The sequence below is a fragment of the Vibrio sp. R78045 genome (genome assembly GCF_042466085.1).
GTDB classification, from domain to species: Bacteria; Pseudomonadota; Gammaproteobacteria; order Enterobacterales; family Vibrionaceae; genus Vibrio; species Vibrio cyclitrophicus.
Map to the genome: position 1 here is coordinate 1,730,143 of NZ_JAXHBS010000013.1, position 57,671 is coordinate 1,787,813.

General features: G+C 42.6%; 45 protein-coding genes and 10 tRNA genes (2 of these 55 only partly in view). 29 read left to right on the forward strand and 26 right to left on the reverse strand.

What is annotated here, in order from left to right:
• The 3 genes from SJY39_RS18150 to SJY39_RS18160 form a co-directional block, all read left to right on the forward strand.
• Positions 1–24: the 3' portion of an outer membrane protein transport protein gene (locus SJY39_RS18150; protein WP_016793392.1), read on the forward strand. 1,170 nt of this gene lie to the left of the window's left edge; the window shows 24 of its 1,194 coding nt (coding positions 1,171–1,194); its start codon lies off the left edge, out of view; the stop codon is at positions 22–24.
• 194 nt (positions 25–218) lie between these two features.
• Positions 219–1,541: an efflux RND transporter periplasmic adaptor subunit gene (locus tag SJY39_RS18155; RefSeq protein ID WP_016793390.1), complete on the forward strand. Its 1,323-nt coding sequence runs from the start codon at positions 219–221 to the stop codon at positions 1,539–1,541.
• A complete protein-coding gene (locus tag SJY39_RS18160) occupies positions 1,528–4,605 on the forward strand; it encodes an efflux RND transporter permease subunit (RefSeq protein WP_016793388.1) in 3,078 nt (1,025 codons plus the stop codon). The genes SJY39_RS18155 and SJY39_RS18160 overlap by 14 nt, the downstream gene beginning before the upstream one ends.
• 142 nt (positions 4,606–4,747) lie before the next feature.
• On the opposite strand, the gene SJY39_RS18165 is transcribed toward SJY39_RS18160, so the two are convergent.
• From SJY39_RS18165 to SJY39_RS18185, 5 genes are all read right to left on the reverse strand, one after another.
• Positions 4,748–5,659 (reverse strand): 2OG-Fe(II) oxygenase, encoded by a 912-nt coding sequence (locus tag SJY39_RS18165; protein WP_016793386.1) that lies wholly within the window; start codon positions 5,657–5,659, stop codon positions 4,748–4,750.
• Positions 5,660–5,951: 292 nt separating this feature from the next.
• Positions 5,952–6,968 carry a polysaccharide lyase family 7 protein gene (locus SJY39_RS18170; RefSeq protein ID WP_016793384.1) on the reverse strand — a complete coding sequence of 339 codons (1,017 nt, stop codon included), beginning with the start codon at positions 6,966–6,968 and terminating at the stop codon, positions 5,952–5,954.
• Positions 6,969–7,159: 191 nt separating this feature from the next.
• A complete protein-coding gene (locus SJY39_RS18175) occupies positions 7,160–7,912 on the reverse strand; it encodes a YdiY family protein (protein WP_016793381.1) in 753 nt (250 codons plus the stop codon).
• Between the two features lie 191 nt (positions 7,913–8,103).
• A complete protein-coding gene (locus tag SJY39_RS18180) occupies positions 8,104–9,000 on the reverse strand; it encodes a hypothetical protein (RefSeq protein ID WP_016768100.1) in 897 nt (298 codons plus the stop codon).
• 232 nt (positions 9,001–9,232) lie between these two features.
• The gene (locus SJY39_RS18185; protein ID WP_372275175.1) at positions 9,233–9,949 is read right to left on the reverse strand and encodes a GntR family transcriptional regulator; all 717 of its coding nucleotides are present in this window, start codon (positions 9,947–9,949) and stop codon (positions 9,233–9,235) included.
• A 317-nt stretch (positions 9,950–10,266) separates the two neighbouring features.
• On the opposite strand from SJY39_RS18185, the gene mngA reads away from it, so the two are divergent.
• From mngA to manA, 4 genes are all read left to right on the forward strand, one after another.
• Positions 10,267–12,201, forward strand: a complete 1,935-nt coding sequence (gene mngA, locus SJY39_RS18190; protein ID WP_372275173.1) for a PTS 2-O-a-mannosyl-D-glycerate transporter subunit IIABC — start codon at positions 10,267–10,269, stop codon at positions 12,199–12,201.
• Positions 12,202–12,438: 237 nt separating this feature from the next.
• The gene (gene mngB, locus SJY39_RS18195; protein ID WP_010430019.1) at positions 12,439–15,108 is read left to right on the forward strand and encodes a mannosylglycerate hydrolase; all 2,670 of its coding nucleotides are present in this window, start codon (positions 12,439–12,441) and stop codon (positions 15,106–15,108) included.
• Between the two features lie 45 nt (positions 15,109–15,153).
• Positions 15,154–16,386, forward strand: coding sequence for a glycerate kinase (locus SJY39_RS18200; protein WP_010430017.1), 1,233 nt, complete (start codon positions 15,154–15,156; stop codon positions 16,384–16,386).
• Positions 16,376–17,572: a mannose-6-phosphate isomerase, class I gene (manA, locus tag SJY39_RS18205; RefSeq protein ID WP_010430016.1), complete on the forward strand. Its 1,197-nt coding sequence runs from the start codon at positions 16,376–16,378 to the stop codon at positions 17,570–17,572. The genes SJY39_RS18200 and manA overlap by 11 nt, the downstream gene beginning before the upstream one ends.
• 149 nt (positions 17,573–17,721) lie before the next feature.
• On the opposite strand, the gene SJY39_RS18210 is transcribed toward manA, so the two are convergent.
• Together SJY39_RS18210 and SJY39_RS18215 are read right to left on the reverse strand one after the other, a co-directional pair.
• On the reverse strand, positions 17,722–19,092 hold the full coding sequence (locus SJY39_RS18210) for an endonuclease/exonuclease/phosphatase family protein (protein ID WP_016793379.1): 1,371 nt from the start codon (positions 19,090–19,092) through the stop codon (positions 17,722–17,724).
• 277 nt (positions 19,093–19,369) lie between these two features.
• Positions 19,370–20,512, reverse strand: coding sequence for a fatty acid desaturase (locus SJY39_RS18215; protein ID WP_010430014.1), 1,143 nt, complete (start codon positions 20,510–20,512; stop codon positions 19,370–19,372).
• A 166-nt stretch (positions 20,513–20,678) separates the two neighbouring features.
• On the opposite strand from SJY39_RS18215, the gene SJY39_RS18220 reads away from it, so the two are divergent.
• Positions 20,679–21,224: a GNAT family N-acetyltransferase gene (locus SJY39_RS18220; RefSeq protein WP_010430012.1), complete on the forward strand. Its 546-nt coding sequence runs from the start codon at positions 20,679–20,681 to the stop codon at positions 21,222–21,224.
• 146 nt (positions 21,225–21,370) lie between these two features.
• On the opposite strand, the gene SJY39_RS18225 is transcribed toward SJY39_RS18220, so the two are convergent.
• The 14 genes from SJY39_RS18225 to SJY39_RS18290 form a co-directional block, all read right to left on the reverse strand.
• Complete coding sequence (locus SJY39_RS18225; RefSeq protein ID WP_372275171.1) at positions 21,371–22,396, reverse strand: GGDEF domain-containing protein; 1,026 nt, start codon at positions 22,394–22,396, stop codon at positions 21,371–21,373.
• Positions 22,397–22,649: 253 nt separating this feature from the next.
• Positions 22,650–23,585, reverse strand: coding sequence for a ribosome biogenesis GTPase YlqF (gene ylqF, locus SJY39_RS18230; RefSeq protein WP_010430008.1), 936 nt, complete (start codon positions 23,583–23,585; stop codon positions 22,650–22,652).
• Positions 23,586–23,764: 179 nt separating this feature from the next.
• Positions 23,765–24,259 (reverse strand): hypothetical protein, encoded by a 495-nt coding sequence (locus tag SJY39_RS18235; protein WP_010430006.1) that lies wholly within the window; start codon positions 24,257–24,259, stop codon positions 23,765–23,767.
• On the reverse strand, positions 24,250–24,975 hold the full coding sequence (locus tag SJY39_RS18240; RefSeq protein ID WP_016768095.1) for a winged helix-turn-helix domain-containing protein: 726 nt from the start codon (positions 24,973–24,975) through the stop codon (positions 24,250–24,252). The genes SJY39_RS18235 and SJY39_RS18240 overlap by 10 nt, the downstream gene beginning before the upstream one ends.
• 159 nt (positions 24,976–25,134) lie before the next feature.
• On the reverse strand, positions 25,135–26,103 hold the full coding sequence (locus SJY39_RS18245) for a DUF2860 family protein (protein ID WP_016793377.1): 969 nt from the start codon (positions 26,101–26,103) through the stop codon (positions 25,135–25,137).
• A gap of 611 nt (positions 26,104–26,714) precedes the next feature.
• Positions 26,715–27,410, reverse strand: coding sequence for a response regulator transcription factor (locus SJY39_RS18250; protein WP_010430000.1), 696 nt, complete (start codon positions 27,408–27,410; stop codon positions 26,715–26,717).
• Positions 27,411–27,504: 94 nt separating this feature from the next.
• Complete coding sequence (locus tag SJY39_RS18255; RefSeq protein ID WP_010429997.1) at positions 27,505–28,386, reverse strand: hypothetical protein; 882 nt, start codon at positions 28,384–28,386, stop codon at positions 27,505–27,507.
• Entirely contained in the window at positions 28,376–30,760 is a 2,385-nt protein-coding gene (locus SJY39_RS18260; RefSeq protein ID WP_010429994.1) for a fimbria/pilus outer membrane usher protein, read from the reverse strand. Before SJY39_RS18260 ends, SJY39_RS18255 begins: the two co-directional genes overlap by 11 nt.
• A 91-nt stretch (positions 30,761–30,851) precedes the next feature.
• A complete protein-coding gene (locus SJY39_RS18265) occupies positions 30,852–31,538 on the reverse strand; it encodes a molecular chaperone (RefSeq protein ID WP_010429992.1) in 687 nt (228 codons plus the stop codon).
• A 2-nt stretch (positions 31,539–31,540) separates the two neighbouring features.
• Positions 31,541–32,266, reverse strand: a complete 726-nt coding sequence (locus SJY39_RS18270) for a molecular chaperone (RefSeq protein WP_010429989.1) — start codon at positions 32,264–32,266, stop codon at positions 31,541–31,543.
• Positions 32,267–32,356: 90 nt separating this feature from the next.
• Positions 32,357–32,854, reverse strand: coding sequence for a hypothetical protein (locus SJY39_RS18275; RefSeq protein WP_010429987.1), 498 nt, complete (start codon positions 32,852–32,854; stop codon positions 32,357–32,359).
• A gap of 77 nt (positions 32,855–32,931) precedes the next feature.
• The gene (locus SJY39_RS18280) at positions 32,932–33,441 is read right to left on the reverse strand and encodes a hypothetical protein (RefSeq protein WP_010429985.1); all 510 of its coding nucleotides are present in this window, start codon (positions 33,439–33,441) and stop codon (positions 32,932–32,934) included.
• 820 nt (positions 33,442–34,261) lie between these two features.
• Entirely contained in the window at positions 34,262–35,266 is a 1,005-nt protein-coding gene (ltaE, locus tag SJY39_RS18285) for a low-specificity L-threonine aldolase (RefSeq protein WP_016768093.1), read from the reverse strand.
• A gap of 17 nt (positions 35,267–35,283) precedes the next feature.
• On the reverse strand, positions 35,284–35,799 hold the full coding sequence (locus tag SJY39_RS18290) for an NUDIX hydrolase (protein WP_016768092.1): 516 nt from the start codon (positions 35,797–35,799) through the stop codon (positions 35,284–35,286).
• A gap of 288 nt (positions 35,800–36,087) precedes the next feature.
• Between SJY39_RS18290 and SJY39_RS18295 the strand changes: the two genes are divergently transcribed.
• The 7 genes from SJY39_RS18295 to SJY39_RS18325 all read left to right on the forward strand — a co-directional run bounded on the left by SJY39_RS18295 (position 36,088) and on the right by SJY39_RS18325 (position 42,106).
• A complete protein-coding gene (locus SJY39_RS18295; RefSeq protein ID WP_010429979.1) occupies positions 36,088–37,743 on the forward strand; it encodes an ATPase RavA domain-containing protein in 1,656 nt (551 codons plus the stop codon).
• 12 nt (positions 37,744–37,755) lie between these two features.
• Positions 37,756–39,201, forward strand: a complete 1,446-nt coding sequence (gene viaA / locus SJY39_RS18300; RefSeq protein WP_016793375.1) for an ATPase RavA stimulator ViaA — start codon at positions 37,756–37,758, stop codon at positions 39,199–39,201.
• Between the two features lie 197 nt (positions 39,202–39,398).
• A tRNA-Cys gene (locus SJY39_RS18305) sits at positions 39,399–39,472 on the forward strand.
• 50 nt (positions 39,473–39,522) lie between these two features.
• Positions 39,523–39,598, forward strand: a tRNA-Gly gene (locus tag SJY39_RS18310).
• Positions 39,599–39,677: 79 nt separating this feature from the next.
• Positions 39,678–39,764 (forward strand) — tRNA-Leu (locus SJY39_RS18315).
• A gap of 61 nt (positions 39,765–39,825) precedes the next feature.
• Positions 39,826–39,899 (forward strand) — tRNA-Cys (locus tag SJY39_RS18320).
• 341 nt (positions 39,900–40,240) lie between these two features.
• Positions 40,241–42,106, forward strand: a complete 1,866-nt coding sequence (locus SJY39_RS18325) for a methyl-accepting chemotaxis protein (RefSeq protein ID WP_016793309.1) — start codon at positions 40,241–40,243, stop codon at positions 42,104–42,106.
• An 83-nt stretch (positions 42,107–42,189) separates the two neighbouring features.
• On the opposite strand, the gene SJY39_RS18330 is transcribed toward SJY39_RS18325, so the two are convergent.
• Positions 42,190–42,978, reverse strand: a complete 789-nt coding sequence (locus SJY39_RS18330) for a lipase (protein ID WP_010429969.1) — start codon at positions 42,976–42,978, stop codon at positions 42,190–42,192.
• A gap of 370 nt (positions 42,979–43,348) precedes the next feature.
• Between SJY39_RS18330 and SJY39_RS18335 the strand changes: the two genes are divergently transcribed.
• The 6 genes from SJY39_RS18335 to SJY39_RS18360 all read left to right on the forward strand — a co-directional run bounded on the left by SJY39_RS18335 (position 43,349) and on the right by SJY39_RS18360 (position 44,150).
• Positions 43,349–43,435 (forward strand) — tRNA-Leu (locus tag SJY39_RS18335).
• Positions 43,436–43,519: 84 nt separating this feature from the next.
• Positions 43,520–43,593, forward strand: a tRNA-Cys gene (locus SJY39_RS18340).
• A gap of 51 nt (positions 43,594–43,644) precedes the next feature.
• Positions 43,645–43,720 (forward strand) — tRNA-Gly (locus SJY39_RS18345).
• Positions 43,721–43,800: 80 nt separating this feature from the next.
• Positions 43,801–43,887: transfer RNA gene (locus SJY39_RS18350), tRNA-Leu, on the forward strand.
• A 62-nt stretch (positions 43,888–43,949) separates the two neighbouring features.
• Positions 43,950–44,023: transfer RNA gene (locus SJY39_RS18355), tRNA-Cys, on the forward strand.
• Between the two features lie 51 nt (positions 44,024–44,074).
• Positions 44,075–44,150 (forward strand) — tRNA-Gly (locus tag SJY39_RS18360).
• A 221-nt stretch (positions 44,151–44,371) separates the two neighbouring features.
• On the opposite strand, the gene SJY39_RS18365 is transcribed toward SJY39_RS18360, so the two are convergent.
• Both SJY39_RS18365 and SJY39_RS18370 read right to left on the reverse strand, forming a co-directional pair.
• Positions 44,372–44,680 carry an AzlD family protein gene (locus tag SJY39_RS18365; RefSeq protein ID WP_010429877.1) on the reverse strand — a complete coding sequence of 103 codons (309 nt, stop codon included), beginning with the start codon at positions 44,678–44,680 and terminating at the stop codon, positions 44,372–44,374.
• The gene (locus SJY39_RS18370) at positions 44,677–45,408 is read right to left on the reverse strand and encodes an AzlC family ABC transporter permease (protein ID WP_016789131.1); all 732 of its coding nucleotides are present in this window, start codon (positions 45,406–45,408) and stop codon (positions 44,677–44,679) included. Before SJY39_RS18370 ends, SJY39_RS18365 begins: the two co-directional genes overlap by 4 nt.
• Positions 45,409–46,307: 899 nt before the next feature.
• Between SJY39_RS18370 and nirB the strand changes: the two genes are divergently transcribed.
• From nirB to cobA, 4 genes are all read left to right on the forward strand, one after another.
• Positions 46,308–48,866, forward strand: a complete 2,559-nt coding sequence (gene nirB, locus SJY39_RS18375; protein WP_016792854.1) for a nitrite reductase large subunit NirB — start codon at positions 46,308–46,310, stop codon at positions 48,864–48,866.
• 15 nt (positions 48,867–48,881) lie between these two features.
• Entirely contained in the window at positions 48,882–49,205 is a 324-nt protein-coding gene (gene nirD / locus SJY39_RS18380; RefSeq protein WP_016792855.1) for a nitrite reductase small subunit NirD, read from the forward strand.
• A 134-nt stretch (positions 49,206–49,339) separates the two neighbouring features.
• Positions 49,340–50,155 (forward strand): formate/nitrite transporter family protein, encoded by an 816-nt coding sequence (locus tag SJY39_RS18385; RefSeq protein ID WP_010429867.1) that lies wholly within the window; start codon positions 49,340–49,342, stop codon positions 50,153–50,155.
• Positions 50,156–50,488: 333 nt separating this feature from the next.
• A complete protein-coding gene (gene cobA, locus SJY39_RS18390) occupies positions 50,489–51,265 on the forward strand; it encodes a uroporphyrinogen-III C-methyltransferase (RefSeq protein ID WP_016767164.1) in 777 nt (258 codons plus the stop codon).
• A gap of 91 nt (positions 51,266–51,356) precedes the next feature.
• Here cobA and SJY39_RS18395 read toward each other — a convergent pair whose 3' ends face one another.
• Complete coding sequence (locus SJY39_RS18395) at positions 51,357–51,908, reverse strand: DUF4174 domain-containing protein (RefSeq protein ID WP_016792856.1); 552 nt, start codon at positions 51,906–51,908, stop codon at positions 51,357–51,359.
• Positions 51,909–52,144: 236 nt separating this feature from the next.
• On the opposite strand from SJY39_RS18395, the gene SJY39_RS18400 reads away from it, so the two are divergent.
• The 3 genes from SJY39_RS18400 (at position 52,145) to SJY39_RS18410 (ending at position 54,746) form a co-directional block, all read left to right on the forward strand.
• A complete protein-coding gene (locus SJY39_RS18400; RefSeq protein WP_010429860.1) occupies positions 52,145–52,618 on the forward strand; it encodes an NYN domain-containing protein in 474 nt (157 codons plus the stop codon).
• 80 nt (positions 52,619–52,698) lie between these two features.
• Complete coding sequence (locus tag SJY39_RS18405; RefSeq protein ID WP_016785287.1) at positions 52,699–53,364, forward strand: response regulator transcription factor; 666 nt, start codon at positions 52,699–52,701, stop codon at positions 53,362–53,364.
• Entirely contained in the window at positions 53,361–54,746 is a 1,386-nt protein-coding gene (locus SJY39_RS18410) for a sensor histidine kinase (RefSeq protein ID WP_010429856.1), read from the forward strand. Before SJY39_RS18405 ends, SJY39_RS18410 begins: the two co-directional genes overlap by 4 nt.
• A 131-nt stretch (positions 54,747–54,877) precedes the next feature.
• Here SJY39_RS18410 and SJY39_RS18415 read toward each other — a convergent pair whose 3' ends face one another.
• Positions 54,878–56,182, reverse strand: coding sequence for a dicarboxylate/amino acid:cation symporter (locus tag SJY39_RS18415; protein WP_010429854.1), 1,305 nt, complete (start codon positions 56,180–56,182; stop codon positions 54,878–54,880).
• 553 nt (positions 56,183–56,735) lie between these two features.
• On the opposite strand from SJY39_RS18415, the gene SJY39_RS18420 reads away from it, so the two are divergent.
• Positions 56,736–57,671: the 5' portion of a TonB-dependent siderophore receptor gene (locus SJY39_RS18420; RefSeq protein WP_016785286.1), read on the forward strand. Its footprint extends 1,161 nt past the window's final position; 936 of the gene's 2,097 nt are visible here — the first part of the coding sequence; it begins with the start codon at positions 56,736–56,738; its stop codon lies beyond the right edge, outside the window.

Sequence of the window (57,671 nt, forward strand, 5' to 3'; positions counted from 1 at the left end):
GTTCAGTATCAGCATCGTTTTTAACTTTTACTTTGGAGTTCAGAACGTAAAAATTTAGGAATCATATAAAAATTGCAGGGCTCGACAGTGAGTTGAGCCCTTTTCTCATTATTAGCTGTTTTAGCATTATTTAAATAGCTGGAAGCTCATTAAGTAAGAAATAGCTGCTTAGAAAAACGTTTTAATTCAGACGAATTCAACGGTTATGGTTATTAAAAATGAAATTTACAAAGCTTAGTAAAACAATCTGTTTGGCACTGTTTGCCTTACATATCTCTCCATCGTTTGCCCAAGACTCAAACTTAATTCCTGTGACTATCGAAAAAGCTCACAAACAAGCATTCACTTCTTCAATCAACGAGGTTGGGAAAATCAGGGCAACGGATTCTGCTGCATTGACATTTAGTGCCTCCGACAAAATTCTTAATATCCATTTCAAAGATGGAGATCCAGTTAAAAAAGGCGAACTGATCGCCCAGTTGGACAATACCAAAGCGAAAGCCGATTTAGACAAAGCAAGAAGCTCTCTAGCGTTAGCAAAGTCGAAATTAAAGCGTGTACAAGAATTACTAAAGAAACAGCCTGACTCGATGTCTCAACAAGATGTGGAAGAACTGGGCGAACAGGCGAACCTAGCCGCAGCTGATTTCCGTCAGAAAGAAGCGCTGATGAATGACTATTTATTGGTAGCGCCATTTGATGGGCAGCTAACTAACTTCACTCACTCAGTGGGCAGTAAGATTGATAGCGCAACCGCGTTGGTTAGTTTGATCAAACTCGATCCTGTTGAAGTTCAGTATTCCATTGGACAGTCGGATTTGGGCAACGCGAAGCTTGGGCAGAATGTTTCCATCCAAGTTGATGCATTTGTTGATGAAGCGTTTTCTGGCGTGGTGGATTACATTGCGCCAGCGGTGGACGAAAGCTCAGGTCGTGTAGAGGTGCACGCGCACGTGACTAACCCAGAGCATCGCTTAGTTCCGGGTATGTTTGCCAAAGTAAGTCAGATGACCAGCGAAGATTCAACGCAGATGGTGGTTTCTCAAAACTCCGTTCAAGCCAAAGATACAGAGCGCTTTGTTTGGGTCGTGAATGGTGAAAAGATCGATCAACGCATTGTCGAATTAGGTGTGAATACTAACGATGGTTACGTTGTAGTAGAGAAAGGCTTGAAGCTTGGCGATAACGTCGTTGTGACGGGACAACAGAACCTCAAGAAAGCGTCGTTAGTTAAGGTCATGAACCCAAATGCTGAGCAGAAAACCGTTGAGCTAGTAACTGAACCGACAAGCAAAGAGAACGCTCAACAGATCGCTGAACCTAAAGTAGAAAAGACCGTAACGCAGGTGGATGAACCACATCCGATTGAACCCTCGGTTGATTGGACGGAAGCATCGAAAGGTGTAGACGAAGCGATCAAGGAAAACAGCGAGCAAGCAGAGACCCGTGCGACTGTTGAGGATTCATCGAGCGAAACTCACAGTAAGGACACACTAAGCAAGGAAGCTGTAACGAAGGAGAATCTGAATGAAGCTTCCTGAGATTTGTATTAAGCACCCTGTATTTGCATCAGTTCTGAGTATCGCAATTGTCTTATTTGGCCTACTGTCATTTCAAAAGCTCTCGATCCAATATTTCCCAGAACATAAAACACCGTCGGCGACTGTAACCGCGGCGATCAACGGCGCGAGCGCTGAGTTCATGTCACGCAATGTGGCAGATAAGCTTATTACCGCAGCAACGGGCCTCGACAGCGTGAAAACCATGACGACGGACTGTCAGGAGGGCACGTGTAATCTAAAAATCATCTTTGAAGATGACATTAATGATGTCGAATACACCAGCTTGATGAACAACCTGCGCAGCAGCGTCGAAGCGATTGGTGATTTCCCGCCGAGCATGACGGATAAGCCAACGGTCACGGATGACTCTTCTGACACCAGTATGCCGAGTAACATCATCACGTTTGTGAATACTGGCAAGATGTCTAAGCAAGATATGTACGACTACATTAGCCAGCAAGTCGTGCCTCAATTTAAGCATATTCAAGGTGTGGGTGGCATTTGGGGACCGTATGGTGGCAGCGAAAAAGCGGTGCGAGTTTGGTTGCAACCGGATCGCATGATGGCGCTCAATATGAGCGCATCAGACGTGGTAGGTACATTAAGTTCATACAATGCGACGTTTACAGCGGGTACCATCAAAGGTCAGGTAAGAGATTTCTCAATCAACCCAGTCAATCAAGTGACCAGTGTTGATGATGTACGAGACTTGGTGGTCCGTGTTGATGACGGCAAGATCATTCGTGTCGGCGATATTGCAGAAGTTAAAATGGGAGAAGAAAGCTTAACCCCGAGTATTCTTCGAGTCGATGACAACTTAGCAATGTCGATTCAGGTGTTACCGCTAAAAAGTGAAAACCCAGTCACAGTAGCGAATAAAGTTAAGAAACAAATCGATGTGATTCAGCCTCAGTTGCCAGAAGGCATTGAGATGAAGATGGTCTACAACCAAGCGAATTTCATTAAAGCTGCAATTGACGAAGGGTTTATGACTTTAGTTGAGGCGATTGTTCTGGTTTCAGCGGTTGTGGTTCTGTTCCTTGGCTCTTTTCGAGTCGCTTCTATCCCGATCATCACCATCCCAGTGTGTGTGATAGGCGTATTTGCCGTCATGCATTTACTTGGGTTTAGTATCAACGTACTGACGATTCTCGCTATCATTCTCGCCATTGGTTTGGTGGTTGATGATGCGATTGTTGTGGCTGAAAACTGCTACCGTCATATCGAAGAGGGTGAAACCCCATTCAACGCTGCAATTAAAGGGTGTCGAGAGATCGTCTTCCCGGTGATTGCGATGACGCTAACTTTGGCGGTTGTTTACTTACCAATTGGCTTGATGGCAGGCCTAACCGCCGATCTATTCAGGCAGTTTGCGTTCACGCTTGCAGCAGCGGTGATCATCTCTGGATTTGTGGCGTTAACGCTCTCACCAATGATGAGTGCTTACTTAATGAAGCCAGTATCAACTCCGGCGAAGTGGTATCAAAAGGTTGATGCGAAACTGAATGTGTTATCGGATTTATACACCAAAGAGCTAGGCAAATGGTTTGATCGTAAGGCTCTGATGAGTGGTATTGCTTTAGTGCTGATCGCTTTATCGGCCTTAGCGGTTTGGAAAATGCCTCAAGTATTGCTTCCAACGGAAGATACCGGTTTTGTTGAGGTGACCTCTACACCACCAACAGGTGTTGGGCGTCAATACCATCTAGATAACAACGCGCAACTTAACAATGTGTTCAAAGGTGATAGTTCAGTAGAAGCGAACCTATCTTACATTGAAGGTATACCGACCAATCACGTTCTTTTGAAACCTTGGGGTGAGCGTGATCAGTCAGCGGATGAATTGGTAAACGAGTTTATCGCTAAGGCACAAAGTTCAGTCTCTGCTTACGGCATGTCCTTCAAGGTTCGCTCAGCAGATAACTTGAACATTGCAACCAACATGATCCTTCAACTGACGACGGTTAACCGTGATACCACTGTGTTGTCTGAAACCGCGAGCGAAGTCGTTAAGGCGCTTGAGGATTACGAGGGCGTGACCAACATTAAGAACTCAATGCTGCGTGACCAGTTACGTTATGACTTGTCGATTGATCGCAATGCGATTGTATTGTCTGGTGTTGATTACGGTAACGTAACCAATGCGTTATCGACTTTCCTTGGTTCTGTTAAAGCCGCAGATTTGCAAGCGGACGACGGTTATACATACCCAATTCAAGTTCAAGTAAACCGAATCGATCTTGGTGATTTCAAGGTTCTCGATAAGTTGTATGTGGATTCACAGTCGGGTCAAAGGCTTCCTTTATCTCAGTTTGTATCAATCAAACAAGTGACATCGGAATCTAACTTCAAGACGTTCATGGGTAAAGACAGCGCTGAAATCACCGCGGACTTGATGCCCGGATATACGGCGAGCGACGTGAAGGCATACATTGATGACACGGTACCAAGCCTGTTGAAACCTGCTCAGAGCTACGAGTTCAATGGCGTAGTTAAAGATCTGGTTGATTCAACCGCGGGCGCACAAGTGCTGTTCGTATTGGCGTTGATTTTCATCTTCTTGATCTTGGCGGCGCAGTTTGAAAGCTTTGTTGACCCGATGATCATCTTGCTGACGGTTCCATTGTGTATTGTGGGCGCGATTTTGACGCTTTCGGTATTTGGTCAAAGCCTCAATATTTACTCGAAGATAGGATTGCTGACACTGGTTGGTCTCGTGACCAAACACGGTATTTTGCTGGTGGAGTTTGCCAACGAGAAACGTAAATCTGGCGCGAGTGCGAAAGAAGCGGCGATCAGCAGTGCGCGTTCAAGGTTACGTCCAATTTTGATGACCTCACTGACGATGATCCTCGGTTCATTGCCATTGGCATTGGCGGATGGCCCGGGTTCATTGGGTCGCATCAATATTGGTTTGGTGTTGGTCGGTGGCTTATCGGTCGGAACTTTCTTCTCATTGTTTTTAGTGCCTGTCGCGTATGTCGGTATGGCGAACCTAAAGCAAATGGATTTGTTGACTCGATTGAGAACTAAACCAGCCTAATCTGGCTAATCGATTACGATTAACGTAATTGAAGATACAAAAAAGCGTCCACCAATATTATGGTGGGCGCTTTGTTATTTACTGTATTAGCCGTCTGAATAAGCTAATCCTAATCGAACCGATTAAAACAGAGCGTACTTATCTAGAATGGAGCAAAGTTATCAGGCACAATCGTAGGGACAGTCCAACGCTGATGAGCGTCTACCGATTCCAACCCTGAGTTGTGCTGTGGAATCTGTCCACGGTCGCCATACAACCACAATACCAAGTTCGAACGTTCACCACTTGTTATCGGCAGTGCCGCATGGGCAACGTTTCCTCTATGAATCATAGCGACACCGGGTGTGAATGTCGTTTCGTTCATCTTACCCGTAGCAGGATCATAAAAGTTAAGTTCTGACCCTGAAAACTCTTCATCTGGCATATTTATATTAATGTTGAGCGTGACAGAAGACGCATCAGTATGCAGGCGTAAAGAGGTATCTTTGTTCGCTTGATACTGAATCGAGAACCCAAAAGTTTGCGTATCGTAACCCATGATTTCAGGGAACAATAAGCGAGCGATAGGGCGCATGTAACTGTCGAGTAAATCTCGGTAAAACGCTTGGAAACTTGGCGCGGCTAAATAACCTTCAGATCGGCTGTCTAACATTGCTCCACCACGGTTAAGCACTATGCCGTATGGTGGGCGCAGCGGGATTTGAGCGTTAGAGACCGCTTCCAAGTAATCACGCAACTCAGCGAGACGTTCAGCATCAAAGAACTGAAACTTAAACACCCCAGGAGAGATCTCTTCGAGTAAGTCTTTTACCGCGATTTCTTTCTCTGGATCTTGCCAAGCTTCTCTAACAGCTTCACGCAGGCGGGCATCTAACAGCGAATCGTCGAAACCCAATTGACTGCCTTCCGCGCTTGCTTCCCATTCTTTCCAAGCCTCGCTGAACAAGCCCTTATTGTTGTCCCAAAACTGTTGTACAGAAGGAGCTCGTTGAAGCATCGCTTCTCGTGTTGGTAAATCGATGGCACGTGCGCGCTCTAGTTGATTAGATAACATAATGTGTTCGCTCCTTTTGTTTGCTTGCAACCAATCTATTACACCAAGGTTTGTAGATAAACGGGCCGCTGGGCAAAACAGAATTAACGTTTTCTATATAATCAGCGTGAAGGAGGGGTTACTTTAAGAAGCTTTCAGTCCTTGCTTAGGCGAGGTCATTTGAACGCAAGTTTAACTTAGCGAGTTGCGATGTCGTGGGCGTATCAGTGATAAAACAGCGTATGGATGAGATACCCACACGCCGTTTTCAAGTATCAGTAGTGATTTTAGACACAACTGATGGGGTGACATTCTATCTATGATCAATATTGATCTTCGAAAAGCTAACCGAGAATACTTGACCAGCAAACTCTCTTGAAGGCTTTATTTGGGCGTAAAGACCGGCTTTAAAGTAGTACTCTTCCTTTAACCATGCTTTTGACAACGTAACCTTGTTACCATCACGATCTTCTGTTTCGATGCCCCAAGGTAAGAAGCGCTCTGATAATTCGTCATTAATGAGTGTTGAAAGGTAAATACCTTGCTCATCGAGGCGAATCGTGTAATCCCAATCCAGGTTTGCAGGTGCGACTCCTAGGTTGACACTGAATGGCTGACAGTCGCTACACATTTTGTTTCCTGGTAGAAATGAATCGTTCAGAACAACACGTACCGGCTTATTTTCACCATCCCACTGCAATTTCACTAGCGCTTGTTTAATGTCTTTACCATGAATTTGGCCGAGAACGACTTTTGGGTCACTGCCTGTCACGTCTTTATTCGGGAACTGATCAACGCTCACTGTCGCTTTAAGTTCATGTGTCCCTGTTACCGCCCAGTTTTGGTCTTTAGTGCTGCATCGATTTTCGGTATTGAACTTATACAATTCACGAAGTTCCGAACGAGCGTATTTTGTGTTTGCTGTAGTTGAAACTTGACCACCAAGATCAACGGTGAATTTTAGACGTTCTTCGCCATTAACAGACTCACGAGAGAACCAAGGAAGATGAGTGTCGTTGGTTAAGTACTCTTTACCATTACATTCTTGGGGAATGAGCTCGGCTGCGCTGCTACGGCCATTGTTGTAGTAATCGTCACCACTGACTGGAAGGGTGATTTTCCATTGCTCGATGTTCCAATTGCAATCTGTGCATGTTTTAAGCTCTGCTTGTTCGCTTTTAGCATTAGCTTCACAGCCAGCGAGTAATAATCCACTAGAGATAAACGCAGCAACTTTGAGGTATTTTAAAGGTTGTTGATAGTTGAACATAAAAATAATTTGTAATACAAAAGGTGAGCAAACTTTATCGATAAACCATGAGGTTTTCATTGGCTAAAGAGCGGTTTTACATTTTGTTGACAGAGCTTTGAGCTACCGATCCCAAAAACACATCTCAATACAATTTTTCTAGTTATGGAGCTAGAGCTAGAGTCAATGAGGTTGGTTTTCGTATACGGCTTAGTAATGATTCTCTGAACGATCATGCAAATCCTTTTGCATGTTCGATGGGGAAGCGTAATTTAGAAATCGTAGTTGAGGTTCATTGAGCTGTAGATTTCGGCGTTACTTTGGTCTGATGCGACAGTGGTGTTGTAGATGTATTCGGTATCAAAAGTCAGAGCTAAATTGCCCATCAATATGTTCTTTAGATAGCCTTTGAGGTTGTAATTGGTGTTCTCTTCACCGTAAGCCATGTTAGCCGTTGCCCCCATAGAAAACGTTTCTGTGATCGTCAGAGAGCCATCAACACTGGCATTCACGATCAGTTCATAGTTCTCTTTGTTCGGGAACTCTTCATCGGAGGATTGCCGTTGACTGATTCGGTAACCCGGACCAGCAGAGCCTTGAAGTTTGATTCTTTCAGTATCATAAAAGTGGCGACCCAATCCTGTAGCCGTTATAAATTGCTTACGATAAGTACCAAAGTGGTCGTGTTCAAAACGTGTTGTTGCGACCAAATAGGTGACTTCGTTCAAGTCATAGCTGATGCCATAGTTGGTGGTATAGCGATTGGTGCCGTCTTCATCGTTTTCAGCATCGGTATAGTAGGTATCAAACTGAACTCGTTGGCCCCAGTTCTCTTTTTTGTATCCAACAGAGATTCCAGAGTTGATCGACAAAGATGAGCTGGTGTTTTGTGAGTAGATAAACCCGAGTTTGGTCAGGGTTGTAAAAGGGGATTCTTGAGCTTCTTCTTGTAAGTCAGAACCTTCGCTTAATACGACGTCGCCCTCGAGTTCTACTTCTTCAACTTCTTCGGCAAATACGGGCATAGAGATAGCGATTAGAACTAAAGGTAGCTTTATTAAGGATCGTGTGTATGAAACTGTGTTGGTTAATGGGCGCGTTGTTTGTGAGATAGCGTGTGTCGACATAATGGTTTGGTATATAAGGTGATTGAACACGATGAACGCAAGGTTAGTCGTGAAGAGTCGTCAATGATTGAATCGAAAATGCGAGTGAGTTACGACGCAATAGGCAAAGGCGAAAAGATCGTTTTTATCGCTGAGAACCCATTACCTCGATGAGGATTAAAATCTTCAATGTGGACAAAGAATTCAAGTGTCTCAGAGGGTTTATCGTCTTCGATTAATAAGAACTCGAGTAGTCCTTGTTCTACATGGCATGAAACGATGGTTTCGCTCGATTGATCTGCTGAAATCTGTTCAACGTTGACCAAGACGCTCGTCTCGGGTAAGACATTGAAAGCATCTTGCGCACATTTAAGAATACAGCTGCACACGTACTCACGATATAAGGTATTGCTTTCAGAAAGAGACATCGTTTCAAGCTTTACTTCGCCTTGGCACAATACCTTTTTTTCTTTAGGGATCACGTTGTGCTTATTAACCTGAATGTTGATTTCTAACAGGTGGCCATTCTTATAGGTATTGAAGTTATGGTTAATCAGTTTGGTGTCGACCACCGCTACGTTCATCAGGTTTTGCTGAGCTTTAGAAAGGGCAGACAACTTTGCTTGGCTATCGTTATTCAAAACGCCTTTCGATAACTGATTGCTTTTTACCCAGTAGCTGTAGTTCTGAACCCAATGTACAAATTCCGTTTTATATTGCTCTATGTCTTTTTCTGCTGCTCGCTCGACATTGCTTGTGAGGGTGTGAAACTTAGACTTGTTACCCAACAGAATATCTAGCCAGTATGGTTTGTATTCATCAAGCGCTTCTATGGCTTTGACTTTATGATCGAAGCGAACCGTTGGCATTGCAGGCGCAGGTTCCATGGCAATCGACTCCCAATTTACTTTTGGTGTCGGAATGGTATGGACGGATTGGATTAAGTGGAGGTGCTGATTGAATAAGCTTACTTCACTAACCGCGTTCTCAAGTTGTTTGGTATTCATCTACATTCCTGTCGACGGTTGTTCTTGTCATTTGGCGCCTAGTTTATGGTCAAAGCGCGAGAACAGTATTTAAATGAATGTGAATGAACTTTCGTGAGATTACTTGATATTGATTTAGGAATATTTGGGGGGAGAAAGTTGGGTTCATTATTGAGCTAACAGCACAGAAACACAGAGAACAAGGCGCTCTCTGTGTTGGTCATCTACTGTTATAGAAACTTGCTGATGAGTATTATCTCTGGCGTCTTGCGACCAAAGTAAATCTGTAATCGTTAGATGTGAAGTAGTTACGGCTGTACTCGAACACCGTGTTATTGGCGAGGTAACCTCGAGTACGTTTTTCAATGATAGGCTGAGTTGGGTCAATCCCTAACTGTTTAGCAACGTCTTCAGGCGGAAGAATCGGCACCAGTTCTTGCTCACTTCTATCAATCACCATGCCTTTGGTGTTCTCAATAAAGTCGTACTTTGATGTCTGCATCACTTGATAGGTGAGATCTGGGAATAGGGCAACAGGTAACCAAGTTTCTTCAACCGTGATTGGATTGTTGTCTATGAAGCGAACACGCTTTACGTAGAAAACTAATTCGCCTTCTTTAATATCTAGATGTTCAGACATCGCCAAAGAACAGGGCTTCATTTCAAAGGCTAGAACATCACTGTGTGTAACCACATCCAAATGCGCCCACTTTTTTTGAAAGCTCGACTGTTTGTAAATGTCGTAATTGATTTTGTTCTCTTTGACATAAGTGCCGCTGCCTTGAACGCTTTCGAGTTCATCATTTTCGATCAGGAGCTTGAGCGCTTGTCTAACCGTTACACGGCTTACAGAAAAAACTTCACGCAGTTGCGCTTCTGTTGGGAGTGCTTCTCCAACCTTATACTCACCAGAACTGATCTTTTCTCTTATTGCATCTGCGATTTGGCGATACATCGGGAGTCTTGCCATTTTTGCCTCGTTTGTGCGCTAGAACAACTAGACTTTGATTAACAACCTGTACCTTAAATACGTAAATTTGCTCTATATAAGCCTTGTTTTACAGGTTAGTGTGAGCGTCGTATCGGCGTTTTGTAGTACATATAATACAAATTAAACGATACATAACAAGCTTTCTTAAAGGATTTACCAATACGATTTAAATACAAATTAAATACAAATATGTATTGGTGAGATCGTGATCACGGATTAAATGTCTTGAAGTTGTATTATCACTATCGTCGGCAGGGACGACTGTCGTACTAATCCGTGACTATGGGACAAAGGTTATGAAACTTACTACTCTAACGAATAAGTCGCTCGTAAATCTGCAAACTACGTTTAGCAGTCGAGAAGAAGCGATTTACGCACTTGCTGACCAACTGGATCAGCAAGGCAAACTGCATAACAAGCAAGAGTACCTTGATGCAGTATTTGCTCGTGAAGAGCAAGGCCCGACAGCGCTTGGCGAAGGCTTAGCAGTACCGCATGGCAAGGCTGACGCGGTTAAAGAAGCTGGCTTCGCTGTAGCAACGCTTAAAGAAGACATGAAATGGAAAGGCTTGGATGAAGACGAAGATGTAAATCTTATCTTCCTAATTGCGATTCCAAATGCAGAAGCGGGTTCTACCCACATGCATCTGCTTACTGCATTGACAACTACATTGGTTGATGACGATGTTCGCGAAGCTGTATTAAAAGCGACAACCGCTGAAGAAATCTTTGCGCTTCTTGATGGCGACAATCAACAAGAAGAAAAACAAGACAAATTAGATACAAATGAGCCGACAATTGTATGTGTTACTGCTTGCCCAGCAGGCATTGCTCACACCTATATGGCGGCTGAGTACCTAGAAAAAGCGGGAAAAAAGCTTGGCTACAAGGTTCATGTTGAAAAGCAGGGCGCAAACGGTATTGAAGATCGCTTAACTGCGGAACAACTTAACAATGCTGTGGCGTGTGTTTTTGCTGCTGAAGTTGCGATTAAAGAATCTGAGCGCTTTAACGGCATTCCTCGAGTTGAAACACCAGTTGCAGAACCGATTAAACACGGTGAGCGCATTCTTAATGAAGCGATTGAAGAGTCGAAAAAAGGTAATGGTGCAGAACGCACAGTGGCTACTGACAACAAGCCTAAAAAGTTGCCACTGAAAACTGAGCTTAAACAAGCACTGCTTTCTGGTATTTCTTACGCAGTTCCTCTGATCGTTGCTGGTGGTACTGTTCTTGCGGTTGCTGTTCTTATCGCACAAATTTTTGACCTGCAAGATCTTTACGCAACAAAAGATTCTTGGCTATGGATGTATCGCAAACTAGGTGGCGGCCTACTGGGTACATTGATGGTGCCAGTACTGGCGGCTTACACAGCTTATTCACTAGCAGACAAGCCCGCACTTGGCCCTGGTTTTGCCGCAGGTATTGCAGCAAACATCATTGGCTCTGGTTTCCTAGGCGGTGTTGTTGGTGGTTTGATTGCTGGTTATGTGATGCGTTGGGTAAAAGAGCATGTTCGCTTAGGTCCTGCGTTTAACGGATTCCTTACTTTCTACCTTTACCCTGTGATTGGTACTTTGGTAGCGGGTAGCTTGATGCTATTTGTTATCGGTAAACCGGTAGCGTTCCTAAACCAAGGTCTAACGGATTGGTTGAACGGTATGTCAGGCACCAATGCGCTGTTATTGGGTGCGATTCTTGGTCTGTTTGTGTCATTCGATTTAGGTGGTCCGGTAAACAAAGCCGCTTACGCATTCTGTTTAGGTGCGATGGCGAACGGTGTTTATGGCCCTTACGCAATCTTTGGTTCAGTAAAAATGGTATCGGCGTTCACTGTAACGGCTTCAACCATGATTGCTCCACGCCTATTCAAAGACTTTGAGATTGAAACCGGTAAATCGACATGGCTACTTGGCCTTGCGGGTATTACCGAAGGTGCAATCCCAATGGCGATTGAAGATCCAATCCGTGTAATCGGCTCATTCTTACTAGGATCAGTGGTTACAGGTGCGATGGTTGGCGCGGCAGGTATTGGTCTATCGACTCCGGGTGCAGGTATCTTCTCTATCTTCTTGTTACACGATTCAGGTTTGGGCGCATTCTCTGCTGCTGCAATCTGGTTCGGTGCTGCGATTGTCGGCACAGTGATTTCAACTGTTACTCTTCTGATGTGGCGTGGTCACGCTGTAAAAAAGGGTAAGTTTGAAGCAAGTACTGCAACACAGAACTAACTGAATTTTGAGCTAGCTTCTAGCTCGCAATTAAAACACCGTATAAAAAATAACGAACAACTTGGCTGTCCTAAATGCCTGTGCTCCTAACGGTTTTATTCACACAGATTCTGGGCGTGGTTTTCTGCACCCTAAATTTAGTGGCAGCCAATTTTAACCCCTTGAAAAACTTTAATTTAGTCGTATTTGGGTTCGAACTTTAGTTTTACTCGAAGCGACACATTTAGGTAAATGATTATGACTACATCACGCGTACACATTACTCCTCACATGCACTGGGATCGTGAATGGTATTTCACAACAGAAGAGTCTCGTATTCTTCTTGTGAACAACATGGAAGAAATCATGAACCGTCTGGAGAGCGATCCAGAATACAAATATTACGTTCTAGATGGTCAAACCGCCGTTCTAGAAGATTACTTTGCTATCAAACCAGAAAACACAGAGCGTGTAAAAGCATTGGTTGAAGCGGGAAAGTTAATTATTGGCCCTTGGTATTCTCAAACCGACACAATGCAAGTTTCTGGTGAGTCAATTGTACGTAACATGATGTATGGCATTCGTGACTGCATGAAGTTTGGCGATGCAATGAAGATTGGTTACCTACCAGATTCATTCAGCATGAGCTCACAGCTGCCAATGATCTACAACGGCTTCGACATCACGCGTGCAATGTTCTGGCGTGGTTGTTCAGAGCGTCATGGCACCAACAAAACAGAATTCTTATGGCAGTCTAATGACGGCAGTGAAGTGGTGGCACAAGTGCTTCCGCTAGGTTACGCGATTGGTAAATACCTTCCACAAGACGAAGAAGGCTTGCGTGCTCGTTTAGATAAGTACTTCCCAGTGCTAGAAAAGCCATCGGTGACTAAAGATATCTTGCTACCGAACGGCCACGATCAAATGCCGATTCAAAAAGATATCTTTGAAGTAATGGACAAGCTTCGCGAAATCTACCCAGATCGCGAGTTCTCAATGAGTCGCTTTGAAGAAGTATTCGAGAAAGTAGAAGCAGCGCGCGACCAACTCGACACAATCAAAGGCGAATTCAACGACGGTAAATACATGCGTGTTCACCGCACGATTTCGTCAACACGTATGGACATCAAACTGATCCATGCGGAAATCGAAAACAAGATTGTAAACATCCTAGAACCTCTAGCGTCTATCGCTTGGACATTAGGTTTCGAATATCACCACGGTTTGATTGAGAAAATGTGGAAAGAGAGCATGAAGAACCATGCTCATGACTCTATTGGTTGCTGTTGTTCAGACAAGGTACACGCTGAAATCCTAAACCGTTACATCCTTGCGGACGACATGGCGACAAACCTAATCCACTTCTACAAACGTAAAATCGTTGACCATATGCCGGATCGCGAAGGTTGCGACAAACTGGCGATGTTTAACCTTTCTCCGTATGAGCGTGAAGAAGTGGTGAACACAACCATCACTATCCGTGCTCAAGAATTTTCTATCTTTGATGAAAACGAAAACCCAGTTGAATACTTCATCCAAGACAAGCGCCAAATCGACCCAGGTAAAGTAGACCGTCAAATCGTTCACTACGGCAACTACGACCCTTTCATGGAGTTTGATATTCAAATCAAACGCACTGTGCCAGCGATGGGTTTCACCACGTTACACATCCAAGGTAATGAGAAGGGCGCAGTTAAAGTCGCAGAGCAGAAAGACTACTTGCTAGAGAACGAATACTACCGAATTAATGTAAACGACAACGGTACTCTGACTATTTTCGATAAAGAGACAGAGCAAGTATTCGACCAAGCACTTCGTTTAGAAGATGGTTCTGATGACGGCGATGAGTACGATTACTCTCCATCTCGTCAAGAGTGGCTGTTGTACTCTGATGAATTCCCGGTAGAAACATCAATTGACCACCAAGGTTTCCAATCGGTAGCAAACATCGCTTTCCGCATGAACGTGCCAGCAAACCTTACAGAGCGTGAAGAACGCACGGGTCAAAATGGATTCGTTGAAGCGCAATGCCAAGTGGTATTGAAGCAAGGTTCTCGCCGCATCGAAGTTCGTATGGAATTGGACAACCAAGCCGACGACCACCGTGTACGTGTATTAGTACCTACGCCATTTATTTCTGAAACTGTGGTAGCAGATAACCAGTTCGGTTGTATTACTCGACCAACCAATGACCCTGCAATGGCGGTTTGGGAAGAAGAGAAGTGGAAAGAAGCACCGGTTCCTGTGTATCAGTTAATGAACTTTGCTGCGCTAGAAAACGGCAAAGCGGGTATGGCTATTATGTCGAATGGTCTGCGTGAATTTGAAGTGATTGCATCTAAAGGTGACGAAAATAGAGATACCTTCGCACTGACACTATTCCGTGGTATTGGCGTGTTGGGTAAAGAAGAGCTATTGCTTCGTCCGGGGCGTCCTTCTGGTATCAAGATCCCGACCCCAGATTCACAAGTGCGCGGCAAGTTAGTGTGTGAATTCACACTGTGTGGCTTCTCGGGTAACCACATTGACGCGAACATCATGGCGCAAGCACGTGACAATGTCACTCAAATCGAATGCTACAACAAGATCCCTTACAACGCGATGAAGCTGAATGTGGGCGAACAAAACCTACCAATGAGCTTCAGCTTGCTATCGAAGCAACAAGCGGGTGCGGTATTAAGTGTGCTTAAGAAAGCTGAAGACGAAGATGCGTTGATCATGCGTGTCTACAACCCAGCAGAAAGTGGTTCAGTATCGGACTCAATCTCTTTCACTCAAGCGGTTTCAAGCTGGAAAGAGACAAGTATGGACGAGCGCGTTCGTGAAGGTGATGTAGCAATTGAAACCTTTGGTGACTTGTCTTTTGGCGAATTATCTTTTGGTGAATTGGCATCTTGCCAAGCGAAAACATTCCAAATCAAATTCTAATTTCAATGACCCGCTCACCTTAGTGGGCGGGAATGGTGAACGACAATGAAAATTGTAATTGCCCCCGATTCATTTAAAGAATCACTCGACGCCCATCAAGTAGCGTCTTGTATTGAGCGCGGATTTGCTGACGTTTTCCCTCACGCAGAGTTTGTGAAAATGCCACTCGCCGATGGTGGAGAAGGCACCGTAGATGTGTTGTTAGCGGCGCTCAATGGCAAGAAGCAGCAGTTGCTAACGACGGATCCAATCGGACGGGATTGCTCGGCTTACTGGGCATCTTTAGAACAGACAGTTGATGGCGACAACGTAAAAACTGCTTTGGTGGAATTTGCTCAAGCATCGGGTTTAGACCGATTAACAGTAGAAGAAAGAGCACCGCTAATCGCATCTTCGTTTGGTACCGGGTTATTGATCAAAGATGCATTAGATCAAGGTGTTGAACAAATCATCATTGGTCTGGGCGGCAGCGCAACTAATGACGCGGGTGCTGGCATCTTACAAGCGTTGGGAGGCAAGTTATTCGACAAAAAAGGCAACGAGCTATCTGGTGGCGGCGCCGAGTTAAGCCAGTTAGCAAGCATCGATCTTGATGGACTGCACCCTAGATGCAAAGAAGTGACGTTCGTGGTCGCATGTGATGTGAATAATCCACTGTGTGGCGAAAGCGGAGCAAGTGCCGTGTTTGGTCCACAAAAAGGGGCTTCACAAGCTCAAGTTGAACAACTTGATACTGCGATCGATCACTTTGCCGATATCGCTCAAACACATACAGGTACTAATCACCGCGACACCGCTGGTTTTGGTGCGGCTGGCGGTACACCTTTGGGGTTAAGTCTGGCATTCAATATCCAAATTAAAGCGGGTATTGAGATGGTACTAGATGCTTTGGATGCAGATAAGGTTCTTGAAGGTGCTTCACTGGTCTTGACCGGAGAGGGACAGATGGACAACCAAACCCTGCAAGGTAAAACACCTTTTGGTATAGCTCAGCGCGCTCAAAAACTGAATATTCCAACCATTGGTATTGCAGGCTCTTTGGGTAAAGAGGTTGAAAAGCTTTACGGCTCAATGTCTAGCTTGTTTGGAACCGTACGTTCTCCTCAGTCTTTGTCTCAAGTGCTTGGTGAATCGGAACAAAACCTGATTCGTACCTCTCGAAACGTCGCAGCGACTCTGCAATTAGGCCAACAAATTTTATCTACTCCAACGCCCATGCAAAGTAAAGGCGATCAGTTAGCAATAAAAGACAACAGTGAGAATTACTATGCAAACTAATCTATTCAAGCTTGATAACGTTATTCAAAACTATGTTTGGGGCAGCCAAGTGGCGATGAATGATCTGTTTGGTATCGAAAATCCAAACAACGAGCCACAAGCTGAAATTTGGATGGGTGCTCACCCAAATGGTTGCTCAAAAATTGCTGAGAATGGCGAATTGCTTTCTGATTTGATCAAGAAAGATCCTATCTCAGTATTGGGTGATTACACCGTTCAGCGCTTTGGTAATCTTCCTTACTTGTTCAAAGTTTTGGCAGCTGATAAAGCACTGTCGGTACAGGTTCACCCTCGTAGAGATAAAGCACAGATTGGCTTCTCAAAAGAGAATGACTTAGGTATTGAATTAGGTGCTTCGAACCGAAACTACCGCGACGACAACCATAAGCCAGAGTTGGTTTACGCGCTGACTTTCTACAAAGCGATGAACGGATTCAGACCTGTTGCAGAAATTATTTCTTTATTTGAACAGGCGAACATTGTAACGCTTAACGAAGATCTAGACGCGCTTAAAGCTCTCCCAACATCCCAAGGTTTGAAACAGTTCTTTACTGTGGTGATGAGCCTTTCTGGAGAAAAGAAAACAACCGCGTTAAACGAGCTAAAAATCGCAATGGAACAACGTCCACGCACAGCAAAAGCACGTGAAGCCTTTGATCTGATTAAGAGCTTCGTTGACGAATATTCAGATGACATCGGCTTGTTCTCACCATTGATTCTTAACGTGATCGAGTTAGAGCCGGGTGAGGCGATGTTCTTGCATGCTGAGACGCCACACGCGTATGTACAAGGCACTGGCTTAGAGATCATGGCGAACTCAGATAACGTACTTCGCGCGGGTTTAACACCTAAGCACATGGATGTGGTTGAGCTGATTGATAACACCAAATTTGAGTCTATCAATCATGAAGACTTACGTTTGGCGCCGACTAAAATGGACGGTAAGTTAGGTTACGCAATCCCAGTCGACGACTTTGGTTTTGAAGTACTTGAGTGTGTTGAAGGAGAAAGCCGTTCGCAGTTTGTTCGAAGTGCAGAAATCTTATTCTGCATGACAGGTGAAGTATCAATTATGTGCGGAGAGAAAGCCGTGAAATTGAAAGCCGGTGAGTCTGCGTTCGTTTGCCACAGCGCAACCAGTTACCAATATCAAGGGAGCGGCACATTGGCTCGTGCGTTTAATTAGTCCCCCCGACATTAGCGCATTAATGTAACGCTTTATTGGTAAATCTCAGAGTTTATGTTCTCTGATTTGCCCATAGGTTCTCTGACCTATGGGCTTTTTTGTTGCTAGTTAAAATCGAGTAATGATTTTAGCTTAGGGGTGGTACGCAGCTACTTTGAAAAGCCTACTTTTACCCAGATCATACGGTGGTCAGATGAAACATCTTTACCGTTACCATAATCACCAATTCGTGAGTCATTGAATAACTGACGTCCTTCTTCATATGAAGCTGACCAATAAACACCAGATTCAATAATACTTAATGTGGCTGATGGAAGAGCGTAATCAACCGCAAGTCCAAATGTTGAAGTGATACGGTTTGGTTGTGGGTGAGATGACGATTTATCCACGGCATGTTCAGCTGCACCATAACTGGTCGGGTATAAATGACCATTGGTGACTTCTTGATTAACCAGTGCATCGTTGTGCAAGTCTTGCATTACAGAACTAATACCGTCTCCATCTACTGGGTCGAGGTTTTGATCACCCATCATGACAAAGTGCTTGCCTTGTTCTAGGCCACCCGTTTTTCCAGAATCATCATAGATGAACGATTTATTTTGAATGTATTGGTGCCAGAAGTCGACTTCTGCTGCGTTTTGCTCAATGTTCTTACCCACATCAAAAGCCGGAGGAGTAGGGTGAGACATCAGCAAGTGAACGGTTTCTGTCCCGTTTTTAGTTGGAATTAGGATCGGTGCATCAACGTGGTTTTTTGATGATAGACGAACTTCTTCCCACTCAGCAGTTGTGTACCACTCTTCGCCACAACCCATACCGACAGGGAACTTACTAGGATCATCACACACTGTGATTGTTGGGATGGTTGAACCTTCAAGATCTTTCCATTTAAATTCTTGAAATGTACGAGTATTTGCCGTGTCGATTTCGTATTTAGACATCAAAGCAAACGCGTATTGACCATGGTAGAAACCGAAACCCCACGCATCTCCGGGTAGTGTCCCAGGAGTACCATCATTGTCTAAATCAAAGCCAAATTCGTTCAATAAGCCGGTGTTGGTTGAGTAGCTTTCAAAGTATGGGTATGAGATTGGCTCTAGGTTAGCATCGCCGCCTGCACCTTCAATACTTTGAGCGACAGAAAGGTAGTTTTTCTGGAAGCCTTCTAGCGCCGATTTGTCGGTGCCAGTACCGTCATTGTTAAACTCAGCCATCATAAGTACGTCAGGACGATTCTTTTGAATCACGGCTGCTACATTACGGATCTGAATCACTTTGGCCGCTGTCTCTTTGTCTGCAGCACCAATCGTGTTATCCAAATAATCGGATACTAGCGTTGCCTGAACACTTGGTTCGATTTGCATTTCTGTTACAAGAGCTTCAAAGGTTGTTCGGTCAAAAGACAGGTTGTAAGTTGCGATTTTGACTTCTTCAGGTTGAACATAATCAGTGTCGCTGCTGCAACCAATTAAAAGAGCTGAAGAAATGGCGAAAGCGATAGATGTTTTTAACAATTTCATAAAATGGATCCGCTAATTGCATGAAAGAATTGTGGGATGCAAATGTTATGGAATGAATATCGTTCTGTAAGTGATAGTCGTCACAATGAAAGTTGATGATCGACATGGTGTTACATTGAAAGTGTGATATTTGGAACTAACCTTTGTTATTTTAGTAAAGACAAAAATTTCATATATTTAATTAGAAGCGTAAATTAAAAAGCCCTCATAGTAATATGAGGGCTCTTGAGTTAGAACTAAACAACGTTGTTATAGGGGTGTTAAGCGTATTGTTTTACTAAGCATATTGCTCCACTGTCATTGCCCAATTTCTCTTTTGTTGTTCAAAATTCATTTTGATCTGCTGGTATCGAACTTTAAGTACTGAATGCTCGTACTTTTTCACGACGTCTTCACGTTTGCTTTCAAGTAGCTGCTTTTTAACTTCATAGTACTCATTCATATTTGATACAAGTGCATCGAACTCTTCCTGAAGCTTGTCTGCTATTTGTTGCTTGTCGGCACGGTGCATGATCTTTTGCTGCGTGCGTTTCAATAGCATTGATGCTTCCGCTTTTTCAATACGAGCTTGAGGCGTTTTCTTAAGTTTACTTGCTAGACCCATCAATGAAGCGCTTTTAATCAACCATTTAGTGGGATCGTATTGCCACCAGTAAATGCCGTTACGGTAGTCGTTTTCAAAGATATGATGGAAGTTATGGTAGCCTTCTCCAAAAGTAAGAACCGCTAACACACCGTTATCACGTGCTGTATTTTTATCTGTGAAAGGTTGGCTACCCCAGATATGAGCAAGTGAGTTAATAAAGAAGGTTGTGTGATGGTTAAGCACTAAGCGTACCGCACCCACGATTAACAACATGCCAATCACATCGCCGTAAATCACACCTAATGCGATAGGGACTCCAAAGTTCATGAGAAGAGCAAGTAACACGTAGTGCTTATGTTGCCACATCACGATTTTATCTTTTTTAAGGTCACGACAGTTTTCGTAATCGGTGTACATCGCAGTGTTGTAGTTACGAATCATCCAACCGATGTGTGAGTACCAAAAACCGCGCTTGGCTGAATAAGGGTCTTTGTCGTTATTGTCGACATGTTTGTGGTGCACACGGTGATCAGAAGACCAATGCAGTGCGCTATTTTGGAGAGCAAATGCACCACCCAAGGCAAATAGAAACCTGAGGCTTGAATGCGCTTCAAACGCTTTATGTGACCAGAGGCGGTGGTAACCTGTAGTGATTGACAGATTGCAGAAAGTAAAACAGATCGCTAGCCATATCCAGTGCTCCATACCATAGCCAAAAAAGTAGCCATAAATGGGAGCTGCGACAACAGCAAGCAGCATACTAAAAGAGAATACAAAAATATTGAGCCAGATTAATGGCGGCTTTTTTGTTGATGATTTGTCGGCACTATTCATTAGCAAATTTCCATTGGGCTTACATCTGTACGCTAGAATATCAGCGTACACGTGTAAGTCAATATTGAAAGTGTAAACGTGTATTAGTATGTTTTGCTTAAATATTGTATAAAGGTAGTATGAAATGTAGTAGCAAGTCAGAAATGGAAGTACTAAGGGCTAATAAATGGAAATTAAGGTAGCTGAATATAAAGATTATGAGCGGATTGCCCAATTACATGCGGATAGCTGGAAGCTATATTACCGTGGGATTCTCGCTGATGATTACTTGGAAAATGATGTTTTGGAGGACAGATCTGTTATTTGGCAGACTCGTTTGATTAATCCTCCTTTTAACCAACATGTATTATTGCTTGAAGAGGGTGGTTTACTGGTTGGTTTTGTCTGTGCGTTTGGCAATCACAACTTTGAGCGTGGTACGTTCATTGATGCTTTACATGTGGATAATGCCTATCGTGGCCGTGGTGTAGGCAAGCGCTTGTTGTCTGAACTATCTAAGTGGTTGCAACAATATTATTCGGATTCGGGACTTTATCTAGAAGTGATGTCTGAAAATCACCAAGCTATTGCTTTTTATCAAGCGATTGGTGGAAAAGAAGAACTGGAACAGGTTTGGAATGCACCATGTGGAAGTCAAGTGACCGAGAAAGTAATCTCTTGGGAATCTCCCGTAGAACTTGAGCAGAAGACAGCGAGTGCTGTGTATTCTTAGTCGCTTCTCGTTGTGAAATTGTTCCTTACTAAATAATAAAGTTCAACCAAAGCTCCTTTAAAGCTTAAGAATAAAAATAAAAGCCCCGAGCATTAGATTGTTCGGGGCTTTTTTGATTAGGGTAGATGTTTCTAATGATTGTGCGTTTAGTCGCACCAAGTGATCTGGTTTCTACCGTTTTTCTTCGAAATGTATAGCGCTTGATCGGCGTCGTTGATGAGTTGCTCAACAGACCCAAGAGCTTGAGGCGAATGTTTCACACCAATTGAGATGGTAACTTCCAATCTAAGGTCAGAGGGAGACTCTAAAAGAGAACCAACTAATGATCTGATTGAGGCTTCGGTTTCGCCTTGCACCATGATCAAGAACTCTTCACCGCCATACCTAAAACAGTTACTGCTGCTCGGTAGTCTTTGTTTAATCTCGTTCGCCAATTCTTTGATAACCATATCACCCATTTGATGTCCGTAAGTGTCGTTAATCGACTTGAAATGGTCTATATCGATCATGATTGATGTAATGGATAACTGACGGTTAATACTAGGTTCTATGACTTGATGAAGATATAGACGGTTATAACAACCTGTTAGCGCATCTCTATATGAAAGCGCTTCGTATTGGCTAGATTGTTTACGCAGTTGGATGGCTTGTTTTCGCAGTTTTTCCGATTGAATAAAGCGTTTATGTACTTCAAAATCTCGTCTTAAGCACGCCGCCGCTATAAGGATGTAGGCGGATATGTAAACAGAAATCGTTTCAATTTCATGGTTAGGTTCAGCCGCGTACAGATAAGGGGATAAACCAATAATGTAGCTTAAAAATATGAAGGTGAGCGCGGTTATACTGTAACTCGCTGACAACCTTGAGAAGGTTCCGACATAGATCATCACAATGATGATGCCACCTTGGTAATCAAAATCCCCAAGCTCAATAGCGAAACGACCAACATAAACTAGAAATAGAGCACTGATTATTAAGAAAGCCGCTTCTAATTGTTGTAACGAGCTGGGCTTGTATTTAATGCAGTAAGATGCAGTAAACCACATGGCAATAACGATTATGGCTCTTAGTAGAGCTGGGATGATACATTCAGCACCGAAGTGTATGAAATCGGTGATCATAAACGCAAAAAATATTGTGATTGGAATGTAGATGGATTTTACGTACGGCAAATAAATTTCATTATCGAAATAGGTTTTAAATCTCTGATTTTTGAACCCAGAATAAGCGCGCATTAAGAAGTTAGCCGAAATTGATACACAATAATTTGCGTAGTATGTCACAGTGTTTCAGATTGTAAACGGCAGTTTCTATTGATTCGTCAGTATGTTAGCTAGATCAAAAAACGTAGAGTGAAAACATTCACGTTCTACCGAAATAGAACGTGAATAGCTTAGAGGCAGGAGTAAAAGTGAAGAACAGCGATTAGCGTTTGTTTTTTAAGTAACGCTTACGACGTTCTTCTTTCTTCTTAATTTGTTGTTCTGCTTTTAGCGCAGCCGCAGCTTCAACTTCGATCAGCTCTTTTGTTATCATTTCTGGCAGCTCAAGCGTTACTTTACCTAAAGTGCCGCTACGAAGTTCGTGAAGTAAGATTTCAGAACATTTATGAATATCGATATGACCCCCTGCTCGAAGTGCTCCACGCTTGCGACCAATCGCTTCCATTAATTCAATGTCAGACTCTGGTAGCTCTTCAATTTGGTAGCGTTCTTTAAGTAGGTTAGGGTACTGTTTCGCTAAGTATTCAACTGTATAAAAAGCAACTTCGTCGTATTCCATTGCTGTATCTTTAACTGCACCAGTTGCTGCTAGGCGAAAACCACTATGTGGGTTTTCCACTTTAGGCCAAAGGATTCCAGGAGTATCAGAAAGGATTACGCCATTTTGTAGGTTGATACGTTGTTGGCGACGAGTTACTGCAGGTTGGTTACCCGTTACCGCAATTGTACGCCCAGCTAAGCAGTTGATGATGGTCGACTTACCTACATTTGGGATACCCATAATCATAGTTCGGATGTTTTTGCCCATCTGTTCACGGTGAGGTGCTAGCTTACGCACTAGCTCCATTACGTGATTTACTTCTTCTTTTACGCTAGTGGTAATTGCAATCGCTTTAACGCCTTGTTCTTTCTCAAAGTGCTCAATCCAAAGTTGAGTGAGTTCCGGATCGGCAAGGTCGCGTTTGTTTAAGACTTTGACACAAGGCTTATCGCCGCGCAGTGAAGAGATCATTGGGTTTTCGCTACTGAACGGAATACGAGCGTCCAATACTTCGATGATCACATCAACCTGTGGGATAACTTCTTCGATTTCTTTGCGGGCTTTATGCATGTGACCCGGAAACCATTGAATAGACATAGAGATAAACCTTGATAAATATATTTGCTGCACATTGTAAGGGTTCGATAGGGCGTGTAAAGCCATATCTATATAGTGATGATAAAGATATGAACTTATCGCCACCTCACAATGATTTCAGTCGATGCTAGCTTCACTCGGGTTGATATTGCATGGGTAAGTCTTCATTTTTCCAACAACTATTGATGACGCTTGAGAATTACGCCCATCTTCTCGCCGAATGCGAGGGTTAAATACATGAATATTTCATCGTCATCGACCGCCCATGACTCACCTGAAACTAAGCTGCCCGTCTGCGGTAACTCACGGTTTAAGTAAATTTCAAGCGCTTCCTTATTGGTGTAATTCAGTTCAGTTAATGAGAAGGTGACTTTTGAGTCGACTCGTCTTTGCACTTGTATGTTGCTGGTAACGCTGGTTTGAAAAGGCGTAGTAACATCGGATTTGGGTTCGAATGTGGTAATTAAGCGAGCACTTTCTGATTCAGGGCTATCGATGATCAGTTGTGTGTTGATAAGCAGAGAGCGTTCGCCATAATTAACGACCGAGTGTCCGCTCCAAAAGCCAGTAAATGGTTTCGTTGGCGTGTAGCTGAGTTGGAATAAGAGAAAACCAACGACCACACAAACGGTCCAGATTACGAGAACTTTATGATGTTTGGATTTTAATCGCATAAGGTAACTTGCTCTTGATAAGTGCAATGAACGGTTACTTCATCGTCTTTTAAATATATAGCCTCAACCTGGCGGTTTTCATCTATTACTATTGTAGGCGTTTGGGATAGGGTATCGATGTGCTGGTTTTCTGCTTCGATTATAGAAACTCGTTCTAGATATCGTATTGGTGGGGTAAGCAAAGAAGCTAACCGGTAGCCAATCGCAATCGCTAGTAAACAACCAATCACGACAAGGGCTCCAAAACGTTGTAAACGGATTTCGTCTTGCTGTACGATTTTATGCGACTCTAAAGGCTTGGATTCTTCTGCTTGAACTTCCAATGGTAAATGGTTGGCAACGGGAGCTATGAATGCTGCTTCCACTGAGCAAGTCTCAGTGTTGTTTTTGACTAATTTCGGTTCGATAGCCAACAAATAACCTGTCTTGGGGATCGTACGAATCAATGAACGTTTATCATCACCCAGAGCAGTTCTTAATCGTTTGACCAATTGGTTGATCGTTACGTCTGTGGCATACGTGTTTTCGTAAAGTTCCTTAACGATGTTTTCTCTAGATAGTACATCAGGAACTCGTTTGATCAACGCATTCAACAAAGCCGATTCTTTTGCTCTTAATTGAGTCAGAACTTGGTTTTTGGATAAAACTCCTGAGGTTGATGAGTACAAGTATTCACCAATAAGGTACACAGGTGGCTCTAAAGTGAGTTTGGTCATAAATTAATAATAAGTGGGCAAATTGCGGAATAGAAACTTATTTAATTATGGCACTTTAGTCGTCATATCGTCATCAAATTTATAGGTTTTAGTACCAGTCAGTATTTCGCTAAGGCGATCGTGATACTAACTGATAAGTGAACCAACTTGTGAAACCGATCAGAAGGCGTAGTTTAAAGAAGCTGACACTAACCATTCTCGATGTGTAAAGAAGTCTATGTTTGAGTGGTTCTTTCGAGTTCCGGTAAACGTCGCGATGCTCCAATTTTCCCAACTTCCAAGATCTTTGTACTCATAAGCGATGAATAATCTATAACTATTGTCGGTTCTGCTTTGATCGAATATTGGATTATCTGCACGGTAATCGCTGTGAGCGTAGTTACCTGTGATAGCTACAGCATACGATGAAAATACAAAGAAGTACGATGCTTCAATACCATATCTGTTGTGTTGATTTGCTTTGCCATAAGCATCATGGAACGTGTAGCTTAAACCGTAATTGATGCCCGATTGACGGCTTAACATCGAAAGGTACTGAGCTTTAATGAAGTACGCCTGGCTATCTCGCTCTAGAAGCTGACTAGGGACATTGTCTTCCTCTACGTCTGCGTAGGCGTATGCCATATCTAGCGAAATATTCGTTTGTGAAAGGTTACTTAATTTCATGCGTACAGCACCGCCATCAACATCGGTTTTCGTGCGGCTTTCGTCGATTTCATATGGGTTAGTCCATACTTCGCCTGGAATTACGGTTGGCAAGTAGGCCACATCAACGGTTGTGCCCGAGTCTAATTGTTTTTGGTAACCAAACTCGAATGCCAGCGTACCGACCGATAAATCATCACGAGATGTACCCACATATAAACGGTGAGTTCGATCTGCACCGAAATCAAAATTCAAATTTCCCAGAGGAGTAAAAATGGCCTTGTCACCATAGTCGCCGCGGTTTGATTTTTTACCTAAATTTGGGTTGCCCTCGGTGTAGAGATTTGAATCTGAGTGTGTGTAGAGAGTAGCGAAGAGTATTTCGCCGCTGAGTTGATCCCACTCTACCGCATGTACAGTCGCTGTTACCGAGGCTGTAAGTATAGCTGTCAGGGCAATTAAAGACATTTTTGTCGCGTTCATAACAATCTCAATATTAGGCTTACCTTCAACTTTCCTTGTCGTATGGTTAGAAATCCGTTCTATTAAATCAATTCAAAAACATGCGATTCGACCTGAGGTGATTGGATTGCTGGTATCGACATCACATTAGAGAGTTCGACGTATTGGCTTGAACTCATGAATGAGAGGTGAATTATTCATGGAACCGGAAAATAAGGCTAATGACAAAAAATGACTTTATGGTTTTTAATTAAGTTATTGATATTTAATAATTATTATTAAATATCACTTTTGTAGGGTCGGTGGGATTACACATATTTAGAGAGGATTTAGTTGTTTTTAGATGTTTGGTTTCAAAAAATCGTTACAATCGACTCTAGAATTAATTCTTAGTAGGGAGGTGAGGTAAAGATGAATTCATGTCTGTTGTGACGCTTAAGTAACAGCAACATCTTTAAATTTTGTCCAACTTTGACTTAGTCGAACCTTCATTACGTCAACGTATGAATTTGTGAGTTAGCGGTTTTTATTCCTTTCTAGCAAACTTTCTGAGGAATGCTTGTTTAAGGTAAAATAGTGAAGCGTCTGATGAATTGGAAGATTAAGGCTTCAATTGATTTTTATATCTATAGTCATGCCTTGAATTTTACATCTGGTTGTATAATAGATTCTAAACTATTGATAAAATTTGCTTTTTTTATTGCTTCTTTTCGATTAGTAACATTGATTTTCTTATATATGTTGTATACATGTGTTTTTACCGTGCTTTCTGAAATAAACAGGTCGCTTGATATTTCTAAATTTGAATCACCTCTAATGACTCGTTTAAATATTTGAATTTCTCTTTTTGTTAGGCTGGACAGTATTACCTCCGACTTGACAGTATACGAGCGTGCATTGGACAAAATATGTGACATCAGCTTTCTCGGTAACCATAAATCATCGTCACATACTGTTTTCAAACAACGTGTAAGGTGATCGATAGGCGCATCTTGATAGATTACCCCTTTTAAATTAAATAAATTGAATAATTGCATTACGGTAATGCTTTGTCCTGTGATATCTTCAGGAACGTCATAGACCACCCACTTACTGGACTCTAGGTTTGATAGAGTGACGTTGATATCTTTTATATCGGTCAACAATAAATAGCTAATGATAACGACATCAAATTCTTTATGATTAAGTGAACGTTCAATATCTAAAATACATTCCCTATTAAAGGAGAAATCACTGTATTTTTCTATTTCTCGTTGGATAAACTGGTTGTTAATACCGTTGTCACCAATTAGGAGTATGTGTTTTAAATTATTCTTATGGTCATACATAACTTACTCCGCAACTAACAATTGATTTTTAATTTTATGATGTTGGATTTTATATAATTGGGTGCAATGTCTCATTTTTTATATAATTACATATTTACGGTTGTTGTGAAAGGCGAGGTTCAATAGAAATTTGTAATGTGTCGTCATATTGCCCTCCTGGTTTATTCTCTGTTTCTCCAATGACAAAACTCAAAGGAATAGGCTGACCAATTGTCGAAGCAAGACGTTGGATTCGTGCATCCAACTGATCAAGGTTTACTCTGTCATTATCTAGGGAGAGTTGATATGGGATGTCCCATTTAGTGTCATTTGATTCATGGCGTAACTTTCCTTGATAAGCTGATTCCAAAACAATGGTATAGCCTGTATTACTTTGAACCCACAAGTTAGGTGCAGAACGAATCACTTTATTTGAATATAATGTACCGAGATCAAGGTCATAGTGTTGTTGGGTTAGCCCATAAAAGTGAATTTTTGCAGCGGGTGGGACGTTAACTGAAACAGGCAGTGAGCTTGGGCTGATTTCTATTTGTTTGTTGTCTGAAGTATAAGAAGGCGAGACCTCTAAAAGTCCTCGATAGGTTCCTGACTCTAACCATTGTTTGCTTGGAAAGCGCATTTGTATCGTTGCGGATTGTTGACTGTCGGTTAATGACAGATGCCACTGATTAGCCACAGGCATGCCAACGAACCCACTCCATTCAAAGTTGAGCCTGTCTTGGTTTGACCCTTTTAACGACCGACTTGTATCGCTAAGTTGTAAAATCAGGCTCAACTCACAGGGTTCGCCGATTATGTTTGCATCTATACGGTAAGTATTTATTGTCGCAAAATTCCCTGCGCTGAAAACGTCATACTGTGATTGTGAGGAGACGGGTTGAATAGCCAATGCACTAGCTTCACACGCAAATGCAGAAGAAACATGGCTTATGGCGATGAGGCTTAATGCTCCACAAAGAAGTTGTTTATTCCACATACACATCTCCTAGTCTTATCAAGTTGTCACTGCGTTCACTGAGGGTGATGATGACTGATTCCTGTCCTTTGGTGTCGAGTACCAATTGATATTTACCTGGCTTTAATCCAGAGATTGCAAAAATTCCGTTACGATTAGTAAAGAAATCAATCGGTAATTGTTTTGCTTCACCAAGGTAATGTGCTACGCCTGCGACAAGTGAAATAGGGTTGTTACTTTGACGATCGAATAGCTTGCCAATAACGGTTAAGACAGCATCGGAGCCTATCTGTAGTTGGTAGCCCTGTTTATAACCAGGCTTAACCCAGAACGCACCATCACCTAAGTCATACCCAGGCGGTAAGTTATCGACTTCGTAACCGATCACTTGGCCATTATAAGCAACAAGATCAGGGACCATAGCATTGCCATCTCCTCTAAGATAGACACGTGCGTACTCAGCATCTTTTGTCGGGTCGATAGCCAGATCATTCTCTTTAAGGCTTTTATGTTTGCTAACAATCGCAAATGCTTCACGAACTGGTCTGCCGATCGTCACAGATGAACCTGCAAAAGCAAGTGCGCTGCTGATCGTCACGTCTGTACTATGGTTTCGTGTTTCACCACTAATATCTTCAAGCCGTGAAGCGTGAGTCGCATTCAATTCATAACGGTTGGCCGTATAGTTAATACCGGCATCCATATCTGCATCTGTTTCTTCGTTAGTTACAATACTTGCAAAGCCTGATATACCGCCGGTGTTACCAATATTATTTTGATAACTGTAATCTAATGCTGCTTCGTTGAGCTCTGTTGTGTAACGACCGACTACGCGAGTTTGTCGGCTAAGAGGCCAACTTATTGTGACTGTGGTACTAATGTCATCGTCTTCGGTTGCGTTATGTTGATAGCTCAAGCGTGCACTCCATGTAGCGGGAGTATCAAATAGCCCTGCTGATAGGCTCGGACTGATCAACCAATAATCGTTCTCTTCATCGACTCCTGTTCGGTAGTTGAGGGTCATAGCCGCGCGTAAAGACTGGCCTAGATAAATGGAGCCGAATGCTGAGGCAAAATGGGTGGTTAAGTTTATATCGACATTGGAAGCATCAAATCCTGTCACACCCGTAAAGTTATTGGTTAGATATTCGTAACTTACACTTAGTTGTGGGGTCAGCGTATTTGCACTGGAAAACTCTGCATCGAAAGCAAATTTATAAGCATCGCCAGTTCCAAATGTAGGGTGTTCGCTACGTGAAGCATTGAATTCAGTGACACCCCATGTAGAAGCAACTAAGGCGGTGGCACCATATTGGTATAGATCTTCACGGGATTGGAAATTAGTGCCTAAAGTTAACCAAGGGTTAATACCCACATCGATATAACCATGCAAAATGCGTTCGTCGGTTAGATACTCGATTTGCCCATTCTGTAATTCAGATGGTGCTCCATACATAATGCTATATTCGAACTCGCCGCTATTGAGCAAGTCGTTACCTGTCGCAATCGAAAACTCGATGCGTTCTTCATTACCCGAACGATCGGTGATGACCAGCACAATATCATTACTACCTTGCGCAAGAGGGATATCACTAAGGTTATAGCTACCGGCCCCTAGGGTTAACCGTTGAACTGCGATCCCATCAATATAGACATCGACATTAGATGCTCTTTGTAGTGTGAATGATTGATTAGCTCTTGGACGCGCGTTTCTAGTTGGAATAAGGGTGAAATCTCGAGTTAAGCCAATACCAAGAATGTCGGTGCTATCTTGAAAAGATTGACCGCTGTTGTACATATCGCCTAGTACCAGTCGTGTACCTTGTTCGGCAAAATCAATGTTTAGGCGAGAGCCTTCTCTTATGTATCTCGATTCTTGCGATGAGCCGTTTTCTAAATAGGATTCATACTCAAAATTTAGAAAGCCAATGTTAAGAGCGGAGTCGAATTGGCTACGATAAAGATCCTGTCTTGAGGAGTTTTGATCGATATATTGACTCTCGTTCGCGGAGAGGGCCAAGTTAATGTACCCACTGAACATACTTGGCTCTGCATAATTATAAAAATCATTCGCGCCATTCATCGACAGTTGCTGTGTTAAGCTAAATTCAGGCGGTACCGTCACGATACATTCTAATGACGAAAAGTCGAAACTAAGACCTAACCCTACGAGTTCAAATTGATGTTGAGACAACATCTCGTTATCTGTCGTGTTACTCAGTTTATTGATACCTTCTTGAGTCACCACTGAAGAAAGGAGAGTGAGAGTGCTTTCTTTAGGCAGCAATATCTCATTGTTAGCGGTAATGATAATATCCGCTTCACCCAATATAGTGTCACTTATTCTTAGTAACGAGGTGAGTTGAATGTCTCGCCCTGTCGGATTCAATACCATTTTTTGACTCCAAACGTTAGGAATGAAGGCGGCAAAATAAAAAAGTATCAATACCAAGATATACAAAAAATGCCATGTCTTGTGATAGGTTCTAGTTTTCATACCCATGGTAAGTGCCCACTGGTAAGTGATTTAAAGAAGAAGGCAAAGTTATAGTTGAGCGCGGTGGGACAAATTGTTCACCTAAAGCTTCGTGTACTTTTTGGTTTTGAGATTCAAGCCCTGTAAAATTAAGTAACGATGTGTAGGTAAACCGCGTCCCTGTATTGGTCAATGTGAGTTGCCCTTTTTCACCTATGTGCAATTTCACGTCTGGCTCAAGCGAAGAAGAGTGAATATGCAATAGCGCATTGTAATGAACTTGTAAGTTGATACCCGTAGCTAAACCTGTCGGCATATCAAATTTGGCGTTGTTCTGGCTAATATTCGCGGTACTAAAGCGAATGAAGTAACTCTGAGACGTTTTGAGTAATCTATTGCCCAACCATTGTATACGGAATACTTGACGCTCCCCAGGTGCTAGCATTGCAGCCGGAGGAAACACAAACATTTCTTCATTCGACAGTTCCGATGTTTCAAATGTGCCATCGGATAAAAAATTCAAACGGCGAACGTTGGCTTCAAGAGGGAGAGTCTGTGTCGAATTATTAGTCACAACCAGCTGTGATGTTGCTCTATGATCAGTGTTGAGCTCAATGACGGTTGGAAATAGTGTTATGCCAAACGTCTGTGCACATAAAAAGCAATAAACGAGCCCTCCGAAAATACAACGTCTCATCACTACTGATCCTGTTCTATTTCAATCGATAGGGTCTTAAAGTCATAATTTTTAAGTGGCATCATTTCAAAAAAACGCGTGGAATACGGAAGCACTAAAGTTCCTGGAATGCGCTTGGCGATTTCTACGCCTTTCAAATACGTTGAGTGTGTACCGTCTGATACTTTCCATGTTGTATTCGTTAATCGACCATAACTATTACCACTGTTAAGCACTTCTAGAACCCATTTGTTGTTCTTGTCATTTTGCTCGATACTTTTTATCTCTAACTGAGAAGTCGTGTTTTGTGGTCGTACGTTGATCAGCGTATTAAACTGAAGCAAGAGACTTACTTGTCCTTGGTTGCTACTCGCTCTCTCTACCTTCACCTGTTTAACAGCGATACGATACGCTTTTGATTCTGTGATGGAAGGATCACCTAAATATCGCACCATAATTGATTGCGATCGTCCAGGCTCAATAATCGCGGTCACCGGAATTACTAATAGCTCGTCATCTGCAGGCGTCGTAGTTTCTTTCCCGTATTCGTTCATCGTCATAAATACTGGAGACAATTCCACTGTTAGTGGTTCGGTAGATGAATTATCCACTCTCATTGTCATTTGAGCCCTTTTACCAAGCGGTGTCATTTCCATAGACATCGGCTCTACCTTGAACGCATGGGCAGATAAACACGTAAATGACAATAAAAGAAGAACAATCCATTTCTGCATGATCCATTTATACATATCGAGGAGCTCCAAACTAAACTTATGTCGGTAAGGTTTAAGATTCAGATTAAGTCGGAGGCCAACTAGTGGCCTCCGACTTACTGACCTCTAATTTGAGGTAATATTTACGGTTAATGTATCTGAGTAGCCACCTGCCCATGGCGAGGTTTCTGTCGTAACAATATCAATGGTCGCGGCAACACCAGTAGCTAATGCACCAGAACCACCATAAGAGTTACTCACTGAAACATCATTTTGACCTGGGCCCCCAGGAGCATTAAGTGTGAAAGGAGCTAGGCCCGAAGGGCTAAATGTTGCATCGTAGGTAAGAGCGTAGTCTTCGCTATCGTCTGACTCTAGACCACCTTCAGCACTTGTTAGTGTCACAGTTGCACCATCGACGTCATTACACTTCATGTTCAGACCGCCAACAGAAATGTTTTGAATTTGAGACACGTTACCAAAGTCCATGAGTTGTGTTGAAAGGCCGGTAACTTCACATACAGGTGAAACAAAACCAACTAACTGGACGTCACCAGGAGCGGCTTGAACTTGAGCACCAAAAATAGCAGTGGCTGTTGCTGCGTAGATTGTTAGCTTTTTCATTAGAAATTCCTTTATCTTAAATGATTGGCTCAAATACTGCTGAGCATTTGTTATTCTGCAGATACATTGCAGAGGTCTTACTTTGTCACGCTATGAATCGAGGGATAAACTTCGATTTCAATCACGTCTTTATAATAACCTGCGAAGTGCAAGCTATTTTCAAGTGCAACCCTAAGGCTCCCTTGTTGAGAGAAAGGAATTACACCAGAACTGTCTATCATTACAGGTGATAAGAGTTGACTGCTGTGTCGACTTTCGTTAAGACGAAGCTCATCTATTTGTAATGACAAATTATAAGTTTCAATAATATCAACGCCTTGTTGTTGATATTTTAGGCCACCGTATTTGGAGTTAATCGTTATACCCAATGGGCGGTTACAATACACATTAAAAGGTAACGATTGAACATCGAGATGTTCGGTAAATTTCATAACGTTGCCAGAGAAAAAATTTATTTCGCATCGATCTTTGATCTTGCCGTTAATTCCTAACGTTAAAGTATTGGCGCTGACATTAAATGAAAGTGACAACCCCAAAATTAACGTGGAGAGAGTGAGGCTATGAAGAAACCAACATACTTTGTACATAAGCTCACCTCTCCCTAATCGAATGTAACGTGTTGCTTGGTTAACAAAACTATAAGAGCTACAAAAAATGGCGAAGTAGTAAAAAAAGTTGATTATTATTCAGAAGTATGAGATTTCGTATGATTTTGAGTTGGAAGAGTGATACAAAAATTTAGATAACAATTTCATATTCAATTAGATACATAGAATTTACCTAAGTACCAGTTTGATTGAGAATTTTTATTGAATTGATAAAATTTAAACTATGGTCTACGCGTTTGTTTAAAGTCTTAGATTATGGTGACTTTACCTAAATAACTCTATTAATGTGATGGTCCTAAAAAATAAATACAACGTCTAAAATGTTTGTAGATAAATCCAATGGAGCGAAGTGAAATAGCAATGAAGGATGATGAATTATTAGAAATTGAAAATTATTTTCTATTTAAATTAACACCTTAAAATACAGCTTATAAAAGAAATATGTTAACCACTAATTACCGTACGAATGACAGTTAAATATAGCGAAGTTGTTCTGAGTGCATATTTTGGTTTTTTTCATCACCAGCCTAACTCTATTTAACGCACGGGATATCGCTTGAATTTGGGAGGAAAGGGCACCCTGCTATGTTTGGATGATTTATTAAAGATATTTATATAGGACAAAACGAGATTTAGTTTTGTTGGCGTTAATGTGGTGTTTTTTAAGACATTGAGGCTGGTGTAAAGGTGTTATTTTCCTTATAGGAACGGTTGATGACTCTTTTTAAGACGAAAAAAGGCTCCCCTTTGAAGAGAAGCTTCATCATTAATAGTTTATCGATGACAAATTAACCTAAAGTTAAAGTACATTTTCCAATTTTTGTAAGAAAGTCACGATATCTTCTGCGCTAATATCTCTATGGGTGACAAAGCGAACAGGGTTGCCTGGCGACATTGTAATGCCTTGTTCACTCAGCTCACTTGCGATGCGGTTAATATCAACAGACTCATCTAATTTAGCAAACACGATGTTGGTTTGAATGAAGTCAGGATTGACAGAGAAGCCTTCTAGCTTGCTTAGACCAATCGCTAGATTTTTTGCGTTCTCGTGATCGACTTTTAGTTGAGCAACATTTTCTGTTAGTGCCATTTTGCCTGCAGCGGCAAGAATACCGGCTTGACGCATACCCCCACCAACCATCTTACGCAGACGACGTGCTTTAGCGATGTACTCTTTGTTGCCCAATAGCAGTGAGCCGATCGGAGCGCCTAAACCTTTTGATAAACAAATCGTCATCGAGTCGAAGTGCTGTGCGATTTCTTTCACGTGGACATTTAAAGCGGCTGCCGCGTTGTATACACGAGCGCCATCCAAGTGCATTTGTAAACCATATTGGTTTACGAACTCACGAGCGTTAGCTAAATATGACATTGGCAGCACTTTACCATTGATCGTATTTTCTAGGCTCAGAAGTTTAGTGCGCGCAAAATGACTGTCGTCTGGCTTAATCGCAGAAGCAAGCTTTTTAAAATCTAATGTGCCGTCCGGGTTGTTCTCTATTGGTTGAGGTTGAATAGAGCCTAATACTGCAGCGCCGCCAGCTTCGTATTTGTAGTTGTGAGCTTGTTGGCCACACAGATACTCGTCACCACGCTCACAGTGCGCCATTAAACCGAGAAGGTTGGCTTGAGTACCCGAAGAAGTGAACATTGCAGCTTCAAAGCCTGTTTCAGTTGCGGCCCATTGCTCTAGTTCATTTACGGTAGGGTCATCTCCGTAGACATCGTCACCTACATCTGCGTTTGCCATTGCATCACGCATAGCTTGTGAAGGTTTGGTTACGGTATCAGAACGAAAGTCCATGTTTCTCTCCTAGAGTTTTATAAATAGCCACATAGTTGTGCTTTGCTCAAACAAGCGATGGTTTTGGTATCGGTAATTTGATCGCAGCGAATTTTATCGTGCAGTTCTTTTAAGCTAAGTTCGATGACCTCTATTACTTCATCTTCATCACACTCAAAGCGAGTCGTATGATTGAGGTCTTTTGCGACGAATAGGTGTTGTATCTCATCACAGAACCCTGCAAGTGGGGTAACTTGCCCTAAGCTTTGGAATGATTTGGCACTGTAGCCTGTTTCTTCTTCGAGCTCGCGTTGTGCACATTCAAGTGGTGTCTCATTAACTTCCATCGTTCCAGCTGGTAGTTCTAATAGCCATTTTTTGAGTGAAGGACGAAACTGGTTAATGAGGATAATCTTTCCAGACGACGTAATAGGTAGAATAACAGCCGCGCCAGGGTGGTGTATTGTTGTATGCTTTACCACGACGTTCGTAGGGAGCGTCACGTTCTCTTCTACTAGAGAAATACTTTTCCATTGATGGATAACTTTACTCATGCAGTCTTGCCACATTCCTTGTCAATTTATCGCGTTACTGAAGACGTGCACCACCTTAACGTCTATGGTGTCGAAAATAAAAGAAAATTTAGGCTCAGTTACCGATTTAGTTTCACACCGTTCGTGAGGTTACTCTCATATTTGGAATCTATGATTGCGCCAAAATTACGACCGTAACCATCTGATATAAATGCAACTCAATAATAAAATACACTTGTAACAAAGTGCTAACAAATGTATAAAAACATATCTACACTCTCAATTGTTCAAAGATTTTCGGAGTAACGCATGAACCCTTCTATTTCTTCACATGCTGACAAGGCGCTACTCTCTGAAAGAATCAATAAATTAGCGCAAGCTCTGTCTGACGGTGTCTATGAAAGAGAAGACACGATTAAGCTTTGTTTACTGGCTGCTTTAGCGGGTGAAAGTGTGTTTTTACTCGGTCCTCCGGGTATCGCAAAAAGCCTTATCGCTAAGCGTCTCATACAGGCTTTTGACAACAGCAGCTACTTCGAATATCTGATGACGCGTTTCTCTACTCCAGAGGAAGTGTTTGGCCCGCTAAGTATCCAAGAATTAAAAGACAACGGACGTTACGTAAGACTGACTGAGGGTTACTTGCCAACCGCGCAAGTCGTATTTCTTGATGAGATCTGGAAAGCTGGTCCTGCCATCCTAAATACGTTACTTACAGTAGTTAATGAGAAAACATTCAAAAACGGTAGTGACATTGAACGTGTGCCGATGCGTTTATTAGTCTCGGCATCCAACGAACTTCCAGATGAAGATAGTGGCTTAGAAGCGCTGTATGACCGGATGCTAGTCCGTGTGTTTGTAAACCGTATTCAAAACAAGCAAAATTTCAAATCAATGCTGACGACTGGTACATCTCAAGAAGCCGTGATTCCAAAAGGTTTAGCGATTACCGACATTGAATACCACCAATGGCAGAAAGAACTCGATAAGTTGGAATTGACAGATAATTCCTTCAACAAGCTGTTTGAACTAAAAACCATGCTTGAGGAGACAGTTAAGAAACAAGGCTCCTCTTCAGAATCAGATCTGTATGTGTCAGACAGACGCTGGAAGAAAGCCGTCAAACTGTTGAAAGCGAGTGCGTTCTTCAGTGGCAGAGATAGCGTGAATCCATTAGATATCATGCTCCTGCAAGATTGCTTATGGCATAGCCCAGAGTCGCGTGATGTGGTTCGTAGTGTTGTAAAAGATTTCGCACTTAACCGAGCATTTGACCAACAAGAGTCGAAAGCTCAAATCGAAATGTCTCGTGAAGAGCTAGAAGAAATTCAAGATGATGTTGAATCGACGTTGTCGGTTTCGTTATCGATGGAATCAACCAGTGGCTTGTTACGTAAAGACGTGTATCAACATGATATTAAGAACGCGAAGATGTACAGCGTAGGTAGTGCTTACAATTTAGTGAAACTGGTCTTACTGCAAAGCAACATGTCGGTATCTGAATCAGAGAAAGGTGACAGCCGCTGGGTATACGTGGCGAAAGATGATTTTGACCGTGTTCTTAAAGAAGGGCACGGTGATATTTACGGCTACGTCAACGAAAACAAAAATCTATGTCGTCTAAAGTTGGATCTTGATGCCTCTAATCAGCTCGTTATCAAAGATATTGCGAACCGCTCTGTGTTGGTTAGCGTTGTAACGACTGATGGGTTAGATCAAGAATTGTATAACAAATGGTTAAGTGGCGCTGAGAGAGCACTAGAACAGTTGACTGAAGCTGAGTTCAAGTTAAAGAGAGTCCGCACCGAGTTCCACGACGCATTACCTCATAACTACATTGATCCAGAGCTACCAAAAGCGATGGAATCAAGCTTACAAGCAGTAACTCAAGACCTTGAAACGACAAAAGTGAAGAGCAGTAAGATCGCTCAACGCATCAAGTTCATGAGTCAGTACTTCGAGTAAGGGGAGACAAGTATGTTAGGAGCAGATGGCTTAAACCTTGCTTTGATGGTTGCTGATTCGGGCATCATTGATACGGCGATGAATGATCTCATCGCTCGTTCTCAAGTTATGATGGCTGCTGAGAACAAAGGCGTCAAAACATCGGTAAAAAACCATTTAGTTAAATGGCGCGGAAAAGTGAAAAAACGCGTGACCAAAGTGTGTGAGACCGACCGCTTCCAAGAGGAAATAGCACTTTATCAAGAAGTGATTTATTGGAATGAAGGCCAGTTTTTTGATGACATAGACGGAGTCATCAAAAAGTTGGAGTGGCACTCTGCGTTCTATCTACAAGCACGACGTTTAATGGAAAACAACAAAGGCGTTTATAACGCTATGTTTCCACATTACTTTTGTGATCAATGGTATCAGTCGTTATCTGAAGCCATTAAGCAAGCTCAAGTAACCGAACTTGAAACAAGCAAAGAAAAAGTCTTAGCGGATCTTTATCAGCGCATGGAAACCATGAAGAACATGGACAAAGTGACTGAGTCAGGTGATGAAGGCAGCGTAGGGCGCTTGTGGGATATGGCTTCAGCTAAGTTGAGTAAAACTGACCTAACCGTAATGAAGCGTCATGCAGAGTTCTTAAATAAACATAAAGGCCTGCAAGAAATAGCTGAAAAACTCGGCCGTATGGCGGGTGAGGAAGACGATCCTTCGCTACACAAAGCCCCTGTAGAAGAGCTACAGATGGTTGAAGAGAAAAGCGATGAAGCGGTAGATGATATTGTCGGGATTCACGAGAGTGATGACTTGAACAAGATGCTACCAAACGAAACTATGTTCTTAGCTTATCCTGAGCTCGAAGTTATCTTTTATAAACATCTGGCGGACAAGCGCTTACTGAGTTATCAATCTCAAGGTAAATCTCGTACTTTACGCAAAGTGAAAGCGCAAAAGCCAGATAGTAAGAATATCGATATTGAAAAAGGACCGTTCATCGTTTGTGTGGATGCTTCAGGTTCAATGAGTGGATTTCCAGAGCAATCTGCCAAAGCAATGGCTTATGCCCTGATGCAAATCGCTCTCGCGGAAGAGCGAGACTGTTACGTGATTCTGTTTTCTTCTGAGCAGATTACCTATGAGTTAACAAAACAAGATGGTTTACGTGAAGCGAGTGACTTCTTAAGCTACTCATTCCACGGTGGTACTGATCTAGAACCTGTTTTGATGAAGTCAATTGATTTGATGACCGGAGATAAATACAAGAACGCAGATTTGATTGTGCTTTCTGATTTTATTGCACCAAAACAATCTGACGAAATGATTGCTCAAGTCGAAAAATTGAAAGAGCACAAAAACCGTTTCCACGCGGTAAGCCTATCTAAGTACGGCAACCCACAACTTATGACCATGTTTGACCATTGTTGGGCTTACCACCCAAGCCTTGTTGGCCGTTTTATGAAAAAGTGGTAGCGTTCGACCACTCCAATTAAATCCCTTTTGCTGTGTGTTTTTTGACTCAAGAGATTGAACATGCAGCAATTTGATTTAAATGTCAGCAAACGGAATTTAAATTCACTTTTTTGTTTGACTATCTTCCCTCAATCCGTAAAGTAAGCACCCGAACACAGGGGTAGCTTATTTAACTCCCTAAAGTGTTGATGTAAGAAGGCGCCTTGGCAGAGTGGCTATGCAGCGGATTGCAAATCCGTGGACCTCGGTTCGACTCCGGGAGGCGCCTCCATTCTCTTCTTCTTTTTGTTTAGACAAAGGGATGAGCAGAAGAATGACAATGCGATACTAGCTCAGTTGGTAGAGCGCAACCTTGCCAAGGTTGAGGTCATCGGTTCGAACCCGATGTATCGCTCCAAATTTTGTAATGTTGATTCATTTGACATTAAGATGGTGTTTTACTTTTCAGTAATCGGCATCGCAATAAAGAATTGCGTGCCCTGGTGGTGGAATTGGTAGACACAAGGGATTTAAAATCCCTCGGCGTTCGCGCTGTGCCGGTTCAAGTCCGGCCCGGGGCACCATCTATTTGATTGCTACTTTTGGTAGAAATCACAGAGTAGTTCTCTTAAAACACTCATTGAAGGCGCCTTGGCAGAGTGGCTATGCAGCGGATTGCAAATCCGTGGACCTCGGTTCGACTCCGGGAGGCGCCTCCAATCTTCAGAAAAAACCAGTCCTAGTGGCTGGTTTTTTCGTTTCAGATATACCACCGAACAACCTGCCTTCTAGCCCACTTATTTAACAACTCAATCATTATTCATGTCACCTGTTTCGCACTTGTGCCATTATTTACCATTACTCTGCGTTACTTTGAGTTTGTCGGCTGAGTAATATGTAAATAAACAGAAGTCACAAATTATTACTGTACTCAATTTGTTTCATTTATATGAGTGTTAACTCTCTTTAATTCATATATATAGGTGAGAGCATAGAACTTTATATTTCTTTAATTGTTCTATAAGAGGTTCTTAATATGCAATTTAGTCTAAAGAGAAAAATGGTTTTCTCTGTAGTTTTAGCGATTGCTGTTACATCTGCCATCCTTCTTTTTATGGGTTATAAGACTTTTCAAAGTAACAGTTGGCAATCAATAGAGAGTGAGAGTCGAAACACACTCCAAGCGCATGCAAAGGGCATCAGCGATTGGTTTTATGATAAGAAACAAGCAGTACACGGACTAAAACAACAAGTTCAACTTAACCCGTCATTAGATATAGTGCCACACTTACGTCAAACCCTTGTGTCTGGTGGGTTTGGGTTGAGTTACTACGGTAACAAACAAGGTGAGATGTTTCGCCACGATCCTTCATTAAATAAAGCGGGCTATGACCCTAGAGCTCGAGGTTGGTACAAACAAACTTTAGCAGAAAATCGCGCGGTCACTACTAAGCCATATGTAAGCGTCACTATGCAAACCTTAGTGGTGACCTTAACTGATCCTGTGACCGAAAATGGTTCGATTATTGGTGTGGTGGCGTCAAATCTCGCATTAGACAAGCTTATTGACGATGTCTTGGCCATTCAGGTTCCAGGTAATGGGCGAGCGATCCTAATAGATAAGCAAGGTACGGTCGTTGCCCATAAGAATAAAGATTTCATCCTTAAGCAAGTCAAAGAGATAGCACCAGAATTAAGTGTTGCTGGATTAAATAGTGCCGCACAAAACTTAACGACAATTTTTACAAAAGTTGATGGTTATGAGCGCGTCATCATGGCTGAGCCTATTAAAGGCACCGACTGGCTTCTTGTGATTGAAATGGACAAAGACGTATTAGAACAACCGTTGTTCGATATGCTGATCAGTCAGGTAACGACAGGATTGATCGTATTGATCGTTATGGCTGCGGCAACGTCGTGGTTTGTCGCTCGTCAATTGGTGGAATTAGGACGAGTGAGCGAAGCTTTAGCTGATATTGCTGAAGGGGAAGGAGATTTAACACAACGCCTCCAAGTATCGAGTCAAGATGAAGTCGGGCAACTTGCCGATAAGTTCAATGTGTTTGTCGATAGGCTACATGAGATGATGAAAAATGTTACCCAAGTTTCAACTGCCATGAATAACGGTGCAGAACATGCGAACACAAGCGCATTGAAACGTAGCGATAGCGTAAGCCGACAACAAGACGAGATCACTATGGTAGCAACAGCTGTAACCGAAATGGCGACAGCAACCTCTGAAATCGCGTCTAATGCAGACAATACAGCAAAAAGTGCAAGTCATTCTGTTGAGTTAAGCGAACAAGGCTTCCAACAAATGGCGAAGAGTCAATCATCAATCAATGAGCTGTCTATTGAGTTAACCAGCGCAGTCTCTATCATTAGTGAGCTTGAAGAACACGGTCAACAAATCGCGTCAATCTTAGCGACAATACGTGAGATCGCAGAGCAAACTAATTTGCTTGCACTCAATGCGGCAATTGAAGCAGCGAGGGCCGGAGAGCAAGGTCGTGGTTTTGCGGTGGTTGCTGACGAAGTACGAGTATTGTCACAACGTACTCATGCTTCAACGGAAGAGATTGAAGACAAGATCAAGCGTTTACAACAAGCGACTAGCGGTGCTGTTAAAGTAATGACACAAAGTCACGATATGGCAAAAACTAGCGTACGCGATGTGGATATGGCCGGAGAAAGCTTGGCTCAAATACGCGAAGCGATTCAGATGATCAGCGACATGGCGACTCAAATTGCCTCAGCCGCAGAAGAGCAATCTTTAGTGACCGCGGAAATCAACGCCAATACTGAGTCGGTGCGTGAAGTAAGTGACGTGATGGCGCTTGATGCGTCAGATGCAGTCTCGCAAGCCGACCAACTCAGTCACTTAGCTAACGATCTCAAACAGGAACTCTCTAGATTTAAATTATAAGTCCAGTTACAACCATACAGAGCACAAGTCGTTACAAGCTTGTGCTCTTTTTTAAGCAGCTAGCGTCAACTTGATTTGCTGTCTCAGTGTTTATCGAAGAAATCTTTATTACGGATATACTTACTCATAAGGTGATAAGAGAAAGGCCGAATCAACCAACTAAAGATCGAGCGACCAAGGCGAATGAGTGTTGGGGTGTTTTCATAGATTCTACCGTTGTAGAGCCAAAGCACTTTTCCTGTATGCCAATACATTAAAGGTAATGGCGGCATGAAGGTTACAATGTCTATGTCACAACAGATGCGGTAAGTTTTCTTGCTTAAACGGTAGTTCTTTTTAAAGCTCCAATCACCAATTGCAGGCTGGCCAAACGTGACGACTCGTTTGATGCAACCGGGATACTTTTGGTCTAGGTAGTCAGCAAATACACAACCAATAGCGCCGCCAGATGAGTGGCCGGTGATGGAAATTTTTTTTCCTTCTTTTAACAAAGGTATGAGCGTGGCTTCTAAACGTTCTATAACGGTTTGCCCTAGCTTATCTTCGTTACGACTTGGTTGGCTTTCTTGAAACATGAGATGATAGAAACCAGCATGAACACGATAGTTCAGTCCAATCCTTCTACAGCTTCTGGTCCATAATGCGAAGGTGAGTAGCCAGTCAGAAATACTGTGTGATCCCTTGATAACCACGACTACCTCATCTTTGTTGCTGCTCCATAAGACTCGAATCATGGTTTTACCAAACTGATTCTTTATGATGCGTTGTCCATTAGGGTCAAACCCGTAACGAGTTTGTTTAAAAACTCTAGGGTAAGCGAGGTTACATAGGACGGCATAACGCTCATATTGGTATCGTTTTAGTGGTTTCACATTTTCACTTCGTAATAAGAGTTACTTAAAACTCTAGAGGTTGAATGTGAAACGTGCATGAAAACGACGTTGTCTTTCTTACGCTACAGATAACCAGTGGGAAGAACTGACTTCAAACGATAATGTCCAGTCTATAAATTGAATTCCCCACCTGTGGTGATGCCATTGAAACTTAAGAACTATGTATAATAACCATACAAGCTGCAGTAATTTAAGCCTGTAAAGTTCGATATTTAATCACTTGAATTAAAAGATAAAATTTATTGTTGACGAATTTTTTCCATCCGTTAAAGTACACCTCGTTCTCACGGCCTAGGTCGCTGAGAGATGGTGTTTTACTTTTCAGTAATCAGCATTGCTTAATTGCGTTGCCCTGGTGGTGGAATTGGTAGACACAAGGGATTTAAAATCCCTCGGCGTTCGCGCTGTGCCGGTTCAAGTCCGGCCCGGGGCACCATCTATTTAGTTTCTACTTGAGAGTAGAGTGATGAACAAAGAGTGGTTCTCTTTAAACACTTCAATATATTTTTTATGTTGATAAGGCGCCTTGGCAGAGTGGCTATGCAGCGGATTGCAAATCCGTGGACCTCGGTTCGACTCCGGGAGGCGCCTCCATTTTCTTTCTTCTTTTTGTTTAGGCAAAGGGATGATTAGAATAATGACAATGCGATACTAGCTCAGTTGGTAGAGCGCAACCTTGCCAAGGTTGAGGTCATCGGTTCGAACCCGATGTATCGCTCCAAATTTTGTAATGTTGATTCATTTTGACATTAAGATGGTGTTTTACTTTTCAGTAATCGGCATCGCAATAAAGAATTGCGTGCCCTGGTGGTGGAATTGGTAGACACAAGGGATTTAAAATCCCTCGGCGTTCGCGCTGTGCCGGTTCAAGTCCGGCCCGGGGCACCATCTATTTGATTGCTACTTTTGGTAGAGATCAACAGAGTAGTTCTCTTAAAACACTCATTGAAGGCGCCTTGGCAGAGTGGCTATGCAGCGGATTGCAAATCCGTGGACCTCGGTTCGACTCCGGGAGGCGCCTCCATTCTCTTTCTTCTTTTTGCCTAGGCAAAGGGAAGAGTAGAAGAATGACAATGCGATACTAGCTCAGTTGGTAGAGCGCAACCTTGCCAAGGTTGAGGTCATCGGTTCGAACCCGATGTATCGCTCCAAATTATTCAGATATGGTAATTACGATATCTCAGTGTAAAAATCATCAACTCAAAACCAGCGAAAGCTGGTTTTTTTGTATCTGAAAATTGATAAGTTTATTAATCTTTCTATCTTCAATGGGTTATATCAGTCACTTTTAGGTATGGGGCTAGCCTTGATAGCATCGAAATATGTTATCAAGGCTTAGCTATTTGAGGGAGTGTCGTAGTATTGATAACAGCTAAAAAGATCGTACTGCCGCTGCGGCAATGATTCCTGCTGCGATTGCTGGTAGAGGTTTTTTAACGACGAACATGACGAGTGCTGTAGAAAATAGTGCCGCTCTAGCTCCGTTGTCACCTTCTACGGCAAGAGGTGTTAGAAGGGCGACTAATACAGAACCTGACATCGCTGTAATAAAACGTTGAACACGCTCGCTAATTGGAACAAATGACATGACATACACACCACCCCAGCGTGTTGCTAATGTGACTAATGCCATTGCAATGATTATCAATAATGTACCACCAACATTTGTTTCGATATTCATGATTTCTTCTCCTTCCAACAAGCTCCCAAGACTCCACCTGAGATAGCACCAACTACAACATGGCTGTTTTCAGGTAAATACCAATATGCCAACATTGAAGATGCTGCTGCTGAGGTCCAAATAGTAAAAATTCTTAAACTTTTAGGTCCAACGACGACCATGGAAAGTAAAAAACAACCCATAACCATATCGAGACCAAGGCCGACAGGATCTTGGATTGCGCTACCAAAGTATATGCCAACCCAAGTGCCAATGATCCAAAACGACCAAAGTGCTAAACCACCACCAACGAGCAATCCAAAACCGGGCTCCTTCCTCCCAAATGCATGGAGTGCCATTGCCCAGTTTGCGTCCGAAGCTATCAACATCACACCATATCGTTTTGTCGGAGGAAGTTGACGTAACCAAGGATATAGTGTCGCCCCCATCAAAAGATGACGAGCATTGATCGCGAATACGGTAATAAGAACTGGAATAAGGGGTACTTCTGCTCCCCACATATCCAACGTAGCAAACTGTGAAGCACCTGCAAAAACAAGTGTGCTCATTAACATAGTTGGAAATGCATCTAGTCCAGTTTGTACAGCAGCAACACCGAATGCGAGGCCAAATACGATCACAAACATAGAAAGAGGAAGAAGCTGTGTGAAGCCGTTCCAGACGTCGATACGTGTAAACTCGTGTAACTCAGTCGAGGAGCGTTGAAGGTGTTGAGTATTTTTTGTCATAGAGGTACCTAGCCAGCAGGCAATGGGGCAGATCCATTGAAAGATCTTGTTGTTATTTTGTAAACTGCATGTTTAACATCAATTGGTTAGGCTTTCAAACGTTATGTCGTAGATAAAATACCTGATCGGTGGCGAAGGCCGAATCTAGAAAGCTTAATTTAATCAATAACATGTCCAAACTATTAAATAAGAAATCGAGCACGCGGCTCCCTGTTTCATTCTCCTAGGAAGATCGAATAGTTTTCTTTACCTATACATGAGGGTTTGCACTGTCACAAATCGTGTATAACTCAGGGAAGGCAGTGTCTGAGTACGTGATTTAGACCAGATCAAGCTTAGTTTGAAGCGACTCATTACATCTTTGGAAATAGGCAACTGGCAAGTTTGATTCGTTGTCTCAGAACCTTGTGATGCGTCTTGAGTTGTAAAATGTCTCTTCTCAATGTCTACGGTTACTAAGCAAACCAATACACCTGTTAACTGACCGAGATGTACGTAAATGGAGTGGGGGGGAGTGTTGGAAAACAGCGGTTGTGATTCGAATCATTAAGTTATTCATATTTATACATAGTTGATCATGAAGCTGTAACCCTTTCATACCATATTACACTTCTTGTGCAATTAAATGAAAATGATTGTCATTCAATTATGTTATTGCTAATCTATTGTGAAAATTTACAACACAATGATTGATGCACTAAAGTGTATATAAAACCCCTCTAAACCCTATCAAAACTACGGTTATTCGTTTGCTTTGCGTTAAAATTAAGCACATCTACCTCTTTTGTTCTACCCCTTTCGGGTAGTTCGATTTCGTAATTGATTTACATCATATTTTCATTTTCTTTCATAATTCATTATTCGGTTAGTTAAGAAATATATAACCTTCAGGAATTCTTATGAGCAAGATGAAGCTAGTCGTAATCGGTAACGGGATGGTCGGTCATCGCTATATCGAAGATTTAGTCGAGAAGACAGATGTTGCGAACATGGACATTACTGTGTTCTGTGAAGAGCCACGTGTTGCGTACGATCGTGTACACCTTTCTTCTTATTTTTCACACCATACTGCGGATGAACTTTCTTTAGTTAAAGAAGGTTTCTACGAGAAACACGGCATTAACATGCTGATCGGTGAGCGTGCAATTAACGTTAATCGTGAGAGAAAAACAGTTTACTCGAGCACTGGCCGTGAAATTCAATACGACAAACTTGTTCTTGCTACTGGCTCTTTCCCTTTCGTTCCGCCAATTAAAGGCAACGAAGGTAAAGACTGCTTTGTTTACCGTACCATCGAAGATCTGAAAGCTATTGAAGCAACCGCTAAGAATTCAAAATCTGGTGTTGTTGTTGGTGGTGGTTTACTTGGTCTTGAAGCAGCAGGCGCTCTAAAAGCACTTGGCGTGACAACACATGTGGTTGAGTTTGCTCCTAAGTTGATGGCTGAGCAACTTGACCTAGCTGGTGGTAACCAACTTCGTCAAAAAATCGAACGTATGGGCGTAAACGTACATACAAGCAAGAACACGCTTGAAATTGCTCCTGAAGGCACTGAAGCTCGTAACGTAATGCGTTTTGCTGACGGAACAGAACTTGAAACAGATTTTATCGTATTTTCTGCCGGTATTCGTCCACAGGACAAACTTGCTCGTCAAATGGGTTTGGGTATTGCACCTCGTGGCGGTATCGAGATCAACGATCACTGTCAAACAACGGATAAAGATATCTATGCCATCGGCGAGTGTGCGTCTTGGAACCAAACTTTCTATGGCCTAGTGGCTCCAGGTTACAAAATGGCGACTGTTGCAGTCGATCACATTGTAGGTAACGAAAGCACATTTGAAGGTGCTGACATGTCTGCGAAGCTTAAGCTTCTGGGCGTAAAAGTAGGTTCAATCGGCGATGCAAATGGTCGAACTCCAGGTTGTAAGAGCTACGTTTATCAAAACGAAGAGCAGGAAATTTACAAACGCCTAATCGTTTCTGAAGACAACAAGAAGCTTCTTGGTGCAGTAATGGTAGGGGATACTTCTGATTATGGTGATCTTCTTCAACTTATGTTGAACGAAATCGATCTACCAGAACACCCAGATGCATTGATTCTTCCTGCTCATGCGGGTGCAGAAAAACCAACCCTTGGCGCGGATTCTCTACCTGAAACTGCAGTTATCTGTTCTTGTTTCGATGTAACCAAAGGCAAGATTGCACAAGCGGTTGCTGAAGGTCATCACACAATTGGTGATATTAAAGCAGTAACAGGCGCAGGTACTGGCTGTGGTGGTTGTATCCCGTTAGTAACTTCAGTACTAAATGCTGAGCTTGCTAAAGCAGGTGTTGAAGTAAAAAATGACGTTTGTGAGCACTTTGCTTACTCTCGCCAAGAGCTTTTCCATCTGATCCGTATCGAAGAAATCAAAACATTCGATGAACTACTAGAAAAATACGGTAAAGGCTACGGCTGTGAGGTGTGCAAACCTCTAGTGGGTTCTATTCTTGCTTCTTGCTGGGGTGAACACATCCTTAAGCCAGAGCTAGTGAAACTGCATGATACCAATGACAATTTCCTGGGTAACATCCAGAAAGACGGTACTTACTCAGTTATTCCTCGCATGGCGGGTGGTGAAGTAACGCCTCAAGCTCTAAGTGTTTTGGCTGATGTTGCGGCTGAGTACAACCTGTATACCAAGATCACAGGTGCACAGCGTATCGGTCTATTTGGTGCTCAGAAAGATGACTTACCAGCAATCTGGAAGAAGCTAATTGCTGCAGGTTACGAAACGGGTCAAGCTTACGCAAAAGCACTACGTATGGCTAAGACGTGTGTAGGCTCAACGTGGTGTCGTTACGGCGTTCAAGATTCAGTTGGCCTAGGCGTGATGATCGAGAACCGTTACAAAGGTATCCGTACGCCTCATAAGATGAAGTTTGGTGTATCTGGCTGTACTCGTGAGTGTGCCGAAGCGCAAGGTAAAGACTTAGGTATCATCGCAACGGATGCTGGTTGGAACATGTATGTATGTGGTAACGGTGGTATGAAGCCTCGTCACGCAGACCTACTAGCAAGCGACCTAGACCAAGAAACGCTGATCAAATACATCGATCGTTTCATGACGTTCTACATCCGCACGGCTGCGCCACTGCAACGTACTTCGGTATGGATGGATAACCTAGAAGGTGGTGTTGAATATTTACGTGAAGTCATTGTTGACGACAAACTTGGCCTTAACGATCAACTTGAAGCTGACATCGCTGGCCTAGTTGATAACTTTGCTTGTGAGTGGACTGATACTATCAACGACGAAGCTCAACTTAAGCGCTTTGCCCACTTCATCAATGCCGATGACCGTGATGAGAACGTTGTATTCGTTGATGATGGCCGTGAACAACACCGCCCAGCAACATTCACAGAAAAACACCCAGAAGCGAAGGGCGACATCCTTCACGTTGAACTGGTTTAATTGGGAGACGACATCATGGCATTTACCAAAGTTTGTAAGATCGAAGATATTATTCCAGGTACCGGTGTTTGTGCATTGGTTGGTGGTGAGCAAGTTGCTATTTTCCGCCCAACTAAAGCCGAAGAAGTGTTTGCTATTAGTAATACTGATCCGTTTTTCCAATCAAACGTTTTATCTCGTGGTTTAACGGTTGAGCACAAAGGTGAGCTTTGGGTGGCGAGCCCACTTAAGAAGCAACGCTTTAATCTCACAACTGGCGTGTGTATGGAAGATGAGAGCTTCAGCGTAAAAGCGTACAAAGTTCGCGTAACTAAAGGTGCGGTTGAAATCGCTGCTTAGTTTAACATCGACCTAGTCAGTTAAATCGCAAGATTCGATAGATCAAGGGTTCTAGTTCCCGGTATTGCCTTAATTCGGCAACTAGAACCTTTTCCTATCCAATTTTTACTTTTAACTTTTTTAAGGACAACCTTATGTCTCCTGATTTCAAACCAGCTGAATTCGTTCAAACGATGATCGATGTGGGTGAAGCTAAAACAAAGACAAGTACGCGTGATCTTCTGATTCGAAGTACAATGGCAGGTATCATTCTTTCTCTTGCTGTTGTTGTTGCTATTACAACTATCGTACAAACAGGTATTGGTATTGTTGGCGCACTAGTGTTCCCAGTCGGATTTGTTATTTTAAGTGTGATGGGTTACGACTTGGTTACTGGCGTATTTGGCTTGGCACCTCTAGCGAAATTCGACAATCGCCCTGGCATTACTTGGGGTCGTGTTTTACGTTGTTGGGGCCTTGTTGGCCTTGGGAACCTAATCGGTTCTCTAATTGTCGCTTTCCTTGTTGCAGTATCACTAACGGGTAATTTCTCCCTTGAACCAAACGCAGTTGCTCAAAAGTTCATTGCTGTTTCTACTGGTCGTAGCTTAGGTTTTGAAAACATGGGCATGGACGGGTGGATCACGTGTTTCGTGCGCGGCATCTTCTGTAACCTAATGGTATGCCTAGGTGTGATCGGTAACATGACTGCGCGCACAGTGTCTGGCCGTGTAGCGATGATGTGGTTCCCAATCTTCATCTTCTTCGCACTAGTCTTTGAGCACACAGTAGTAAATATGTTCCTATTCCCACTAGGTATGATTCTTGGCGCTGACTTCGGTATCGCAACTTGGTTGAACTTCAACCTTATCCCAACCATCCTAGGTAACATCGTTGGTGGTCTTTTCTTAGCATGTGTTCCTTTGTTCCTAACACACGCTAGAACTGCTCCTTCTCTAGGTGCTAAGTAATTGACTACCTCTGTTGAATAGAGCTAGCAGTTAAAACAAAATTAATCAGCCCCTCGCATCATGTTTGGGGCTTTTTTGATCGTATTTCGAAGTTAAGACTTAGCCTATTGGGAGGCCTAATAACCATCGATGTTAAGGGAATCGATGATCTATTTGGGCCGTAATAGATTGTTTTGTTATATAAACTTCTATCTTGTTTAGAATTAATCGTGAAGTTTTATCGAAACAACTGGTAGTCTAGAGGTAGGGATATTGGTAACTCATAGAATTTTACTGTGGGTGGCTAAACAGAATTAAGCTTGAAATATAACAAGCTAACTTTCGGAGCAAAGCATGTCAGAAGTATCGCCATCGAATGTTAATACAGGAAACAAAGGATTTGTTTCATTAGTGGGTGCGGGTCCAGGTGATCCCGATTTATTAACGGTTAAAGCGGCGCGTGTTATTCAACAAGCCGATGTTTTGGTTTACGACCGTTTGGTATCAAAAGATATCTTGGCTATGGCAAACTCAGAGGCAGAAATGCTGTATGTGGGCAAAAAGCTAGATCACCACTGTGTACCACAAGATCAGATCAACCAACTACTTGTTACTAAAGCGCAAGAAAATAAGCACGTAGTGCGCCTTAAAGGTGGAGATTCGTTTATCTTTGGCCGTGGTGGTGAGGAGTGTGAAACACTTGCCGAAAATGACGTAAAATTTGAAGTCATTCCTGGCATTACCGCTGCAGCTGGTGCCACTGCCTATGCTGGTATTCCACTGACGCATCGAGATCATGCGCAAAGCGTTCAGTTTATTACGGGCCACCTGAAGAAGGATGGCGAAGATATTGACTGGCGTTCACTTGCTCAACACAACCACACCATCGTGTTTTACATGGGCTTAAAAGAGAGCCCTAATATTCAAAAGAATCTGTTTGAGAATGGTATGCGTGCTGATATGCCTGTTGCCATTATTGAAAATGGTACACGTAAGGAACAGAAGGTGTTTCGCGGTGGGCTAAGTGACTTGGCGAATTTAGCTAGTCAGGCAAAAAGCCCAGCTTTGATTGTTGTAGGCAGTGTCGCTCAACTTCATGAAAAGCTAGCTTGGTTTAAAGAACAAGTTTAGCGTGTAACTGGTAACTGGTAACTGGTAACTGGCTCAATCCTTAATTAAGTCAATAGATAGCCGACTTGCTCTCAGGTTGACTAAAAGCGGATTAAATACTGCAGCGGCTATTTTGTCGCTGCATTTCTTGCTGTCTCATTGGCATCTCGTCAATGAGGTTGGTAAGCAAATTCCAATCTGTTTTTCCATTCCATCTATGTTTTTCTTTTCCGTCTTTTCCTATTAAAACAGCCGTATGTGACCCTTTAGGGATCTGATAGCTGTTGGTAACGGCCTTTAGATTGAACTCTTCATTTAGCCAAGTCGGAACGGTGTAACCACTTTCTGCAATTACCATGACGACGACATCTCGCTCGTCCAATTGACAATTATTAATTAGAACTTCGTTTAAAAAGTCTTTAACCACTGAGTCTTCAGTGGGAGCAAAATAAATCACACTTCGATGTGGTAAAACTTTTGAATGAGAGTAGACAGGATAAGCAAAGGCCGAGTTGATCGTTAAGCTCATAATTAATACCGTACTGATAGTCAGTAGTGTTAGTAGCGAAAACCACCAACTTGTGTTGTATGAATCGCTTGTTCCTCGCCATCGGCTTGGTAGGACGATGTTTGAGAATGATTTGAGTATCTGTCGTTGTTGCATAGCCAAACTCCATTTAATAAGCCTTTGCTCAAGAGCGAACTAACAACTCTCTCTATAAAGTGTAGAATCCAACACCACTACATTCCAATTCTATCGGGGAACATCGAGCATAGATCGCTTTGGTATAGGTGAACTTACGTTAACGATAGCCAACAGGTTCATTTTATTAAATAAAGCGACTCGCATTTCACAATTGAATAGAATAGGGTATACGGAAAATCTAAAGGTATGAATTTATGGAAAATATAGCAATTTTGGTCGACGTTCAGAACGTTTACTATACGACACGCGATAAATACCGTTCTAACTTCGACTATAACCAGTTTTGGTATGTTGCCACGGAAGGACGTAACGTAATTGCAGCCAATGCCTACGCTATCTCTAGTCAAGATCCTAAACAGCGTCAATTTCACCATATTCTTCGCGGTGTTGGCTTTAATGTGAAGTTAAAACCGTTTATCCAGCGCCGAGACGGCAGCGCAAAAGGGGATTGGGATGTAGGCATTGCGTTAGATGCGATAGAACTTGCCGAGACGGTTGATACAATTGTTTTGGTATCAGGTGATGGTGATTTCGAAATCTTGGTTGAACGAATTAAAGAGCGCTTTGGTAAACCTGTTGAAGTATACGGCGTTCCCGGATTAACGGCTCAAAATCTTATCGATTCTGCCTCAAAATTTGTACCGATTGAAAAAGATTTCTTACTATAAGAGAAATCTCGCATTTTATAATTGAAATCAATAATAACGATAATTAGAATGCAAACTATTATTATTTATCGGTTTGTATGATGTCGCGCGTTTTAGTTGTTGATGATGATATTCAGTTATGTGAATTGTTGGGTGAAGTGTTGGAGAATGAAGGGTATCACGTCGATACCGTTCATTGTGGTGAGTCTGCGCTTGAGTTTATCCAATCTCATCCCGTTGATTTAGTCTTGCTTGATGTAATGCTACCTAACCTCAGTGGGATACAAGTGGCAAGACGCATTTGTCAGCGTTTCGCAACGCCCATTCTCATGTTGACGGCTCTTAATGATGACGCTTCAATGTTAGATGGTTATCAAGCTGGCGCAGACCAATACATAGCCAAACCTTTCAACGTTCCTGAGTTGTTGACTCGCATTAAGGTTATCTTACGAAGAGTAGGATTTGAACGTCAGAGGCAATCTTTGGCTTCATCCAATCAGGGATTAGGCGAGCAGTTGGCTCGTTTACCGTTAACCGGTACTGAAAAAGACTTGCTCGATTATCTCGTTAAAAATGATGGCATCGTTGTCTCCAAATCTGATCTCCAAATCCATGTACTTAAGAAAGAACTGTGTCCTTTTGATCGTAATTTGGACATGCATATCAGCAATATACGCCGAAAGCTTGTGCAGGCGGGCTTGTCAAAACAACATATTAAAACTGTTCGTGGTAAAGGTTACAGTTACCTAGAGTCGTTAGGAGCATGAGTAAAAAACTGCTGCGTTGTCCTGACTTTATCGCCAAGCGTAAAGATGGTTTAACATTCCAACTTTTCTCGTACCTGACGATTATCATTATCAGCATTTTTATTTTCCAAGCTGTAGCTGAGAAGGCCTTGATGAAGGCATTACTAAAAGTCCCAGACTCTGTGAAGCACGAGATGCTAGACCTCGCATATCAAGCTAATGTGTTAATCGAAGAAGGGGACATGGATGAACTTGCCGACTGGGCAAACGCTCAGCAGTATTACCTATTTGTTTTGGGAAAAGACAATCACCCGATCACACATAGGCACATGCACCCACACTTTGAATTCAAGTTGCGTTTCTTAAGAACGTTAGATCATCAATTGGATGCCGTTGTGAATCGGCCGATATTTGGCCTACCTTTAAATGACGGTAAAAGCCTAGTTATCCAATTACCGCACCGGTTCCATCCCGCTAAGTCGTTTGGTTTGTACTCGTCCTTAATGAAGGTCTTTATCGCTTTCATCATCCTGTCTTTGTTCTCTTTAATTATGGCGCGTAGGCTACAACAACCTTTGGATCGTTTGCGAGAAGCGAGTCGACGTTTAGCGGAAGGTGACTTTTCGGTACAAGTCGTCTCTGAATTGAAATCAAATACACGAGAATTTAATGAATTAGCAGTGGATTTTGATCACATGACGTTTGAGATCAAATCTCTCGCAGAGAAGCAGCGTCGATTAATACGAGATGTCTCTCATGAACTCAGGACTCCATTAGCAAGGCAGAACCTCGCATTGCACTTATTGCGTAATAAAGTTGATGAGAAGAGTATAGGCTTACTAGATCGTATGGAAAGCGAAACAGAAGAGATGAATAAGCTGGTGGGCGAAATACTCGAGTTTAGCCGCTTAGAAACCTCTCGTTATGATTCCAAATTTAGCCTGATGCACCTCGAGCACTATTGCTCGATGTTGATCGCGCAGATGCAAAACGACTTAAAACCGAATCAAACTTTGGTTAGTGATCTAACGATGCCTACGCCGATGGTTAACGTTGATGAGCGACTGCTTTTAAGAGTTATTGGAAATTTGGTTGGTAATGCTATTAAGTACGCTGGCGAGAATGCTCATATCGTTATATCAACGCGCGAACTCGTTATCGATAAAAGTTACAGTGTCATATGTGTAGAAGATGATGGTGAAGGCATTCCTCATAGCAAGATTGCAGGCATTTTTGACCCGTTTACACGGATAGAGTCAGCCAGAGATAAACAATCCGGTGGTTACGGCTTAGGCCTTGCGATTGTTAAAGAAGCAATGGGCGTGATGAATGGGCACGTTACTGCTGAGAATAGAGACAGTGGAGGCCTTAGAGTAAACCTGATGTTCCCAATCGCCGATTAGCTGCCCGTCCCTGTAAAACAATACACAATAAAAAACGCCACTGCAGATGCAGTGGCGTTTTATTTTTATCAGCTAAGGCATAGCCATTAATTACGCCTTAACTTAAAAGCAAGAGCATCAAAGAAGCTAGATTATGCCTGTTGGCGTGCTAGTTTAACTTCTTCTTCTTTCTCGCCAGCTGCTGGGTCGTTAAAGCGAGCTTCGTCGAAAGAACCTTCAGACTTCGCAACGATGATCGTTACGGCACTATCACCTGTGATGTTTACTGCTGTACGAATCATGTCAAGAAGACGGTCAACACCCATGATAAGCGCGATACCTTCAAGCGGTAGGCCTACTTGGTTCAATACCATCGCCAGCATAACAAGGCCAACACCTGGAACACCCGCTGTACCAACAGACGCTAATGTCGCCGTTAGGATAACCATCAGGTAGTCACCCATAGTAAGGTCAATGTTGTATGCCTGTGCGATAAACGCTGTCGCAACACCTTGCATGATAGCCGTACCATCCATGTTCACAGTTGCACCTAGGGGTACAGTGAATGATGCTACTTTATTGTCTACACCCATGCGGTTCTTAGCTGTTTCCATTGTTACTGGAATGGTTGCGTTCGAAGAAGCCGTTGAGAATGCAAACATGATTGCATCTTCCATCTTACGTAAGAACGTAATAGGACTTAAACCGGTGAAACCTTTCAACATCGCACTGTAGGTAACCAAACCGTGCAGAAGTAGGGTACCAGCAAGCACTAAGAAGTATTCTGCTAAGTTCCAAATTGCACCTAAGCCAAGACCTGAAAACAGTTTTGCCATTAAGAAGAACACACCGTAAGGGGCTAGGTTCATTAGTAGCGCTACTAACTTCATGATAACTTCATTCAGATCTGAGAAAACCGCAGCGATACGTTCGCCTGGCTTACCTGCAGCACTAATAGCAATACCAAACAACACGGCAAAAACGATAACTTGCAGTGTTTTTCCTTCAGCCATCGCCTGGATAGGGTTAGTAGGGAACATGTCGATGATGACTTGACCCAAAGATGGTGCGTCCGCTGACTTGAAAGAGCTTGCAGCAGTAAGATCTGCACCTGCTCCTGGCTGGAATAAGTTACCGATAGTCAGAGCCAGTGTGATAGCAACGGCAGTCGTACCGATATAAAGTGCTAACGTCTTACCGCCCATACGACCAAGAGTTGATAGGTCTTTCAGTGAGCTTGTACCACACACTAGTGAAACGAAGACTAGTGGAACAACAAGCATTTTCAAACTGGCGACAAAGATTTGTCCGCCTACTTCAAAGAGTCCGTTAACGATGTAGTTGTTAACAAATCCGCTGTCTGCAAAAAGAGATTGAATGGCAAATCCCGTAAATATACCTACGACCATACCGAGGATAACTCGTCCAGTCAGAGACATAGGTTTCTTGGTATTCATTTAGAACACTCCTTATTATTTATAACTTTGACACCTTTTCAAAGTGAGCAGGAGATTAGCAGTCGGTTGATTAAATCGAAAAACAAAAAATTGCTTAGGCATTATAGATGTGATCAAAATCACTGATAAATTTGTAAAATAAACAAGTGTAATTAAACTTATTCACTATTTATTTACATTTATCGAGGCTTTTATACATAAAAACATCGTTTCAAAGGTAGTAAATAAGATAGAAGGTTTTCTTATCGGTTTTGGGGTTGGATTGATGGAGCAAATAACCTTGTAATAAAGTGTTGTGCACTTATTTGTGAATGAATCATTAAGTCAGAGGATCAAATGATGTGTTGAACGACAATTTCTGGTGGAGAGGACAAAGTCTTTCTAAGCGCTTTACAAAACTTTACGAATGCAAAGAATGTAAATTTAATGCAAATGGTAATAATTATCACTTATATTCACCTCCGAAATGACTCAGTGGTACCGGAAACGGGACAACAACGGACACAACAAAATAAAAAGTGTTCGAATAAAAGAATAAATCGGAGTAAAGGACATGTTTTCAAAGAGCCCATTGGCTTTAGTGATCGGCGCGGTACTAGCTTCACCGGCAGTACTGGCAGAAACAGTAAAAACAGATGAACATATGGTTGTTGAAGGTCGAGATTACGGCTACAAAGCCGACACGAACACAACAGCAATGCGCATGGAGGCGACTCAATTAGAGACTCCGGGACAAGTTTCAGTAATTGATGAGCAAATCATCGATGAACAGCGTGCAACAACCTTAGGTGACGTTCTTAAGAATGACGCGAGTGTCAGTGCTGGTGGTACTAGTCGTAACCGTGAGCGTTTTTCTCTGCGTGGTTTCTCGGTAGAGAGCTCTTCAGGCTTCCTGAAAAATGGCCAACAACACTGGTCTCACTACCGCCAACCAATCGAACTGTTAGAGCGTGTTGAAGTACTTAAAGGACCATCTGGCCTTCTTTACGGTATTTCTGCGCCAGGTGGTTTGATCAACATGGTAAGCAAGAAGCCAACTTACGATACACAAGTAAGTCTTAGCCAAGACATCGGTTCTAATGATCACACTCGCACGACTCTAGATGTAAGTGGCGCATTAAACGATGCTGAAACGTTACGCGGCCGCGCAATTCTATCTAAAGAAAGTTACGGTTCTTGGAGAAAGTACGGAGATGGTACTGAGCCACAAACAGAACGTTTTGTTGGTGGTGTATATGTTGATTACGATGTTACTGAAGACGTAACGGTTTCCGTTCATTACGATAAGACGAACGACGAAGGTAGCGTAGATTCTGGTGCACTATACACACTGGATGGTAACCGAGTTGGTAACGATAAACAGATCTGGGATGCGCAGTGGTCACAGATTGAAAATGATGTTGAAAACGTAGGTTTTGATATTGCTGCTAATCTAACTGATACATGGTCAGTGAAAACAGGTTTCAACTACCAAGATTTCGAACGTATA

Excerpts from the sequence above, each read along its gene's own strand:
- SJY39_RS18155 (WP_016793390.1), top strand. The coding sequence starts at position 219 with ATGAAATTTACAAAGCTTAGTAAAACAATCTGTTTGGCACTGTTTGCC.
- viaA (WP_016793375.1), top strand. The coding sequence starts at position 37,756 with ATGTTAGGAGCAGATGGCTTAAACCTTGCTTTGATGGTTGCTGATTCG.
- SJY39_RS18160 (WP_016793388.1), top strand. The coding sequence starts at position 1,528 with ATGAAGCTTCCTGAGATTTGTATTAAGCACCCTGTATTTGCATCAGTT.
- SJY39_RS18395 (WP_016792856.1), bottom strand. The coding sequence starts at position 51,908 with ATGCAACAACGACAGATACTCAAATCATTCTCAAACATCGTCCTACCA.
- SJY39_RS18185 (WP_372275175.1), bottom strand. The coding sequence starts at position 9,949 with ATGGCAAGACTCCCGATGTATCGCCAAATCGCAGATGCAATAAGAGAA.
- ylqF (WP_010430008.1), bottom strand. The coding sequence starts at position 23,585 with ATGTCTATTCAATGGTTTCCGGGTCACATGCATAAAGCCCGCAAAGAA.
- mngA (WP_372275173.1), top strand. The coding sequence starts at position 10,267 with ATGAAACTTACTACTCTAACGAATAAGTCGCTCGTAAATCTGCAAACT.
- SJY39_RS18170 (WP_016793384.1), bottom strand. The coding sequence starts at position 6,968 with ATGAAAACCTCATGGTTTATCGATAAAGTTTGCTCACCTTTTGTATTA.
- SJY39_RS18275 (WP_010429987.1), bottom strand. The coding sequence starts at position 32,854 with ATGAAAAAGCTAACAATCTACGCAGCAACAGCCACTGCTATTTTTGGT.
- SJY39_RS18325 (WP_016793309.1), top strand. The coding sequence starts at position 40,241 with ATGGTTTTCTCTGTAGTTTTAGCGATTGCTGTTACATCTGCCATCCTT.
- SJY39_RS18405 (WP_016785287.1), top strand. The coding sequence starts at position 52,699 with ATGTCGCGCGTTTTAGTTGTTGATGATGATATTCAGTTATGTGAATTG.
- SJY39_RS18385 (WP_010429867.1), top strand. The coding sequence starts at position 49,340 with ATGTCTCCTGATTTCAAACCAGCTGAATTCGTTCAAACGATGATCGAT.
- SJY39_RS18180 (WP_016768100.1), bottom strand. The coding sequence starts at position 9,000 with ATGAATACCAAACAACTTGAGAACGCGGTTAGTGAAGTAAGCTTATTC.
- SJY39_RS18240 (WP_016768095.1), bottom strand. The coding sequence starts at position 24,975 with ATGACCAAACTCACTTTAGAGCCACCTGTGTACCTTATTGGTGAATAC.
- cobA (WP_016767164.1), top strand. The coding sequence starts at position 50,489 with ATGTCAGAAGTATCGCCATCGAATGTTAATACAGGAAACAAAGGATTT.
- SJY39_RS18370 (WP_016789131.1), bottom strand. The coding sequence starts at position 45,408 with ATGACAAAAAATACTCAACACCTTCAACGCTCCTCGACTGAGTTACAC.
- SJY39_RS18255 (WP_010429997.1), bottom strand. The coding sequence starts at position 28,386 with ATGTGGAATAAACAACTTCTTTGTGGAGCATTAAGCCTCATCGCCATA.
- SJY39_RS18220 (WP_010430012.1), top strand. The coding sequence starts at position 20,679 with ATGGAAATTAAGGTAGCTGAATATAAAGATTATGAGCGGATTGCCCAA.
- SJY39_RS18280 (WP_010429985.1), bottom strand. The coding sequence starts at position 33,441 with ATGTACAAAGTATGTTGGTTTCTTCATAGCCTCACTCTCTCCACGTTA.
- nirD (WP_016792855.1), top strand. The coding sequence starts at position 48,882 with ATGGCATTTACCAAAGTTTGTAAGATCGAAGATATTATTCCAGGTACC.
- SJY39_RS18245 (WP_016793377.1), bottom strand. The coding sequence starts at position 26,103 with ATGAACGCGACAAAAATGTCTTTAATTGCCCTGACAGCTATACTTACA.
- SJY39_RS18175 (WP_016793381.1), bottom strand. The coding sequence starts at position 7,912 with ATGCCCGTATTTGCCGAAGAAGTTGAAGAAGTAGAACTCGAGGGCGAC.
- manA (WP_010430016.1), top strand. The coding sequence starts at position 16,376 with ATGCAAACTAATCTATTCAAGCTTGATAACGTTATTCAAAACTATGTT.
- mngB (WP_010430019.1), top strand. The coding sequence starts at position 12,439 with ATGACTACATCACGCGTACACATTACTCCTCACATGCACTGGGATCGT.
- ltaE (WP_016768093.1), bottom strand. The coding sequence starts at position 35,266 with ATGGACTTTCGTTCTGATACCGTAACCAAACCTTCACAAGCTATGCGT.
- SJY39_RS18270 (WP_010429989.1), bottom strand. The coding sequence starts at position 32,266 with ATGTATAAATGGATCATGCAGAAATGGATTGTTCTTCTTTTATTGTCA.
- SJY39_RS18250 (WP_010430000.1), bottom strand. The coding sequence starts at position 27,410 with ATGTATGACCATAAGAATAATTTAAAACACATACTCCTAATTGGTGAC.
- SJY39_RS18235 (WP_010430006.1), bottom strand. The coding sequence starts at position 24,259 with ATGCGATTAAAATCCAAACATCATAAAGTTCTCGTAATCTGGACCGTT.
- SJY39_RS18295 (WP_010429979.1), top strand. The coding sequence starts at position 36,088 with ATGAACCCTTCTATTTCTTCACATGCTGACAAGGCGCTACTCTCTGAA.
- SJY39_RS18400 (WP_010429860.1), top strand. The coding sequence starts at position 52,145 with ATGGAAAATATAGCAATTTTGGTCGACGTTCAGAACGTTTACTATACG.
- SJY39_RS18165 (WP_016793386.1), bottom strand. The coding sequence starts at position 5,659 with ATGTTATCTAATCAACTAGAGCGCGCACGTGCCATCGATTTACCAACA.
- SJY39_RS18365 (WP_010429877.1), bottom strand. The coding sequence starts at position 44,680 with ATGAATATCGAAACAAATGTTGGTGGTACATTATTGATAATCATTGCA.
- SJY39_RS18200 (WP_010430017.1), top strand. The coding sequence starts at position 15,154 with ATGAAAATTGTAATTGCCCCCGATTCATTTAAAGAATCACTCGACGCC.
- SJY39_RS18215 (WP_010430014.1), bottom strand. The coding sequence starts at position 20,512 with ATGAATAGTGCCGACAAATCATCAACAAAAAAGCCGCCATTAATCTGG.
- SJY39_RS18415 (WP_010429854.1), bottom strand. The coding sequence starts at position 56,182 with ATGAATACCAAGAAACCTATGTCTCTGACTGGACGAGTTATCCTCGGT.
- SJY39_RS18290 (WP_016768092.1), bottom strand. The coding sequence starts at position 35,799 with ATGAGTAAAGTTATCCATCAATGGAAAAGTATTTCTCTAGTAGAAGAG.
- SJY39_RS18210 (WP_016793379.1), bottom strand. The coding sequence starts at position 19,092 with ATGAAATTGTTAAAAACATCTATCGCTTTCGCCATTTCTTCAGCTCTT.
- SJY39_RS18265 (WP_010429992.1), bottom strand. The coding sequence starts at position 31,538 with ATGAGACGTTGTATTTTCGGAGGGCTCGTTTATTGCTTTTTATGTGCA.
- SJY39_RS18260 (WP_010429994.1), bottom strand. The coding sequence starts at position 30,760 with ATGGTATTGAATCCGACAGGGCGAGACATTCAACTCACCTCGTTACTA.
- nirB (WP_016792854.1), top strand. The coding sequence starts at position 46,308 with ATGAGCAAGATGAAGCTAGTCGTAATCGGTAACGGGATGGTCGGTCAT.
- SJY39_RS18410 (WP_010429856.1), top strand. The coding sequence starts at position 53,361 with ATGAGTAAAAAACTGCTGCGTTGTCCTGACTTTATCGCCAAGCGTAAA.